Here is a 57,671-nt window from a genome sequence, read left to right on the forward strand (position 1 = left end):
ATCATTCCGCCTTCTCCGTTGTAGCTTTATTACACCAGCTTTCTGGCCGCCTCGCCGATGATGCGGATTCCCTTCACGATGTTCTCGTCGGAGACGCGGGAGAATCCGAGACGCATGGTGTGATGGCCCCCGCCATCGGTATAAAAAATGTCGCCTGGCGTGAACACCACGCCCCGGGCGGAGCAGGCCTCCAGCAGCTCGCGGGTTCGGAATTCGGGACCGAATTCAACGAACAGGTGAAGCCCGCCGTCACCGGACAACCGCTCCATCGGAATCCACTCCTCGCAGCAGCGGATCGCAAGCTCATATTTTCGCTTGTACTCGGCCTTCGCCTTCTTTAAATATTTCTCGAAGTTGCCGTTGTGCAAATATTGAAAGAGCAGGGATTGATCCAGGGTCGATGTGTGAATGCTGCGGGCACGTTTCACGCTCTCCAGATAATGAATCAGCGTCTTGTCGGCAAGCACCCAACCGACTCGCAGGCCAGGAAATAGGATTTTTGAGAAGCTGCCCAAATAGATCACGCTGTTGTTCTCTCCGCCTGCACATGCAACGAGAGGCGCGATGTGCGAGCCCGAATAGCGCAGCTCTTCGTTGAAACCATCTTCGATAACGGGAATTTCGTACTCATTCAGCAGTCGGAGCGCTTCCAGCCTCTTCTGGTGTGACATCACGATTCCTGTAGGATTATGATAGGAAGGCACAAGGTACGCCATGTCGTACGTCCGCTCCGACAGCTCGCGTGCGAGCTCCGTCAAGCTAATGCCGTCTTGCTTCATCTCGACGCCGGTAATGGCGTACCCGTGCATTTTAAAATTTTTAATAGCTGTATGATGGGTAGGATTCTCGCATAGAATGCGGCCATGCCCTTTGTTCAAGGCGGATAGCACCAGACTTAATCCTTCCGTAAAACCGCTGGTGATCAGCATATCCTTACCCTGAATGTTCACGCCCTTGTTCTCCATATAACGGAGGAGGTAATCAATAAGCGGTTTATAGCCCTTGGCGTAACCGTAGTTTAGAAGTACATCACCTTCAAGCGACATCCGGTCCAGGAATGCACGTTTGACATTTTGCAGATCGAACAGCTTTTCATCGGGAGCGATGCTTGTAAAAGATATGGAGCCCTTCTCAGCGCGGATGCCGTGCTTCATCAGATCATTCTCTTCCGCAAGCCTGGCGTATTCGTTCAGACGAAGCCCCCAGTCCAGCCGTTTGCCTTCGGGCTGTATGGATGCCCCGCTGATCGAAGGGACAACAAAGTGACCCTGCCCTTTGACCGCGTAGATATAACCTTCATCCTCCAAATCCGAGTAAGCACTCAGGACCGTATTACGGCCTACCCGAAACAATGCGCTTAGCTCGCGCGTGGAGGGGAGCTTCTGATCGGCTTGCAGCGCCCCGGTCGTCATCAAGCGCTTCATGTAATCTTTAACTTGAATGTACGCCGGACGATCATCCGCCAACTTGAAATCCAAATACATCGTTCTTACCCCCTTGCTCTTATGATGGCACAAATTCGGCGGTACCACTAGAACCACAGCAGGCCTCTTTCGCCTCGGGCGTGGTTTGCCGGTGACATGCGGCCGGCTTTTTATATCAAACAACCTTGGCCAATTCTTTGGATTTAACAGGATTTAAGTGTCCATTAACAGAACTATACCATCTTGACACGAATGCAAAGGAGATTATGATGGTGAACCTTCCAAGAATTGTAATCAGCAATCTTAATTCCATGATAAACGAGCCTATTAAGATATCTGCCATGGGTATGCAGCCACGGGAAGCCGTGACGTTCCACCTCATCAAAAAAATAAACGAAGAACGTTATTTAGCTTCATGGGCAAGCTTTAGGGCAGATCAAGACGGCAAGGTTGCTCTGGACGAGCTAGCTCCTGATCACGGCACGTACCGCGGCGTTGACGGTATGGCTCTGTTTTGGTCCATGAAGCCGGTCACCAAAAATGCCGTGACGCAATATTTTGATAACACATCGATTCTGGCCGCCCATCGTGATGAGCTATCTCCGCAAGCTCTGCTTGTCCTGCTGGAAATGAACGACAAGGTGGTTGCACATCAAGTGATCACCCGCCATTGGATGAGCGATGACATAAGGAAACTTACCATTCGGGAAGCCGGTTCAACTGGTAGTTTTTTCTATAGCCAGGATATGAACCCTAGACCTGCCATTATGGTTGTTGGTGGATCCGAGGGAGGAATACATGAGAAAACCGCCGCTCTTTTAGCCTCACACGGATTCACGGTGTTATCCCTGGGCTACTTCGGCTTGGAGAGTCTACCAAAACAACTTAGAGATATTCCGCTTGAAACCATACAGACGGCTTTAACGTGGTTGCACAACAGACCTGAAGTTCAGGCAGGCGGAATCGGCATTCATGGTACCTCCAGAGGCAGTGAATTGGCTTTGTGGTCAGCGACCTTGTTTCCTGACATTCATGCAGCGGTTTCATTAAGCGGATCGGCCGTATCATTCTGTGGCATTGTTCCGTGGACTGATCAGCCGACACTTCCACCTGCATGGACCTACCAAGGACAGCCGCTTCCTTACCTTCAGCCTGATAATCCAATCGAATTAGTGCGTGAATGTAAGGATATGTGGACCAACCGGAATGGAAACCCCTTTAGAACCTGGCATGACGGACTTTCGAAAAACACGGATTTGGTTGAAGCTGCAACCATTCCTCTAGAAAGGATGAACGGCGAGCTCCTCATGATATCGGGATTGGCTGATGAGAGCTGGAATTCCGCTTATCTCTCGGAGCAAGGTTTCAAACGAAAGACAGCTTTCCGCAAAGACGCATCCAAACATCTGATCTATGATGGGGCAGGACATTACATTGGTATACCTTATCTGCGAGCGGTGTCCTCCGATCAGGGAAACCAACAGGCTCTTGCACAAGCAAGCGTAGAATCATGGAAAGAAACCATTCGTTTCTTCAAGCGCGTATTATGTAAATAAAATAAAGGTCTCACATTCCTATAACGGGAATGCGAGACCTTCTTATACAGAGTTCAATGCCGCCAAGATTTAGTTTGTACTCACCAGCCGGCTTACTTCACAACCAAACTTTCCTTGATCTTATCGTTGATCCACTGCCGCTTCGACAGCAGCCATTCCTGCTCCCTCGGATACGTCTTAAAGGTGATTGGCTCTTCGAGCCCTTCCTCCAGCGCCTGCAGCACAGCCTCTCTGCCGATCTGCGTCTCCAGCAGTTGAAGCGCTCTCAAATCTTGAAGCGCTTCCTGGAATACCTTCAGCCGAATGGATTCGATCGGTCCTTCTTCACCAGGGTATACCACAAAAGCATCCCCGGAAGGAAAACCGCAATCCGCATCCGTCACCTTGAACGGATCAATGGAGCGTTTCGAGTATTGCGAATTCCAAAAGTTATATCCCCAATGGAGAAATCCCTCGATATTAAACTTATACAGCTGAATCCCGATGATCCGGTTTCTTGCCGAAGGCAAATTGAAGAAACGGTTGGACACTTCCTTGTACTGGGAACAGCAATAATAGGTCCACAGTGGCGTTACCTGTTGATCCAGAAAAGGCTCAATGTGATTGCTGGCCGGAATCGGACGCTTCACCAGCCCCTGCTCATAGAACGAAATATCGGAGAGCGCGTCAATGATCGGGTAATCCGGCAGCAGCTCGTTCATCAACCGGCTTGCATGACCGTAGGCCTCCAGATGGGACTCGGACGGCTCATCGGATACATGAAAATAGCAGCGCTGCTCAAGTCCCCGGCTTTCAATCCAACCGGTCAGGGCCGGTATGAATTGTCTGATGAAGGCATGATACGCTTCTCCGGTCGCATCCGTCTCCCATCCGAACAGCTTCTCAGGCTTTCCGTTCACGTTAGCGATAATTTTCGGCGCATGCCCGGCTCCCCACTGGGTGAAAAGATGCGAGAATTCCAGATACTGAATCCCATTAGAATCACACAGGTCTGCCCAGCGGTCCAGCTTATCAAACCCAAACGCATACGCTCCATCCTGGGTTACAGCGACGTCAACCAGTTGCACCGTCGGCCGTTCTCCGCCCACTTCCGTATCCAGCGGAGGCGTAAACAATGGGGTCAGGATCATATTGATGCCATGCTGAGCGGCGGTCTGCATAAATTGACCGATCAACGTCCAGTGCCGTTCACTAAAAATCCCCACCTCGTAGTAGTTCGCCAAGCAATCGGCATGGAACCATTCCGTATGAATCAGCGTCTGGTCCGGCAAGGTTGCCGGAATCACTTCGAGCGTGAATACCTCTTCTCCAAGCGACTCTCCCGATTCCGCTTCAAAACGGATCCGGATTTCATATGTACCGCCCTTGATCTCACCCTCAGGCTGTACCGTTATCCATAGACTTCTCCACTGGTTCGGGCATCCGGTTATCACAGGCTCTGATGCCAGAGGCAGCAACGGGTCCGGATACAGCCCGGGCTCAGCTCTTAAGATAGACTCGTCATGATCATGATACGTAGGCAGCTCCGATGGAACCAGGCCTACAGAACGGACTGTAATCCGCTCGCTCAACGCTGATTGCAGATGAACCCGGATGTTTTTCAACAAGCGATTGGAACGGTAAGCAACTTGAAACGAGTACGTCTCATTGCCAAACGAAGACCCTCTGTCATACGAGGCTTGTGACAGTTCTTCATCGGCAAATACTTTGGACAAAGAGCTCAACAACCGGGTCTCAAATGATACGGAATGACTCATGCAGGTTACACCTCTCTACAATGAAATGGGATACTTTCACGTACATCTTACACTAATCTGGATGAAACGGAAGGTGAATTTTGCGTTTTCGAAAAAAAAGGAGCCACCGCTCTTTTGCGGTGGCCGCCTTATTATGGCCCCATACCGGAAATTCCGCGAAGATGCTAGAATTCTCCCATCAATCCTTCGGGCTCCGATATACTTCAAAGCCGGACAGACGCGGACACCATCTCGATTCCAAAATGGTAAGCCGGATATATTGAGCCCGTACAGCGGGAAAGCGGCAAATGCGTTTGCGCCCGATCACCGTCCCGGATTGGATCGCATGCCAGTTCCCGTTTTCCATATATTCAAGCTCGAAGCGCTCGATCCGCTGCCCGTACCGGTATTCAGCCAATACGATATGATCAGAATCGATCACTCGCCCGAAGTCCAACTCAATCACCGCTGAAAAATCCCGACATATCGGGGTTGAACAGCAATTCCTGCACCAGCATCTGATCGATGGCCTTCAGCGAATAATCCACCGATCGCATCGCCTGCTGAATCATCGTCTCATTCGCCTGAATCGCACCCTGCCGCGACTGTTCGTCGAGCATTTGAAAAAAGACAAAAAATACAAAGGAAATTACGATAAAGAAGACCGGCATATACGACAAAAGCTGACGGTAAAACCACGCTTTTCTTCCCATAGGCATCCCCCTAAGCGAATCCTTATCTCTTCGTCGATTGAAAGTAATTTCATCATAGAAGAATGGACGGGGATTACCAACACCTTTTTGGAGCGCGGAAGAAAAACAAGTCTAAAGAATCACGACTTCCATAGCATTTACACGTCCTTTAAGCTATGGTAATTATCCTTTGCCTTAAGTTGCGGCAACCGGAGGGAGAGATTAGCCGCCGATAAGCCTGAACTACGGATTTGGAGGAGTGGGCACAGCCGGTTCTCCCTCGCGGCCAAGCCGCCGGCTTGCCGTTTCCCTGCGTCCCGTCGCGGGGACATGGGCCCCCGCTTTTGCCAAACCGAACCTCGGCATATTGTTGTACAGACATTCATATTGTCCTTCCGGAACCAAATAGGTTTCGTGAAATATCCCTACGTCCCCTCCCGTTCCAATCTTGCGGTTGAAATCCCGCCATGCCTTCAGGTGATTGGCTCCGTGACGGGCATAATGCTCCAGGTGTTCGAAACTCCTCCAATATTGAATAAGAGTAAGCCCCTTGCCGGAAAAATGATAGGTACCGTCCATGAAACCGAGCTCATCCTTGTTCCGGTACAGCTCCTGAAGCATCGGGGACATGGCATTCATGACAGGCAGCCACTTATGGACCGCCCACCACTTGTTAATCCGAAACCCGATCACGAATACAACGAAGGATCCTTCCATGTGTGCGGTATATCGACCTGGAATGACTTTGCTCATACCTGTTCACTCCTCTTCCTTTATTTCTAGCAGACCAAGATGCGTTTCGTAAAAGCGACTGATTTCGGTTGAATTATACAATTGCGCCGTCAGAAACGCGCCATAAAAAATGGTGAAACAAATCTGCACAGCTTGCTCCAAGGTAAAAGCTTTGTTCAGCCTTCCGGCTTGCTCCTCTTCCTTCATGAACTGCTGGAACAAATCGTACATGTTAGGTGACTTGCTTCCCGCTTCCTCGTGTCCGGGAAAGAGCAGCGATACTTCCGCAGAGCTGAGCTCCGGCATGCAGGGCTGCATGTTCTGCTCCGCGAGAAAGGAGATCAGGCTTGGCATCATGCCTGGCCTCACTTGATGCTCATTAGCCACTTGGGACAACAGATGCCGGAAAGCCTGAAATCCCTTTTTCCCTTCCGTATCGATCTCGATAACCCGCTCGGTCAGCCATACCCGCATAAAATAAATCAGCAGATCCTCTTTGCGTTGATAGAACTTAAAAAAAGTGACTTTTGAGATTTCGGCTCGCCTGCAGATGTCCTCCACCATAACCTGGCTGAACATCCGATCGCTCATCAAGGATAATGCCGCTTCATACAGCGCGATTTTGTTCTTGGCTTTTTTTAGTTCCCTTAATGGGATATCCGGATCCATTGTGATAGCCCCCTTAAAGTTAACTCATGTAAATAAATTAACACGAGTTAATTTATTTTGTCAATCCAACCATATCAAATAGCAGACAGACAAAATACCCCTAACATCAGGCACGCTGATGTTAGGGGTACGGCATACATTCACTCTGTCTTTTGAATATGGATCCTCTTCAGTTACCAGTACATATCCCAATCTTTATAGACCCTTACCAAAGCTTCAAAATAGAAATAGTCCCCCCAAATGCAGCATTCGTCGATTCCGTTGCCGAGCGGCTTTCCGTACACCGCATGCTGCAGAATGCCGTTGGATCCTGGGAGCGATACCGTCGTATAGCAATCGCTTAATGACCCCAGAACGCGCAGTGCCGCGTTCTCGTACGTACGGTGCCGCGGGTGTGAGAGCGGCAAATGCTTTGCCAGTTCCAGCATTCCGCATACCGAAATGGCTGCGGCCGAGCTGTCCCTCTCTTCCTGCCCTTTGGTGAATATCAAATCCCAATAGCACACATAATCCTCTGGCAGCCGATTCAAAAAGTAATTCGTGACTCGCTCGGCATCATGCAGCAGCGATTCATCCTTCGTATATGCGTAACTGAGCGGCATACCGTAAATGGCCCAGGCCTGACCGCGGGACCAGCATGAATGATCCGCATATCCTTGGGACGTTTGCCCAAACCTTGGTTCTCCGCTCTCGACATCCATATAATACGTGTGATACGTTGAGGAATCCTCGCGGATCAAATAACGGGAGGATTGCTGCGCATGGCTTATGGCGGCGCGCCGATACTCCGGTTTGCGGGTTTCCTCTGTCGCCCAATAGAGCAAAGGCAAATTCATGCAGCAGTCGATGATCATTCGGCCGCGCTGTGAAGGCTGGTCCAGCTTGCCCCAAGCCTGAATGATCCCGGCTTTCTCGAAATACCGCTCCATCAACAGGTCTGCTGCGGCCAAGGCAATCCGTCTCGCTTCTGCATTCCCGGTCAGCTTATAAGCGGCAACGCAGGACAAGGAATACAAAAATCCCAGATCATGCGTCTCCGTGGCGATGCGCTGCTCCACGCGCTCCTTGTAGCTGTGGAGCTGAAGCTCCGCTGTCGACCGGTACTTGGCATCCCCCGTGACCTCATAAGCAAGCCACAGCATCCCGGTCCAGAATGACGAGGTCCATTCCGTATTGCCGATTGGCTCGTAGATATGATTGCGGCTTGCAGGGGATGGAAAACGGCCTGAAAATGTGTCTAAATTCTCATCGATCTTATGCAGCACGAATTCGATGGCGGCTTTGGTCCTTTGCTGCGTCCATGTCGTTATCTCGCCGTATTTTAAAGGTTCCTGGATCGCTTCCATTTCTAATTGGCCACTCCTCTCCGCGTTTAACGTTATTGCCCGCTTGCGCTCACCCGATATTTGCCGGGGGTGACCCCCTCCAATTTCTTGAATGCCCGGATGAACACGACATCATTGGTATAGCCGACCAGTTGGGCCAGCTGCGCATTGGTCAGTTCCGATTGCTCCATCAATATCTTCGCTTTCTCAATTCTCGCTCGGGTAATATAGTCGGTGATATTGCATCGATTCATCTTCTTAAAGAAACTCGAAATATATTGCGGCGTCATGCCGAAATGATCGGCGATCATACCGAGTCCTAAATTATAATCGGTTAAATTCCGGTCAATGAATGCCATCATATCCTGCTGCAGCTGGATGCTGTGATCGCTGTGCTCCGTATGAAAGAGACGGGTCAGCTTTTCATACAACCGCTTGGTCTCAGCCTGCATTTCATCGCTTGTGGCACAACCGAATATGTGTTTTACGGGATCAAAGCTCGGTCCCAGCAGGGTTTCATGATTCGTGTTCGTCAAATTCAATATCTTCAGAAAGGTGCTTATGATATTGAAGAACAGGCATCTGCCCAGTTCAGGGGTCATGCCCGCCGAATTAAAATTCATCGTGTAAATATTGTCCAGCAGCTTGGCAACGTTTTCCGTATCGCCGCTTCTGACATGATTAACAAGCTGCGACTCGAACTCGATCGGATAGTAATAATGATGCTTAATGTCCCGTACATATCCGAAGTGAATGATGGAATTTCTACCGCTGAACATGCGGTAATCCAGGGCGGCCATGGCTTCGAGATAAGCGCTGCCGATGGTTCCGTTTCCTGTGTGTACGCTGCTGACGGCAATCGTCACGGAAATATGGAAACGGTCCTCCAGTATACGGAGCAATCGCTCTGCAATCTCATGAAGGAAGAGCTCAGCCTCCCCGCTCTCAACTGGATGGAAATTGACCAGGAACGCTACCCGGTCGCGTTCCATATCGACGGCGAATCCCTGGTGACCCGAATTCGCAATGTCCGTGCCGATATTGGAGACAATAAACCGGATTTGCGTCCAATCTTGCTCAGATGGTTCCGGTGACAGTCTTGAAATATCCACAGCTTGAACGATGATTACTGCAAACATATCAGACCCGAAGTGTATGCCCATGGCCACTAATGACGGCCCTCCTTGATCCTCCGCATGATCCGGATCGATGTACCCCCGAATGAGCCTTGACAGAAAATCAGCGCGGATGACGGGCGTTTGCCTGAACAGTCGCTCTCTCAGATGCCGCTGCTCAACGAGCGAGCCTTCGATCGTTTGCAAAATGAAATCATATTCGTTCGCGGCCGGCTTATCCTGAATCGGCTTTCCTTGAAGAATGGCATCAACCACCCGTTTGACGGGACTGTATTGTCGGTATGCAAACCAACAAGCAACGGCTGCTCCTGCGACAAGCGAAACGACAAACACCGTCAGCGCCATTCTCTTCAGTTGTGCTACTCGTTCCATGACACTGTCCATCGGCATGACGGATACATACTGCCAGCCGGCCTCCTTGGATTCCGTAAAAGTGATCATGCTGTCCGTGCCATTTAATGCTGTCTTGAACAATCCCGATGGACCAGCTAGTCTTTCCGTCACCTGCACGGACAGCTCCGAGTCCGAGGAACTTGCGATCACGCCCCGTTCCTTATCGAGGATATAAATCTCGCTGTCGTTGGCGGACTCGATTTGCCGGAACATTTCTTGAAGCTGCTGCCCATCGATCATGATAACCAGCGTTCCGCGGATATTAGACACTTCATGAAGCGGAAGTGATTGCGCATAAGTGATCACATTCGCCGGGTTGCCATTTCCTTGGTTCGGGTCCTGAAGCAGCACATCGGAGGGCAGAAATGCCTTGTTATGATAGCTGCCAAGCAACGTCCGCTTCCATGTATCAAAGTCCATATGCCCAAACCGGTAATACTTGTCGTAAAAGGTTCTTGCATCCGTCCGCAATCCAGGCTTCAAAATGACGTCTCCGGCCTGCAGATGAACATAGTAGTCCTTCACGAATCCGCTTACAAAAGATTGATAACGATTTAAGTAATCGCGGACGAATTCTACCTGGCGGTACGCCCCCCCTTGATCATGCCGATCAAGATTCAGCAAATAAGCCAGTTTGGGGTTAAACATAATTTGCTTGGCCAAAATATCCACTTCTTTAAGCTTGCTGTCCATGGAAAGCCGCAGCTGCTCCAGCATCGCCGAATTTGAACGCTCCGCATTGTTTTCCATCACGTTTTCCACCCGTCCATATAGAAAAAGCCCCACGGTCATAGGCAATAAAAGGATGAGCAAATACGAAACGATCATGGTTTTCAAGACGCGTCCCCGACTGCTCTTTCGCTTGCCGGGAAGAAGTCCGGGTATCGAGATCATGACGCATTCCTCCAAGAAAATGTATGGAAAAACCTATTTCTTGAATCCTTCGCCAAACGGACTAGCAAACCCTTTAATAATTTCGGTCACCCCAAGAGAGACGCCACCCCCCGTTAAAAGGGATGCTTAAATTTTGGGTACATCGGGGTATTAAAACACCTGAACTAATCGTACCGAACGAAGCTTCACGGCAGCCGCTTGCCAAATTTCCGGTCCGAAAGGTTTCGGCTTCGCAAGCTTGGTCGATAAGGTCAATGCATACATACCTGGATTGTCAATGACGATTCGCCCGATCGATGACTGAACCTCGGTATACGGATGCTGGCAGGATATGGAGTCGCTGACGACCTTATCCTCTTGAGGAACACACGCAATCGTCTGCTCTGCTGCCTGTACGGTGACTTCATGATCATATTCCTTTTCCCAAACGGCATCGGATCTTTTAAAGTTGACGAGTTTGACTTCATATATGCCGGACGACGACGCCTTAAAGGTCCACCGGGCCTCGTTCATCCCGTTGCCTGTCGTTATGTCCGACAGTACAAGATCCAAATGAATGGCGCCCTCCGCCTGTTGGATAAAACTCCGATCTACATCGATCCTGCCCTCGACTTCCAATGCAATAACTGATACGTGATCTTCCGGAGGAAGCTCCGGCAATCGGATCCGCATCGCGTGATGGTCCGTTTCCGGCCGATAGCTCTGTTGCACGGGAAGACTGCCTGTACTCGGGTCTGTGAGCAGATAAGCTTTTTTAACCGTATTTCTCACCCCGTTCAATAACAGTTCTTCCGTTGGCCAATAGCGATTGTACACATGGAGGAAGAGCGTATTTCCTTTCACCGTAATCGCCCCCCATTCCAGCTCGTAAGGGAACGGGCTTGCGCTTGTGCCGTAGACCGCCTCTCCATTTCGCGCCAGCCAACCGCCAACTTCCTCCAGGCGTAGAGCGGATTTTTCCGGAATTATTCCTGTTTCCGTAGGGCCGACATTGAGCAGCAGATTTCCTCCCTTGCTTACGATGTGCACCAATTTTCGGACCAAAGCATCCGTCGATTTCCATACTTGATCCTTCGTGCTGTACCCCCACGATTGATTTAGGGTCATCGGCGTCTCCCATTCCCTTGTTTCCTCGCCATGCATCGGAATTTCGTTATCACCCTTGGATTGGTAGTCTCCGAAATCAGGCCAATGGCTTACCCTGCTGTTAATCAGGCATTCGGGCTGAAGCTCGCGGATCATGTTCACCATCGTTTCGCTCTCCTTCTTCGACAATCCGCCGGATGTGTCGAACCAGAGCAGGCCGACCGGACCGTATTCCGTCAGCAGCTCGCGTACTTGTCCCTTCGCTTTATGGTTCCAGTAACTGAAGAACGCCTTCTTCTCCAGCTCGTAGTCCCACAGATTGTTAAACGTATCATGGAGCGCATGCGGATGGTGCCAATCAATGACATGCGAATAGTAAAAGCAGAGGCGGATTCCTTCCTCCCTGCAGGCCTCGGATAATTCCTTCAACGCATCCCGGCCGAATGGAGAAGCATCCACGATATTGAACGGGTCCGTCCGTGAATGGTACATGGCGAAGCCATCGTGATGTTTGGCTGTAATGACGATATATTTCATGCCTGCCCTTTTGGCGCAATTCACCCAAGCTTTGGCATCAAACTGTGTCGGATTGAATTCCTCGGCAAGTTTCTCATATTCCTTTACCGGTATTTTGTTGGCATACATGACCCACTCCCCTTTGCCGAGCAGCGAATATACCCCCCAGTGGATGAACATGCCGAATTTGGCATCCTTCCACCACTGCATCCGGTTCTTCCTTTCCGTTACGATCTCTAATGAGTCAGCCATCGTTCTCCTCCTATTCCTTAATGGCGCCGATCAAAACGCCTTTGACGAAATATTTTTGCAAAAACGGATACAGAAGCAGGATCGGCAATGTGGATACGATAATCGTTGCATATTTAATGGTGTCCGCGATCGCCATCCGGTCTCCCGAGGCTTCCGTCATCATGCTGTCCGTTGTATTGGTTATGAGAATTTCCCGTAACACGAGCTGGAGCGGGAATAGCTCCCGGTCCCTTAGATAGATGAGCGCCCCGAAATATGAATTCCAGTGCCCCACGGCATACCATAGAATCATGACGGCGATAACGGGCATGGACAGCGGAATAATGATCCGGAACAGAATGATCAGATCGTTCGCACCGTCGATTTTCGCCGACTCCTCAAGACTAATCGGGACGGACTGAAAGGCGGTCCGCATAATGATCATATTGAACGTGCCAATCATTCCGGGGATCAGCATCGCCCAGATCGTGTTCAGCATCCCCAGGTTATTGATCAGCAGATAAGTCGGAATCAGGCCGCCGCCGAAAAACATGGTGATAACGATCAGCATCATCAAGAGATTTTTGAAGTACAGGTTTCTGCGGGACAGTACGTAAGCACCGATCGCCGTGGCCACCAGATTGATGGCTGTACCCGCCGCGACGTAGATCAGCGTGTTCCGATATCCCGTCGTAATCATCGGATTGTTAAACACCGCCTTATAGGCTTCGAAGTTAATGTCAAGCGGAGCGAACAGCAGCCCCCGGTGTTGGGCCAATGAAGCGGGATCGCTGAACGAAGCGAAGGCAACATACACGAACGGATATAAGGTGACGAAGCAGAGGCCCGTCAGGATCAACGCGTTCAAACAGACGAAGGTTAACTCTCCTGCGGATCGTTTGTTAGCCATGAACGCCCTCCTCTCTACCACAGTTTATGTTCGCTGACCCGCTTGCTGATGGAGTTCGCGAGTACAAGCAGGATGAAGCTGACGACCGAATTAAATAATCCAACTGCGGTCGTGAAACCGTAATCCGTCTCCAGAACCCCTCTACGGTAGACAAAGGTCGAGATCACGTCTGCCGTTTCATAAGTAAGCGGGCTGTACATCAGCAATACTTTTTCGCTGCCAACACTGAGCATGGAGCCCATATTGAGAATAAAAATGATGATGATCGTTGGCAGCATGCCCGGCAGCGTGATGTGCAGCATTTGTTTCCACCGGCCTGCCCCGTCCATCTTGGCAGCTTCGTAAAGGGTCGGGTCAATGGTGGCGATGGCGGCAAGATAAATGATCGAACCCCAGCCTACGCCTTGCCAAATGCCGGAGCCGACATATATCGTACGGAACCAGCTGGCCTCGCTCATGAACGGAATCGATTCGATGCCGAAAAAGCCCAGAATCTGATTCACCAAGCCATCTCTTGCAAGAAAATCGAACATGATCCCTGTCACCACGACGATGGATACGAAATGCGGCAAATATGATATCGTCTGAACCGTACGCTTAAAAAGCCGGCTGCGGATTTCGTTCAGCAGCAGAGCAAGAATAAGCGGTGCCGGGAACGCGAAGATAAGCTCATAGACATTGATCAGCACCGTATTGCGCAGAAGGCGTTCGAAATAATAGCTGTTAAAGAAATTGCGGAAATGCTCAAATCCGATCCACTCGCTTCCCCAGATGCCATCGGCAATGCTGAAATCTTTGAAAGCCATCAAGAGACCGTACATGGGTCCGTAGTGGAAGACGGCATAGTATAGAATGACGGGAAGCGCCAGTATATAAACGAATTTATTCCTTCTCAAATCGTTCGCAATCGTTGTCCATTTCCCTTTGTGCTCGAAGGGATTATCCTGGGTTGCAGACAAACGAATCCCTCCCTCCAAATCAATTTATATTGCAGCGCCAAGAGCGGCGGAGACTGCAGATTTCCGCCGCTTCAGGACGTTTAACCGTTTACCGTTTACCGTAACGCTCCAAGGCTTTTTGCTGTATTTCCAGAGCTTCGGCAAGACCCATGGATTCAATGGTTTTCACATACTTGTCAAACTGATCCAAAGGCTCGGCGCCCATGACGAACTTCAAGTACATCTCGTCCTTGTATGTGTTGATGTCCGTCATGATTGAAGCATAGCGGCTGCTCTCGGATTGGGTCGGCGTTGTGCGCGGCATTTTCTTTTCCATGGTCGGCTCTGCCCAGATGATCTTGGACTCCAGCTGATCCGGCTCGGTCGTGTATTGTTGATCGAATCGTATATCAAGCATGAACGGTCCGCTGAAGGTTGCGCGGTTATGCTTGGACATGGACTGGATCAATGGCAGTCCGGAAGGATCTTTCAATACTTCGGGCTTAAATATCGGCTTGCCGTCCTCCATCGCGTAGCTGACGCCCTCCTTTCCGAAATTAAACAACAGGGCGCCTTCCTCGGAATAGCCGTAATCCAGCCACTTCACCGTTTCAATCGGATTTTTGTTACTGGTGGTAACGGCTGCCCCGATTCCGTTAAATGCATAGTCCTTATATCCCCAAATCTGCTTATCGCCTTGTTTCATTACAGGATAGGGGGCTGCCACCAATCTGAAGTTCGGATCTTTATCCTTCATCAGCGTTCCATACTTGCCAATCCCGCTGCCGGTGTATAGAATCGCTGATCCGATTTGCCCGCCCGTAATCTTGGCCTCCAGCATTTTCTCATCGGTCGTCGCAAAGTCCTGATCAAGTAAGCCCTCCTTGTACCACTGGTTCATGAGCGTCAGGAATTCCTTGAACCTCGGGTCCGTCGGGCCGTATTTAACCTGTCCTTCCTCTTGGTAAAATCCGGCATTAATTCCCCATGCCCCGAGAAAAGCGGTCGTTGTATCGACATCTCCTTTCGTCAGATACAAGGGAATCTCATCCGCCTTGCCATTGCCATTCGGATCTTGTTCCTTAAAAGCCTTCAACACGTTGTACCATTCATCAATCGTTGTCGGCATAGAAAGCCCCAGCTTATCTAACCAATCCTGCCGGACCGTCGGTCCGAGAAATACCTTAAGCTTGTCGTCGGTGCGCAGGAACGGGAACACATATATGCTGCCGTCATCGGTCGTAATTTCCTTCTTCCACTCCGGATGCTCCTCAAGCACCTTTTTAAAGTTCGGGGCGTATTGGTCGATCAAATCATTGAGTTTGATGATTTTGCCGTCCTTGATCGCCTTCTCCGGTCCCCCTGGGTAACCGGCCCATGAATACTCGATCACGTCCGGGAGCTTATCCGAGGTCATCATGAGGTTGAACTGCTCCGTAGCCTGCTGGCCCTGCGGAGGATGCTGAAAATCCACTTTCACCCCGGTTATCCTCTCCAGTTCCTTATAAGCCTCGATTTCGTTATAACTCTTCATCGTAGCGGACACTTGGCTAACGATTTGCACCCAATACGTCAGTTCCGATAGAACCGGGGATTCCGGGTCCAACGCTGCCTCCGGTTGTTCCTTGGCAGAGCCGCCGCAGCCTGCTGTTATGGCGATGGTGGCGGCAAGCAAAACCATCCAGAATACTTTAAACCTGTTGACCTTCATTATCATTTGCCTCCCTTTTCATTTGCATGTTGTGTGAACTTCTGGTTTGTTAAGCACCACCTTACTGAACATTCTGGCGATTGAACACTGCCGTGTTTTCTAATTGTGCAGTATATTTTTAAGGCAGTACATTGTCTATATTTAATCTTGGACTGATTTATTTAACGATAGATGGTCATTAAAGAGTTCAAGGGCGGCCGAAACGGCCGCCCTTTTCATCAATATAAGCCGCTAGGAAGCCGAGCTGCGGCTTCGGATGTAGTCTATGTCTCCAAGAAGAAGCTCCGCAAAGCCGGAATCGATATGCTTGCCTTGCTGCGCTTTGATGGCATTCTCCAGTGAAGTCAGTGCATCTTCGATGGCTTCGCTTCGGGCCAGATGCTGCTGGAGATCCGAGATTTTAGCCAATAAGCTTTGGGAGATACCACGATTATCGATCCATCCCTTCTCTTCCCCTGCTCTCACGATATCGTCGAGCTGTTCCTGATTCACAACAACTTCGAAAGGATACTCGCGAACCGTGATATTCCCTGCTGCATCTTCTGCCGATATCCGAAGGGTGTGTGGTCCGGCCGTTAGCGTTAACGCTTCTACAACCAGCGTATCAGGAGCTTCCTTACCATCCAGCTCGAAGGCGATATTGGATACACCGCTTAATGTGTCCGAGATTTGAGGCGAAATGGTGATATGCTCAGTTTGGTATACGGACTGGGTCACGTTTGCCGTGATTTCCGGCCCGGTCCGGTCGATCTTCACCGTCTTGGAAGCTTCGTCGCTTGTCACGCCCGACATCGCGGCCGCCCGGGCATGTATCGTTGTCTCGCCTTCCGCTTCTACAAGTATGGGAGCCGTGTAATCCGTCCATTTGCCTTCGGATCCGATCTTGTACTGGCTTCGCATGCCCGCCGCTTCAGCTTCCGCTGTCATGGCAACGGTGACCTTCACCGATTCACGGTTCCACTCGGTGTCCATGTCGGCCTTGATCTCGGGAGGAGCGTTCAGCGTATGCGTCTCCCGCAGCCGCCACACCTCCTGCGAAGGCATCGGAAGATTCAGGGCGTCAACGCGGGAACGAACTTCTTCTTTGGAATACGGCAGCGCCCATTTGTCAAAGAACTCCGTCAGATTCTCACCTGCGATGGTGGATGCCATGATCACAAACGTATCGATCTCCTCTTGGTTCGTCGCAGGCAGCTGCGATGCTGGCAGCTCCCGGTACGCCTTATGAAGCTCAGCGTAAAAGTCCCATCCATAAGCCAGGGAAAGCTGGCGGAACATCACGAGATAACCGAAGAGATCCAGTTGGCCCGAGGCGCCGAACGACTTGCCCGGAAGATCGCTTTCGATATATTCAAACGCTAAGTCATAGAAATCTTTCCCATCGGCATTGCGAATCAATAAGTTGCTGCTGTTGCCGAATTTCTCTTGGATGTATAAGGAGTAAATATTAACCGTGATTTCACCCGTTACGTTCCAGTTCCAAGCTCCTTGCTGATATTCGTGGCCGGTCTCGTGCCAGAAGCCCCATCCACCTTGCGTTACGCGGGATATGTCAACGGCATGACCCGCGGAAGGATCAATGTGGAACATGATGGGATAGCCGGCATGCATATAACCCGCGCTAATCTGTCGATCCGCAACATAACGGAACGGAAGGTCTATACTCTGATGCGGCAGCGGTTGATTCGGGGAAAGCCCTGCAACTTCCTCTGTATAGTCCACGATCGCGTCCCACTTCTCCAATAATTGCTGCGGATCTCCAAGCTGCCTGATATACTCTGACGGAAGCGTCAAGATCACTCTGCGTCCCTGCAGCTCGGCCCAGGGAGCAGGATAATATCGAATCGCATCTTCCCATTCATTAGAAGAGGTCTCACCAAGGATATAATACGGAGCACGAACTCCCCCGCTGATTTCAATATTCTTCTCAACGCCAGGCTGCAGCTTGGTCGGAATCAGGTAAATCAGACCGCCATAAGGGCTGCGAATCCGATTTTCACCCGGAAGGAGCGGCTTTCGCTGCGTTATGACCGGAGGTCGTTCCCATTCCGTTTTACTTGTCAAATTGTCCGTGTGTGCCCCAACCTGCACATCCAGATGCTGCGTGCCTTCAGGGACCTGAACCGTTACCCAATCTCCGGCCGGCGCGTACAGCCCCGTGCTGATCCAATTCTTCGGAACCGTCCCTTGACGTAAATAGTCAAAGGTTGAATAATCAAAATTCACGTGAACGGATTGTCCCGTCACTCGCGGGGCGTCCGCCGGAACAGCTCCAGGAAATTGATCGGCATAAGGGGATTTGGGGGCCGTCAGATCATTGCCGATCCGCCCCAATTGAAATGCTAACAATGCACTGGTATAGGGCGCCTTGGAACGGTCCAGCGGAAACGTAAGCTGGGACTCCAAATCGCTGGCATCCTGCTCGATCACGGCATACAGCGAACTTTGAGGGGTGATGCTGCTGACGGTTCCACCTGTCACCGAAGCGATGACCTGCAGCTTCTTATCCGCGCCGGCGCCAGGCCGCCCGACGTTCACCTGATCCGGTGACAGCGTTCCTGCCTCAATCGCTTCGGCCTGCTCCAGCAGCTTTAGCGAATGATAATTGGCGGATTGCTCCGTCGTCAGTTTAGGCAGGGTTTCCGTTCGAGTCGATGCCGTATTGTTCATTAAGCCGAGGCCCATCCGGTTCAAAAGACGCTGTACCGGGAAGTCCTCACTGAGCCTACCCGACCGGCCTTCATATGCATTCCCGAGAAAGACATGCGGATGCTGCTCCATCACCCAGCCCTTTAAGGGAACAACGACATGACCGCCTTGCGCGACGTAGTCCTCGAGGAGGTCGACCTCACTATCCTTCAAGGTGCCGTCAACATAAGCTACGGGGTAGCGGGACGGATCCAAGTGCTCAGGCGTGAATTGCTCCAACCGGACCAGATCGATCGGCACATCGGTTTCGATGGTATAATTCTTCCACGTTGCCGACAACATGGGCAATCGGCCCTTGCCTTCCAATGCCTCCTGATAGGTCAACGTCTCGGAATCCTCGGTCAGCCACAGGAGGATGTTACGGGCCACCGTCTTCCGCTCATCGGTAATATCGGAGGTAAACTTGAAATAGGAATCGTCACCTGCAACAACGACTTTGCCTTTTCCGTAACGGGCAGCCGCGAGAATTGGCGTCGTGTCGGGGTTGACCGCCAGGACGAAGGCTTGATCTCCGATGGCAGCAACCCCCCCGTTATATGTGGCGGATACCGTCGGATAACCGGACAAATCCTTGTAAATAACATCAAGATCCTGTTGGGTCGCCATATTCGCGGCGGTGTTCGAGTCTAATAAATGAACATCAGCCTGCTCTGTCATACCATCCGCCGCCATCAGTGTCTTTCCTGCTGGCGGAACGGCCACAAGCGCGCACGCAACTGCCAATAACAGCTTCAACCACTTTTTGGTGTGGAAACCCATAGTCAACCGTTCAACTCCTTTGTCGATGATTTCGTAATTAGCAATCAGAAACGAATAACTTCAATTCCACCTCCCACTGCGGTCCCTTTCTCCCCACGTCCTAAATATAAAACGGCCGCCCGGAACACCATACAGTCGATATTTAAGATCGGACTGTATTTTTTCCGGACGGCTCTGCCTTTTTTTAATATTCGGTTGACGGTAATCAAACGGTAAAACTGTCTCTAATGATCAGCCCCTGGCTGCGGCATCCGCATAAAAGATAATCGTGTAAAATTTCGTTGTCTCGTTGCCAGGGTTCACGTACCGATGGGGCCGGTTAGCCGAGAAATGCACGGAGCTTCCGGCAGGCACGGTGTAGCTTTCGTCTTCGCGCCAGAGCTCCAGCTCCCCCTGATGCACAAAAATATACTCCTCCACGCCATCATTATGAGCTTCAGATCCGTGATCGCAGCCCGGATCCATTATAACCATGTAGGACTCAAATTTGGTGCGCAGGTTGTAGGAGAACAAAGGGTATACCCGGTACGCGCCTTCGGCCTCGTGAAAAGGCTCCACGTCCTCCGGTGATACCACGGTTACTTCGGTTTCCGCCTCTTCGATGAGCGTGGTGAATGAAATGCCGAGGCCGCTAACGATGCGCCATAATACGGAGATCGTCGGGTTGGAATCCCCCCGCTCGATCTGTCCCAGCATGGCTTTGCTTACACCGGTCAACTCGGCTACGTTATCGAGGCTGAGGCCCCGTGATTTGCGGATGGCTTGCAGATTTCTCCCTACCTTTTTATGAATGGGTTCCAAGTGTAACCATATCCTCCTTCTGAAACTAAGCCGTTAACTGATCTTGCTCTGATCTGCTTGCGGCTTCTCCATAAGCTTTGACACCATATCATCGGTCATATGGTTCAAATCATATTGTACATCAAATCCCCATTCTTCGCGTGCTGCAGTTGCGTCGATGGAATCCGGCCATTCGTTCGCAATCGCCTGACGGACAGGGTCCACGTGATAGTCAAGGCAGAAATCCGGTATATGCCGGCGGATGCTGGCCGCAATCCCCTCAGGATCGACACTCATCGCCGTGACATTAAAGGCGTTACGGTGCTTCAGCTTGGACGGATCAGCTTCCATCAATGTCATGATGGCGGAAATCGCATCCGGCATGTACATCATGTCAAGGTAGGTCCCTTTATCAATATAGGAAGTGTAGCTTCCATGGCGGATGGCCTCTACATAAATCTCAACCGCATAATCCGTCGTTCCCCCGCCCGGAGGCGCGGAGTGGGAAATCAGCCCTGGAAAGCGCAATCCACGGGTATCCACTCCGAATTTATGGTAATAGTAGTCACACAGAAGCTCGCCCGAGACCTTGCTGACTCCATACATCGTTAATGGGCGCTGCACCGTGTCTTGCGGCGTTGCTTTTTTCGGGGTATCCGCCCCGAATGCCGCGATGGAGCTCGGCGTAAAGAACTGGCAGGATAATGCCCGTGCCGTCTCGAGGGCACTTAACAAACCGCCCATGTTCAGGTTCCACGCCAGTGCCGGATTGGATTCTGCCTTGGCGGACAACAGGGCTGCAAGGTGGATAATCGCATCCGCCCGGTGTTCTTTAGCCGCTTCGTGGAATGCGTGGTGGTCGGTTACATCCAGTATTCTGAATGGCCCTGATTGGACCGTTTCATGATGGATTTGGCGAATGTCCGTTGCGAGAACAGCTTCTTCACCGTATATTTGTCGCAATTTCGCCACCAGGTCTGAGCCAATCTGACCGAGCGCACCGGTTACCATAATTCGTTTCATCACTTGTGCCCCCTTATTAGATCAGACCCAGCTCGCGTCCGATGGTTTCATATGCAGAAAGTGCGCGATCCAGCATCTCCTTCGTATGAATGGCGGTTGGCATATTCCGAACTCTTCCCGTGCCTTTTGGCACCGTCGGGAACACGATCGATTTGACATACACGCCTTCTTCGTACAATCTGGTGCTGAATTTCTGGGTGGTTGCCTCATCTCCAATAATGCACGGGGTAATCGGAGTTTCGGTACGACCGACAGAATAGCCAAGACGCTTAAGTCCTTCCTGCAGATAACGGGTGTTCTCCCACAGCTTCATTTGCAGGCCTTTGCTGTTCTGCAGGATGTCGATAGCGGTAATACAAGCGGCTACGGTGCCTGGAGGCAGCGCCGTGGAGAACAGGAACGGCCGGCTGCGGACCTTGAGCCAATCGACCAGATCCCGTGATCCGGCAACATACCCGCCGACAACGCCAACCGCCTTGGACAGCGTGCCGATCTGAATATCTACCCGCTCCGACAACCCGAAATGCTTCACCGTACCTGCACCGCCCCCAAGAACGCCAGATCCATGAGCGTCATCCACATAAGTAATCAGATCATAGGTTTCGGCGATCTCCACGATTTCGGGGAGCTTCGCAATATCGCCATCCATCGAGAACACGCCATCGGTAATGACCATAATTTTGTTATATAAACCGGATTCTCTCGCTTCTTGTGCTTTCGAACGCAAATCGTCCATGTCCGAATGGTTAAAACGAATAACCTTCGCCTTGGTCAATCGGCAGCCATCAATAATGGACGCATGGTTGAGCTCATCCGACAAAATCGCATCCCCGGCACCCATCACCGCCGAGATTGCCGCCATATTGCAATTGAAACCGGATTGATACGTCAGCACCGCCTCGGTTCCCTTGAACTGGGCAAGCTTCTCCTCAAGCTCTACATGAAGTGCAAGCGTTCCGTTAATGGAGCGAACGGCGCCGCTGCCAGTCCCGAAATCGGTCGTAGCCCGGATCGCCGCTTCTTTCAATCGCTCATCATTCGCCAGTCCGAGATAGTTGTTGGAAGATAAATTCACGAATTCACGACCCTGAATGGTAATAAGCGGGCCATTCGGACTTTCAAGAGGCTGGATCGTATTATAGAGTCCTTGCTCCTTGAGTTCCGTTAGATTATCCTGTAAGAAAGCGCTTAACGATTGACTGGACATATGAAATTCCTCCCGTGGATCCGAAGTATCTTAACGTACATATCATTTACCATTCCATTGTATGCAAAAAGTCACACGTATGCAATATCCCGTACAAAAATATGCTATATTGCATAAATGAAAAAAGCCATGCTTCCTCAACTGAGAAAGGATGACTTCTTCATGGTTATTCTCTTAACGTCCAAATATCGGTATGCGGCTTAGGCAAATTCAATGAAGCAATCCTTCCTTTTCCGTCTTCCGTCAGACCTATTGCCCATTTGTCGAAAAATTCAGTCAGGTCCTCCCCAGCCGTTTGAGAAGCTATGACGGCAAAAGTATCCACCGTACCTTGAATTTCGTCGCGAGATAATTCGCGGTATTTCTCGAATATCCGGGTATAGAATTCCCAGCCGTAAGCAAGCTGAAGCTGCTTGAACATCACCAGTCTTTCATACTTGCCGATTTGGCCGTATTTTTTTGCCGGATCATGGTTTTCTACAAATTCGATTCCCCGGTCATAGTAATTCTTGCCGTCATTCCCGATTTTCAATAGTTCGGAGGCATTCCCATACTTCTCTTGGGTGTACAGTGAGAATAGGTTAACGGTCACTTCCCCTACATCGCTCCAGGTCCATGTCCGCTGCTGGTATTCATGCCCAAGTTCATGCCAGAATCCCCAAGCGCTTGTTTTTACATAATGGACATCCAGCAGGTTGGCCGCATAACTGAACGACATCATGATCGGATATCCCGCATGCATCGCCCCGGAAGAGATCTGTCCGTCGGCGACGTAACGGCGGTTCAATTGATGAGCGGTATGAGGCATCGCCCTGTCCGGATCAAGGCCTACCAGTTCATCATAACTGTCGTAAATTTCGTCCCAGGTCCGCATCAACTCCTCCGGGTCGGTTACTTGGCGAATCAAATCCGAGGGGACCGTCAGGATCATTCTTTCGCCTTGAAGCTCCGCAAAAGGGACGGCAACCGGCCCCGTGCGAATTCTATCCCAGTCCTCAAGCGTAGTCTTGCCGAGCACGTAATGCGGTGCTTCCGCCGCCCCGCTGATCTTGACGGTTGCCCGAAAATCATCCTTCGCCTTTAGGGGAATGAGATATATGAAGCCACCATATGGGCTGTTGACTTGATGGATGCCCGGGGTCAGCTTCTGGTGGTTTACGATAAGCGGAACTCGTTCCCACTTGCCGGATCCTCTCAAATCGTCATCATGCGAACCGATTTGAACCGTTAAATGCTCCACGCCTTCCGGTACTTCAAGCGTAATGACTTTACCGGGGGGTGCATACAATCCGGTACTGATCCAATTTTTCGACGGAAGGGCGTGCGTGTACATCGTATTGGGGAAATCAAAGTCGACCTCGACTTCACGGTCGTTAACGATGGCCGCTTCCTCCGAAACTACTCCCGGAAATGCGTCGGCATACGGAGATTTCTCGTTGGCCTTATCCAAGGTAAAATGACTGAAACGGAAGTTATGCAGCGCATTCGTATAGGGCTGCTGAAATTTTTGGATCGGGAACTCGGCGGGCGGCAGGCTGTCGGCCTCTGTATCTGCCCAAGCGTACAGCGGGGATTCGCTGGATAACGTTTCGAGCGTCTCGTTTAGTATATTGTAGAGCCGCTCCTGTTTTTTGTTCGTGGGTGTGCCCGGCGGACCGATATTGATTTGATCGTAAGTGATCGTTCCCTCTTCCACTTCATTGCCTTGAGCAAGCCGTGTCTTGATATGATGATCGTTGGCTTGCTCATAGGTCAATGCCGATTCGCCCACATTGGACTCCGAACCTCTGTTCATCAGCGTCAGTCCAGCCCGGTTAAGCAGCTTTTGAATCGCAAAATCACGGCTGAGTCTGGCTCCCCTCAGATTGCCGACCTGAAGCACGATTTCCTCAGGAGTATCACGCGTTATTCCCTCGATGCCGCTCAGGTTATCCGCCACGACGATGCCGCCGCCTAACCGTAGATATTGATCCAGCGCTTCCAGATCCTTATCCTTCATCGTATGGTCTACATAGGCTGCCGCATATTTTTGCGGATTCAGGTTTACGGAAGCCCAACTGTCGATTTTCACCAATTCAATGGGTAAATCCGAATTTACCGTGAGAGCGGCAGAGGTAGTTATTAATCGAATTTTCTTTCCCGGCTTCCTTAATGCATCCTCATAGCGGTTCGTATGATCATTTCCTTGACCTTGATTCGTAGAGGCATCGTCCGTCAGCCACCATAAAATATTCCGGGCCAGCTTACCCGCGGCATCACCCGCCGACTCGGACAGATTGAAATACTCCTTACTCCCGGCGACAACGATACGCCCTTTGCCGTAACGTGCTGCCGAGATGGCTGGAATATAATAATCGGGCACGTTGATATTGAATGCAGCGTCCCCTACTGCAGCAACGCCGCCGCCAGCGAAATATGGAATCGCTTGCAAATCCTTATAAAATATGCTGAAATCGTTCTTAAGCACGTCCAAAGGCGTTCCGGCCGACCAGGGAGCATCAGCCAGTCCGGATGATTGAAGTTCGGTCGGCCCGGTGGCATTTGCCATTGCAGGATCTGTCACCGTCCGTTTACTGATTTCCACAGGTTCGGCAGCTGCAATGGATGCGGTCATTAATAATATCGCGGATCCGATTACTGCGAATTTCTTAATCCGTTTCATCATCTTCATTCCTTAACGATTCCTCCTCGATTTCCTTTGATATCCTGATGGAATGGCAGATCAGCCCTAAGCTTTGAATTCATTACCTCCCCCTTGATATGTCATTGAATGCGATTCCTCATTTAGCTTAATGAATGCCGCTCGGATTTGAAATGCATAAAAAACACATCAATGTATCCAAAATACACAACCGGTAGGGGGCCGCCAATGGATATTAACCACCTGAAGTTGATTCAGAATTACCTCGCTAACGCGAACCTTCGCTTATCCATTGCCAAGGTTGATAAAGTGTCCCAGAACTGGCGCTTCTTTAATATGAGGCCGTCCTATAACGCCCTTTATTTTATAAGGGAAGGGGAAGGCTGGATTAAGATCGACGAACAAGAATATCATCCCTCCCCCGGGCAAATCGTTCTCATGCCAGCCGGATCGCTTCATTCCATCTCTGTCGTGGGCGACAACACCTACAGGAAGTTCTGGTGCCATTTTACCGCCAAGGTGGACACGCTGAACTTGTTTCAGCTGATTCATCTTCCCCACGTGCTGGATGTGCCGGACGAGTCATTTATGGAGCAGTTATTCAAGGAGTTGATCGATGCATATGGGAGCAGCACTTGGACCGCCCCACTGCAAAGGAACGAAATACTGATGAAGCTTGTCCGACATTATCTTGACATCGTTCCCGATCGCCAAATCTCGCTGTCCATGCTGCCTGATATGCAGAAGCTGAACACGGTATTCCAGTATATCGAGGAGCATATCAGCGATAACGTAAGCGTGGAGCAATTGGCGGGACTTATCCATTATAATCCCAACTATTTTATCCGCTTCTTCAAATCCAAAATGAAGATGACACCTGTGCAGTATATTATTAAAGTCAGGATCGAGAAAACAAAGGGTCTATTGATGACCACGGATTTGACGCTGGAGGAAATCGGGAGGAAGGTGGGAATGGAGGTCCATTATTTATGCCGGGTATTCAAGCAGTTCACCAACATGTCGCCGGGGGAATTCCGTAACCAGATCATGTCCAACCGCTAATAAAAATCCCCCTGAGAGGGTTATCGGAATCCTTTTCCGATACCTCCCAAGGGGGATATGATGGGCGACTATTTGATTACGAATTGCAAATCTCGTCCGCAATCTCCTTAATGAATGATAGTTGCCGCGGCATACGTGAGTCGTGATAATCAGATCCTCCAGGAATCCCTTCACCGTTTCCTGGTTGACATGGGCGTACAGCTTGGCAATTTCCTGAACGTCAACGCCCTCCTGCTGACGGGCTTCCCAGTAATTCTTGTCGCACCCCCACGTGCAATCGTCCAGCTGCAAGCTGCGGCATCCCGCGTCATAGAATGCCTGAGTTTGCCCCGATATGCCTTCACGATATCGCTCACCAGTTCTTCCGTGCTGCTGTAATGAGCTATAGCCGGAAGCTATACCCATCAAAATCAGGTGGATATCGCTTCATACAGCGCCTCGACATAAGCGGCAGCAAGCTTGGACAGGGTCGCATTCTTATGACTGATCCATCCAACGTTGATCGTCTCATCACATGCGAGCGGAACCGGAATAATCTCGTTCCCATTCAGGTCAGCACTCAGCACTCCGGTCGAAATGGTATAGCCGTTCAGACCAATCAGCAGATTGAACAGGGTCGCGCGGTCATTGACCCGGATGCTTTTTTTATGGGATAAGGTGCTGAGAATTTCCTCGGAAAAGTGGAACGAATTGTATTCCCCCTGCTCAAAGGATAAATACGGATAATTCTGAAGCTCGTCAATGGTCACGATAGACTGCTTCGCCAGCGGATTTTTGATGCTGATAAAAATATGCGGCCTCGCCGTAAACAAGCTGGTAAACTGCAGTCCTGCATCCTTCAACAGCTTGTTGATCACCTTGGCATTGAATTCATTGAGGTACAGAATGCCGATTTCGCTGCGCAGGGTTTTAACATCCTGAATAATTTCATAAGTCTTCGTCTCCCGCAGTGCCAACTCATATTCATCCTGTCCGTATTCCTGAACCAGATTCACGAAGGCATTGACCGCAAAGGCATAGTGCTGAGTGGATACCGAAAAATGCTGCGGAGAAGGCTTCGCATTCAGATAACGCCCCTCCAGTAACTCGGCCTGCTCTACCACCTGTCGTGCATATCCTAGAAACTCCGCGCCCTCTTTGGACAAGGATATGCCTTTGTTGGTCCGCTCGAATATCGTAATGCGAAGCTCTTCTTCCAAATCCTTAATCGCGTTGGACAGACTGGGCTGGGAAATGAACAAACGTTTGGCCGCCTCATTCATCGAGCCACGATTGGCTACCTCAATGGCGTATTTCAGCTGCTGTAAGGTCAAGGAATGTCCCCCTCTTAAATTTTGAATTGAGATACCGATAAATAACTCGTATAGAATCATTTTTCATATTTAAAAATTATATATCTCCATTTGAAGGAAAACACTATCTCCAGTCAAATACGGTAGGATGTATCAAGGTTTTCATGTCATTATATCGAAAGATAAGGAGCTCGATGAACTTTCTATGCTGAAACAAAAAAACAAGCTTATGAATTCAGTCTCACTGGCCCTATTATAAAAATATAAGACTCATCGCATTGATGACGGCTATATTTGCCATACACCATCTGCTTGGCTATCTGGTCATTCCTGAACTTGTGTTCGGAACAACCAGTTATTCACTCACCATGCTGCTCATACATGCCTTATTCCTGATCTTCACATCGGCAGCAACCAGCTGGCAAATTCTCAGCACGCTGAAGATCGAAACATTATTAAAAGAGGAACAGCATCAGCAGCGTGCCGCGATCATTGAGGAGATCACGTCGAAATTGTCGCAGACCTCCCTTGAGTTGAATGACACGGCGCTGCAGCTAAGCAGTCAATCAGGGCACAGCACAGAGATCAGCAAGCATCTTGGCGGAGTTGTTCAGCAAGTAGCCGCCGGAGCACATCAGCAGTTGCATGTTATGAAGATGAATACCGCCGCTATTGGCGATATTGCCGTAGGAATCCGGCATGTGGCAACTTCGGCAACAGAAGCTGCAGTTGCATCCGAAGAATCCGCCAGACAGGCCGAGTTCGGCAGTCATATGATCGGTAATATCGTATCCGAGATCAGGAATACCGGTCAATCCGTCACTAGATCGCAAGAGGCGGTAAATACGTTAAACCACCATATTGCCCGGATCGGACATATATTGCAGGTGGTTCAAAGTATTGCAAGCCAGACGAATTTGCTGGCATTAAACGCTTCCATCGAGTCGGCAAGAGCCGGCGAGGCCGGTAGAGGGTTCGCGATTGTAGCGGGTGAAATCCGCAAGCTCGCCGAGCAATCCTCCTCCGTTGAGGAAATCACGGAGCTGATCCGGACGATACACGGGCTCCGACCAAATGAATCAGTCCATACATGAAATGACCCAGTTTACAAGTGAAACGGCGGATCATACTCATGAAATCGTCGAAGCGTTCCAGGGACATTTTGAATCCATTAAGCAAGTTTCAGATGCAGCCGACATCATGACCAAGCTGGTTGCCGATTTAAATCTTATTATAGAACGTTTGAAGGAGTGAATGTGGGGAGTCCTGCATTCTCCAACACAAATAAACAGGGACAGTCGCTTGGACTGTCCCTTAAGCACTTCGCACTTCCTTGATGTTCTAAATATTCACCTTATAACCCAGTGCCAATTCATCCCCCGGAAGACCCCGGATTCCCCAGTTGTGCTGCGGCGTTTCAAATATCGTAATCTCCACATCCTGCGGAGCGATATGCAGCATATTCTGAATCCGTTCGAATAACAATCGAATCAGATGTTTCTTGGCCTCCACAGTACGGCCTTCAAATATGCTAATCTCGATCACGGTGTAGCGATCCGTTCTCCCGTCAGGGAAGTGGAAATCCTCCCGGTTCATGGGGAAAAATCGATGGAATTTCTTATCCGCCGGTAGTTCAAACGCTTCGACCACACATGCGTGTATCACTTCCGATAATGGCTCCTTGACCGGGTTCAGCCTCTCTCGTACACCATAAATTTTGATCTGCGCCATGCTCTGCTCAACTCCTCTATTCTCATCTAAGCTCAAGCTATACCTACTAGTTGTATTCGATTCTCCCAGTAAATAACCCTTCTTGCCCCGTTCCTATTCCCCAGTCTGGAACTGTTTCTTGGCCCACTCCACATAGGCTGGATGGTTTCGGATCAATTCCTCATGCGTCCCGCTTCCCGTAATATGACCCTTCTCCAGAACAATAATCTGGTCAGCCTCGACGACAGTCGATAAACGGTGGGCAATGACCACGGTCGTACGCTCGACCATCAGATTGTTCAGCGCCTTCTGCACTTCATGCTCGGAGTCGCTGTCCAGGCTTGCCGTCGCTTCATCCAGAAGCAGGATATCCGGCTTCCGCAGCAGCGCCCTTGCAATCGCCACGCGTTGACGCTGACCTCCGGATAACTGGATGCCTCGCTCCCCAACCTCCGTGTCATATCCTCTCGGCAGTGCCTCGATAAATCCCTCTGCATAAGCCAATCTCGCAGCTTCGGCAATTTCCTCGTCGGAGACCGGCTCTTCCCGTCCATAGACGATATTGTCCCGAATCGTTCCGGTCATCAGCGGGCTGTCCTGGGACACATAACCAAGCTTTCTCCGCCAGGAATCCAGTGTATAATCGCGGATCGCTTCCGAGCCAAAGTAGATCTCCCCGCCGGATGGCGCGTAGAACCGCTCAATCAAGGAGAACACCGTGGTTTTGCCGCTGCCGCTGGGTCCTACCAGAGCGGTAACCTTCTTGGCAGGAATCGAAAAGGATATCTTGGACAGAATCGTCTCGCCTTCATGATAAGCAAACGTCACCTCTTTAAATTCAACGTCCCGATGCCCTTCTGGTGCCATGCGCACCGCACGATCGTCGCTCTCCGGCTCATATTCGAGGATAAGCCGCAATCTCTCGGTTGCCGCCATCACTTTTTGGAGCTGGGAATAGAAAGTGGCAAACTGGCTGAAAGGAAACATGATTTGGAACAGCAGCAGAATAAACGATACCAGCTCGCCTGCGCTGAGTGCCCCTGAAGAGACGCGAACGCCGCCGTAACCGATGATGACCACCAGCAGCACGACCATGACCATCGACATCAACGGAATCAGGACCGAGTTGATCTTGGCTTCCTTCATGCCAAAACGGTACAGGCTGTCCATATCCTCGTACCCGCTGTTCTCCTCCCTCCGTTCTGCATTGGAGGCTTTCACCAGGCGGATCTCGCCGATCACCTGGGTCAGCATGGCGGACAGCTGGGCCAGCTGTCCATACATACTGATGGAGATTTTGTACATTTTTCCGCCGATGGGCATTAATATGCCGAACCCTACCGGAACGGCAATCAGGATAATGAGGGTCATCCACCAATCCAAGTAAAACAAGATTGCAACGGCCCCCAAAACGGTCAATAGATTTGAACAAAAAGCAATCAAATGATCCGTGATCAGCGTCTTCACTTCGTTTGTATCGTTGGTCACCCGACTCATCGTTTCTGCCGAGCGATGCTTGTCAAAGAACGGAACCGGCAAAGCCAGCACCTTGGTCCAAAGCCGTTTACGAATTTTGTTGACCGTCTGGTTCCCGACATAGGCAAGCATATAATAGGAAAGTCCGCTCGCCACAGCTTCCAGCAGGAACAGAACGGCCAGAAAGCCGACCGTGCGAATATTAAACGAATCTGCCGCAAAGTTATCGATGAATTGGCCGGTGATGAGCGGGACGACCAGTCCCGTCACCGCACCAACCAAACTGAGCACGATGGCCAGAAAGAGCACCAGCTTCGGAATACCCGAAGAACGCAGCAGCTTGATAAAATATCGAACCGTGGTTTTTGTTACCTTGCCCTTCTCATCTACGGTTTGCTCCATTCAAACTTCCTCCCTTCTCGTTCAACCCGTCACATATAGATTTCTTTGATAAAACGGCCGGTAAACGAGGCTTCCACAGCCGCCACGTCCTCAGGCGTTCCTGTCGCCACGACAGACCCGCCGGCAGCTCCTCCGCCAGGCCCGATATCGATGATCCAATCGGAATTCCAGATCAAATCCAGATTGTGTTCAACCAAAATCACAGTGTTCCCCGCGTCCACCAAGCGGTTCAAAAGAACCAGCAGCTGCCGGACATCTCCTGGGTGAAGCCCGGTTGAAGGTTCATCCAGCAAATACAGCGTGTGATTCTTAGTTTTTTTGCTAAGTTCCTTGGCCAATTTAATCCGCTGCCCCTCACCGCCGGATAAGGTACTCACCGATTGCCCCCACTTCAAATACCCAAGTCCGACATCGCAGAGCAGTTGGGTCAATTCCATTATTTTCGGTCGATCCTCCAGAATCGACAGACTTTCCTCAATGGTCATATCCAAAATGTCGGAGATGGTGTAACCGTTAAAGGTCACGCGGAGAACCTCTTCCTTAAACCGTTTGCCCTTGCAGTCCGGACAGCGTACTTCCAGCTCCGGAAGGAAGTGCATATGCACGGACACCACGCCAAGGCCTTGGCATGTCTCGCATCGCCCGCCTTGCGTGTTAAAGGAAAAGTGCTTGGCCGTCAATTGACTTTCCTTGGCTTCCGGCAAGCTGGCGTACCAGTTTCTGATATGGGTGTAAACATCGGTACACGTAGCAATGTTGGAGCGCTGCATTCGGGATACCGGTGATTGGTCAACCGTAATCAGCTGCCCTACCGATTCCCAACCCGTGATGGCCTTGCAGCCGCTTGGAGTTGATTGATCGCTTCCGGATTCCGCCAGAAGATCAAACAATAGCGTGGATTTACCAGATCCCGATACACCTGTCACCGATATGAGAGTGCCGAGCGGGAAAGAGGTCGTGATATGTTTCAGATTTCTCAAATGTGCGTCCTCGATCGTCAGCAGGCTTCCGTTTCCAGCCCTGCGCTGACTCGGTGCGTTAAGCATCGTGTTATCTCGGAAGTAGGATCCGGTCACGGATTTGGGATTACGGATCAATTCCACCAGCGTTCCTTGACCGACAACCATACCGCCCATCGTTCCCGCACCCGGTCCGATATCAATGATATGGTCAGCGGCCCGCATCACTTCTTCGTCATGCTCGATGACAAGCACCGTGTTGCCCAGATCCCTCAGTTGTTTCAGAACCTGGATGAGTCCCCTGGTATCTTTGGGATGCAGTCCCGTTGTCGGTTCGTCCAAAATGTACAGCACCCCCGTGAGGCCTGATCCCAGAATCGATGCGAGCCGAAGCCTCTGGGCTTCTCCGCCCGACATGGTGACGACCTGCCTCTCCATGGACATGTAACCCAATCCGACATCCATAATGCGTTTTAGTCTGACGACAGAATCATGAATGAGCGGTTCGACAATCGTTAATTGGTCCTCTGTCAGCTTATTCAGCAGTGCCTCCATCCAATTCAAGGATTCCCCGATCGACCAGGCGTTAACTTCGTTAATGGAGACTCCCTCTACCCGGACGCGGCGGCTGTCCTCCTTGAGCTTCGTTCCGTGACAATCCGGACAGACATGCTCATGAAACAGGGATGCTTCACCGGACTCGCTCCCCTTCTCCCGGTACCTTCTCCATATCCCGGTGACTACACCCTCGTACTTGCCTTGTCCTACGGACTTCGGCGGCTTCATCTCAGGAAAATGCCGGCTGAACTGCTCGCTCTCTACGCCGAAATATAGGAGATCACGCTGAACCTCTTCATAATTCCGAAGCGGCATGAACTCATCGAATGCGAACCCGTAATACTTGGCTGCCGCTTTCAGGATGCTGGTGTTATAATCGGTAAGAGCGCTGTACCACGTTGCCACCCCGCCGTCTCTTAAGCTTAATTCCGGACGGAACACGGCATCCACGTTCAGACTCACCGTTTGACCGAGTCCGCTGCACGTTTCGCATGCACCTTCCGGCTTGTTAAAGGAAAAATGCGACATGGTCAATTTTTCGAGACCATGGCCGCATCGCCTACAATGAACCGTCTCATGAGAATCGCTGATCTCTTCCTCCTCCGCTGGACCGTGATAGGCTTCTCCGTCCACATGAGGCATCACCGTATCGCCACAGGACGGACAGGTACGCTCACCAAGCTTGGCAAACAAAATTCGAAGCAGCGTGTAGATATCCGTCACCGTTCCGATGGTGGATCTTGGGTTCCGGTTCGTAATGTGCTGTCCCACGCTGATCGACGGGGATAGTCCTTCAATCGAATCCACCTTCGGCTTGCTGACCGAGTCCGACACCATGCCCATGGATTCCATGTACTGCCGCTGGCACTCCCGCTGCAGCGTATCCATCGCAAGCGTGGACTTGCCCGAGCCGGACGGCCCTGTCATAACAACCAATTTGTATTTCGGGATTTCAAGCGAAACATTCTTCAGGTTGTTCTCCCGGGCACCGCGAATTTTAATCGTTCCTTCCATTTTTGAACCTCCTAAACGTTTTATGGAGCATAGCTTCATTGGAACACTTTGCTATAAAACTCGCCTCAAAAGCATACTCTTCGTTTTGTCTGGCTTAGCTTCCATGAGAATCTTCGCAATCAAACTCGCTTCGAAAACATACTCTTTCATTGTGGAAACTAGCTCCATACTTCATTTTACAAACCCATCTTACAACATTGATGCAAGTACAAAATTCCAAACGGAAAAAGGTTGATCTATCGCCGTTTTCGAAATCAAAAGCCGTCACGGAGCTTGAAGGTTTATGTATAATGTTTGATGCCGTTTCATTTGTGTAAACACAGCATTGACTATATAATGGGCTACAAATAAGTACTTATCGTATGTTCTGAGGAGAGCAGTACCTATGCCAAAAAAAATCGCACCCGAATTTTATTTTATTGGCAACTATCCTATACTGGATTTCGTCAATACCAAGATCGCTGTCAACGGTCAGCCGCTGGATTTGCTGCATGACTTCGAGGCTTTACTGGATTGGCAGGTCAAGGCTAACCTGCTGACCGAGGTAGAGCAAAACTTGCGCAAGGCGGTATGGACTGGCTCCGAGGAGGAAACCGGAATCGTGGAGGCCGCCAGATTGCTCCGTGACCACCTCTTTAATCTGATTCAGCCGGGCAGTGTGAACGAAACCTCAACGGAGGCAAGTCTACAGTTTGTCAATGGGCTGCTGCAGGAGCAAATCATTCGCACAACGCTTGTGGCAGAAGGCAGCGCGTACAGCCGCAAAAGCCGGATGCTGTTTCGCAAGCCGCTGGATCTGTTGACCCCGATCGCCGCCTCTGCCGTTGACTTTTTAACTACCTATGACCTGAAACTGGTGAAAAAATGCGAAAATCCGGCGTGCGTGCTTCGCTTTTACGACAATAGCAAAAATGGCACAAGGCGCTGGTGCAGCCCCAAAACATGCGGAAACCGCATGAAGGTCGCTGCCTATCTGGAGCGTCAGAAACAGCAGCAAACGAAGGAATCTTAGATAAACCATCTAAGACTCCTTTTTTAATACCCAAAATAATACTTTACAGGTTAAAAACATTTTGTAACGGCAATCATCTTGATATGGTGACATAGATCAAGACGATGATACCGCTATTTTCCCAGCAGGCTTTTCATTGACCGTTCTTCATGATACAATCCCCCAGGAAAAGGATGCAGGCAGATCCGCATGAGGTAAGGGGGAACGTCGTGGGTATCAGACCAATTGATATCGCCAAGAAATTGGGGATTACCACAAGTGCGCTCAAGCACTATGAGCAGTGGGGGATTGTTCCTCCCGCGAAGCGTGCTCCGAACGGATACCGGATATATACCGAGGAGCATGCCGCTTACTTTGAGTGCATCCGAGCCATGTTTCCCGGTTTCGGCGTAGACGTTACGAAGCAAGTGATGGTCAAGCTGCAGGAGAAGGAGCTGGATGAAGCGCTCTGGATCGTAAATGAGGTCCAAGCCAATCTCCAGCAGGATAAAATCCTCGCGGAGCGGACCATCCGCATTCTGGAAACCGAGCAGCTTGACGTTGTCGATACCCGTGGCCGAAAAAGAGAGCTGACCATCGGGGAGGTTGCGGCCGAGACCGGCGTTCCCACCTCGGCCATCCGCCACTGGGAGAGGGAAGGCGTACTTCATCTGCCTCGGGATCGGGAAAACGGCTATCGGAAGTTCGATGGCGCCCAGATCCGGCAGATCATGATCATTCGGATTCTCCGCTCAGCGAATTACCCGCTGGAGGTCATCAAGGATGTACTGCATGAACTCGAGCATCATCAAGTCGATAACGCGAGACGAGTGCTCAAGGACACGCTGGTATACCTTAACTACCGCAACCATAACCAAATACGCGGCGTGCACTATCTATATCAGCTGTGCCAAGTGCTGAAATTAATGTAAGGCCCATTGCCCATCCACACTGTGGTTTAACATACAAAAAAACAATCGCGGATGATCTACATCCGTGATTGTTTTTTTGATCCTAAATCACCATATATTAGGGAGACTCAAAGAGTTTCACCGATTATCCAAGAGGTGATCTCGTTATGGAATTTGGCATGTGCTCTTAGCTATCATGTGCCGCTTATGGATTAACTTTGATGGAACCAAGAGCGGTCGTCAGGGATATTTTCGCTCCGCCGCCGTTTATGTCACTCTGACCCCGGCTTGCTCCAGTAATCTGTCCAAGCTCGGTTTCGGTATCCAGCGTGTATTTCATGGACGGCGCAAACATGGCCGTGATACTTCCTGCCGATGTGTTGGCCGTCAGCGTGCTGTCCTTATCGATCTGCTCAAGGTCCAGCTTCACGCTGCCCGCTTCGGATACGATCTTGGAATTGCCCGTGATTTCCGTTTTGGCGAGCTGAATTTCCCCGGCTCCCAACTGAAGTTCAAAATCCCCCTTCAATTCGTTCACCAGAATCTTCCCAACATCATTCTTGATGCGAATATGCTGCAGGTCTTCCGGTACTTCGATCACATAATCTATCATGAATCCGGAGTCGCCGAATTGCTTCTGCGACCAATCCCATAAACTCTTGCTGGAGTCCTCCATAGGGTGCGTTCTTAATTCCAGGATGTCGTCCTTGAGCGTAAAGGAAGTAGCGGCCTGCTCCGTAACCTGGGTACGAATGTTGTCATTCTTGAAGAAGCCTTCGTTAAACCACACGGTCGTTTTCACTTTGATCTCATCACCGGGTACAGCGATGAGCTCAACATTGCCTACAGCATGGTCGATGGCCAGTCCCTCGGCTGTGCCGACTTCCTGAGCCGTCGTCAACTCGAACTCTTTCCCTTCCCGCTTTACTTGATCACTGATAGCTAGCGCTGAATCGCCGGCCATATTCCCGACTTGTGCCAATTGATCAAGCTCCCGCTTTACTGCTTCCTCCGCATTATTAGCGGCATCGCATCCCACCAGGACAGCAAATATCAACAGCGATGAGATTTTTACTGCCATCATACCCTGTTTTCTCATAAAATCCTCCACGTCCATTCCTCTTTATGTATATGTCCATTATATCGTGAAGGAAAAAGTTAACACGCTGCCACGGACCAGTTTCTTCCTGGACCTTAGTCTGGGACGCCCCCTCCGTCTTTTGTATGACGCTACGCGTACGAATCATTCCTCCATCGCTATCCGCAGCACGACCTTCCCCCGAACATGGCCGGACTCCACGGTGCGATGCGCTTCTGCCGCCTCGGTCAGCGAAAACGTCCGGGACACATGGATCTTCAGTCTCCCTTGTTCATATAATTGAACCAGTTCGGCCAATCGATCCTTGGATCGCTGACTGCGGATCGCGCGAACGCCCAGTTCTTCTACCCGATCAAAAGCTACAATCGTGCCAATGCGGCTCCGATCGCCGACAAGCTCCAATGAGGCCAGCAGCGCTTCTTCGCCAGCGGCATCCAGCGCGGCACTCACCTCCTCAGGGGTGGCGGACTTGACCCGGTCTACAAGACCTGGGCCATAAACAACAGGAACTGCACCCAGTGAACGAAGATAATCATGATTTCGCTCGCTTGCCGTTCCGATGACCCGTGCTCCCCAGGCACGAGCGATTTGGACGGCGAAAGAACCGACGCCACCTGCTGCCGCATGTATCAGAACGGTATCGCCTTCACCTATTCCTAACGCCTGAAGGGCCGTATGGGCAGTTTGCCCAGATGCAGTCAGCACGCCCGCTTCTTCCCACGGCATGGAATCCGGCTTGCGCACAACTTGATCTGTGCTGACCACCACATACTCCGCGTAGCAGGCGAGTAAAGACCAGCCAATGACGTCCTCACCAACCTCAAAGCCGGTGACCCCCTCACCTACCTGATCTATCGTTCCGGCGAACTCATTGCCAAGAATTTGCGGCATCCGCAATGTCACATTAGGCGGTGCCCAGCCGCTCCCCCTTATCCCGCAGTCAACTGGCTGTACGCCAGCTGCCTTGACTTTAACTCTTATCTGACCGTTACCAGCCTGAGGATCTTTAAATTCCAAGACACGCAGGACATCCGGCGGTCCAATCGCACTAAATGCTACGGCTTTCATATCGATCATCCTTTCATAAATCCCTTGATCTTGTTTCTGAGATCATTCTATAATCATCGATAGATAATAAAAAATACAAAATTGTCTATGTATATATATACTGGAGTATATAAGCAAGGGGGGAGAACCGTTATGGAAATGTTACAGCTGAAGTATTTTGTAGCCGTAGCAAGACTTGAACATATGACCAAAGCCGCAGAGGAGCTCCATATTGCTCAGCCGGCGCTCAGCAAGACCATTTCCAGACTCGAGGAGGATCTCGGCGCTCCGTTATTTGAACGCCAAGGCCGGCAGATCCGCCTCAATCCGTATGGCAAAGCATTTTTGGCAAAAGCCAAAGCAGCTCTGCAACTGCTGGAGGAGGGACGGCGGCAAGTCGAGGATCTGGCGGGACTGGAGCATGGGCGCATTCATCTGGCCTTATCCAACATGGAGCAGCTCCGCGAGCCTTTAAGATTGTTTCTAAGCCAACATCCGAAAGTTAACTTTCATATCATTCAGTCTTCGATGGAGGATATGGTTCAGACCATTGAACATAACGAAGTTGATTTCTTTCTCACTTCTATGCCTATCCGGCACCCGGATATTCGCAGCTTGCCTTTGCTCGTCGAAGAAGTGTTCTTGGCCGTTCCCCCCACCCATAGCTTAGCCGAAAAAAATCAAATTCACTTAAGCGAGGCTGCAGGAGAATCGTTTGTCGGTTATAAAGAAGGTCATCCGTATCAGAAGATGAATAATGAATTTTGCAAACAAGCTGGTTTTCACCCAAAGGTCGTCTGCGAGGTGGAGGACCCCGGAACCATAGCCGATCTGGTCCGTTCCGGGTTTGGCGTAGCTTTAATCGGTGAATGCAGAAGCAGCGAGGAATTAAAGCTGACGAAGCTAAGCATACAAGAACCACTGGCCCGCCGCATATTCCAAATGGCATGGCTGGAATCCAGGTACTTGTCCAAGGCCGCGATTGCCTTCCGTGATTTCCTCGTGGAATATTACACGGAGTCACGGTAAGACGACCACAAGGGGCTGTCCCAAAAGATCTTAGATCTTGCAGGAGGCCCCCTTCTTGCTGTTAGAAGACGCTCCATGTACGAATCGTTCCTACCATCGCTGTTGCCCCCACATTTCTTGGAATGGTTCTGGGTAAAGACGAAATGTGGGGGCAAAGGCGAGCGCTGACGCTTGTCCGGAATCGTTTCGTCCTCTCCGCTACGCCGTGCAGATTTCTTGCTTTTTTAGACGCAAAGAAACCGTTTTTCGGTAAAATGGAGGTGCTATCCAAACCATTAATGGATTTGGAGGAAGATATCCCTTAGGCACCATCTGGTTTGCATCGTCAATGAAGCCATCAACCCGTTTGGACGACCGAATCTTTGCGAGTGCCTATCCCGGCGGCGGTCAATTGATGAAAAAACAGCAAAATAAAGGAATGGCGGTTCCAGGGAGATCAGCCCTGTACCGCCATTTCTCTCTTTGACGTAATTCTAGATCCGTTGTGTGTAAGCGTAGACGATGACTTTGGTGAGCATCTTGGGATGGTAGCTGTCTCGACGCCGTCTCATCGAGTAAGCAGACTTACTTATGGGACGCCCCCTTAAGTACCGGAAACTACGTAAATTCTTAGATGTTTACGTTATACCCTAGTGCCAAAGCAACAGGATTTCCAATCAAATCCTATACTCGAATTCCATCATGCCCGCCTCTAATCGTCATCTTATACAAGCCAACTTGCTACCGCATTTTAACGTCATCGCCATATTGCGAGCTGTACGCTCCATATTGGCGGCGGCTTGTCTTATAGCATCGTCCAGGCTGCATACGCCGGGCACAATCGTGAACACCATATCGATGCCATGCTCAAGCACCGCTTCATGCCCGTCCGCAAGCGAGCCCGCGATGCCGATGACCGGCACTCCGTACCGCTTAGCCGTCTTGGCCACGCCCATCGGCGTTTTGCCGTAAATCGTCTGGCCGTCGATGCGGCCTTCTCCCGTAATGACGAGATCCGCATCCTTCACTTGCGAAGCCAGCCCCGTCGCTTCGATAACGATATCCACGCCCCGCTTCAACTCAGCGGCCAAAAAAGCGAGCATACCGGCGCCAAGCCCTCCGGCTGCGCCAGCGCCGGGAATCTGGGCCACGTCGCGGCCCAAGCATGCCTTAATCATCACCGCATAATGGGCGAGATTGCCGTCAAGCTGCTGTACCATGGCCGGATCGGCGCCTTTTTGGGGGCCAAATACGGCCGAGGCGCCACGCTCGCCGGTCAGCGGGTTGTCCACATCGCACGCGGCCACGAAGGCAACCTGCTTCAGCCGCGGATCGGCTCCGCCCGTATCGATGCGTGCAATGCGATGCAACTCTCCGCCGCCATGGCCAATTTCCGAGCCATCGACGTCAAGCAGCCGCACCCCGATCGCCTGCGCCATGCCGGCGCCGCCGTCGTTCGTGGCGCTGCCGCCCAAGCCGAGAATAATCGTGCTGACGCCTTCGTTCAGCGCCGAGGTAATAAGCTCGCCGGTGCCGCGCGTCGTCGTCGTGAGCGGATTGCGCTGCTCCGGCGGCACAAGCGCTAGTCCCGAGGCAGCCGCCATTTCGATAATCGCGGTCTTCCCGTCACCAAGTATGCCGTAGAACGCGGTCACGGGGGTGCCAAGCGGTCCCGTCACTTCGCGGTGAACCAATCGTCCACCTGTCGCATCCACCAAAGACTGCACCGTGCCCTCCCCGCCGTCAGCCATCGGCACATTGACGATATCCGCTTCGGGATACACGGCGCGCATTCCCTTCTCTATGGCATGACATGCCTCTAATGCGGATAAACTCTCTTTAAATGAGTCTGGGGCAATTACAACCTTCATTCTCTCCACTCCCTCTCCATCAGTCTTAACCAACTGCCTGAACAATCATTTTGCCGCAGATTACAAGAACCAGCCGAACACGCCGAACACCAATGTCGATACGACGGCCAGGACGAGACCGATTGCGGTCTCATACGGAATAAGACGCAGCCGCTCTTTCATCGCCATATTGACGCTTCCGCCCGTTGCGTGGAAGAAGCTGCCGTGCGGCATATGGTCGAAGACGGTCGCCCCGGCGTGAATCATCGCCGCAGCGCCCAGGGAAGCAACGCCAAGCCCCATAATCGTCGAGCCGAACACCGAGCTGGCGACCGCGGTACCTGCTGTTGTCGAAGCGGTGGCCAAGGACATGAACGCGCCGCTTATCGGCGCAAGCAAGTAAGCCGGCAAACCGGAGGAGGCCAGACTGTCGATGACGACATCCTTCAATTGCGAATTCGATATAATGCCTGCCAACGTCCCCGTGCCGAGCAGCATGACAGCCACGCCCGACATCTTGCCCAAGCCCGATACCGCAAATTGATTGATCTGTTTGATGCGCCCCATGCACAAGGCGCCAACGAGGCCGCCGACCGGCAGCGCGATAACCGGATCGATGACGATGCCGGCCAGCGGGCGCAGCGCCAACAGCACAATCGCCGTGATCGGAGCCATCATCGCCGCCAGGAAGCTCGGAAGCTGCTGAGCGCCGTCGTCTACGCTTTCCTGACCCGTGATCTTCGTTCCCTTTTTGGACAGGCGCTTCGCGATCAGATAAGTGGCAAAAAGCCCAAGGACAGCCGGTATGATTCCTGCCATCATCATCGATGTCAGTGGAATATTGAATGCCTCTGCCGCCGAGATGGCGTTCGGATTCGGCGACATAATGTTGCCGGCCTTCCCACCGCCGATCATGGCAAGCAATATCGCCATGCGGGACAAGTCGGCGCGCTGCGCAATCGCGATCGCAATCGGCGCCACCGTAATGACCGCGACGTCGATAAATACGCCGACCGCCGTCAGTACCATCGTCGCGAACGCCAGCGCAAACAGCGCACGCGTCTCGCCGACCTTGCGGATCAACGTTTCGGCAATCGTCTTCGCGCCGCCCGATTCAATCAGGACGCCGGCAAGCACGCCGGCTGCCAGGATGCGCAGCACGGCCGGAATCATGCCCTTCGCGCCATCCATCATCAAATTCACCGAATCAACCAGCCCGATTCCGCCGACGATCCCCCCGGCAAGTGCCCCAATCATCATGCCATAGGCCGGAGGGACTTTACGCAATATAAGCACAATCGCCACAACCAATGCCGTCAAAGCACCAAGTACAGTTACAGATACGTCCATAGTCAAGACCCCCTAATGTGTTGTCTCAATTCGTTATACTATTACTGTACCTGTAATTTGAAAGCGCTTCATCATGCATAAAAATGAAATAAAGCGCTTTATAGAGCATGTTTTTTGTTCAAATGCACAAATCATGCATGTTCCTTCCAGACGCCGCCACTCTCCGGCTTCCTCTCTTCCAGCGCGCTTAGCCAGCGGGCCGTCATCAGCGTATATAAATCGCGAAAATGCTTCGGGTCTTTGCCGGTCGCCTCATGAATGCGCTGCAGCCTGTAGCGAAGCGTATTCCGGTGAATCGACAACCGCTCGGCAATGCGCTGCTGCTCACCGTTCTCATCATAATAGGCCTCCAGCGTCTGCTGCAGTTCCCCGCTCTTATCCTCCTGCACGAACCGCCACCATAGCCGCTGCAGCTCTTCCGCCACCCACGAGGGCGTAACGTTCGCTGCCACGGTCTCATTCGGCATATCTTCGCCGTAGTATACCGTCTGCTCCGGGAATATCGCCTGGCCCGCCCGCATCGTATCTTGAGCGGAACGGTAAGACGCGATTAAGCCGTCGATGCCGGAATACGCCTTGCCAACCGCAATGCGGAGCGGCGCAATCCGCTTCTCCTCCAGCAGCCTGCGAATATGGCGGATGCCTTCGCATATATCGGCGTTCGGCTCCCGCGGATGGAGATGGGGCTTATACAACACGATTTGGCGCGTATTATGAATGGCGATCAGGTCGATGGCGGGCCGACCCTCCAATATTTCAACCACCTGCTTGAGCGTAGACAATGAATTCGCGTCCTGCGCACCGGTCAGCTCCATAATGCATGCAACCCGTGCCTTATCCGGATGGAAGCCAATCCGTTCCGCCTGGAGGCGCAGCATGGCGTTATCCTTGCCGTCCGCATGAATGACGGACTGAAGGAAATCCTCCTTCATCCGCTTATCCCATTGGGCTTTTTCCAGCAGATCTGCTTGCTCCAAGTACATTTCCGCCGTCATTTTCACCAGCTCGCCGTACTTGGTCACCTCGTTCGGATCGCCGGTAATGCCGATGACCCCAACAACTTCGCCCTGGAAGTGAATGGCCAGATTCGTTCCGGGCAGCACCCCTTGCAGCTTGCGCGCGCTTTCCTCGTCAATCTCGAAGCGACCCTTCCTCTCAATCGCAATGAGCGCCCCTTCATGCTTCTGATATAAGCGCGAACGGTCGCCAGAACCGATAATCCGCCCCCGTTCATCCATGACGTTCACATTATAATGAATCACTCGCATCGTCCGTGTTACAATTTCTTGCGCCAATTCCTTCGTCAATCTGCTCATCTTGTCTATCTCCTGTCTATGTCCTCCAAGATATGAAAAAATGCCCTCCATCCGATAAGTGCGATTAATCGCACTCTTGCCGGGATAGGGGCATTCAGCTTCGAATAACGTTATATACGCCCTAAATGTGAATGTTAACACGAGGAAGGGAATTTCCTCACGAAGTGGCTGTTATTCGGTGAGGTACTATAATTAACGGTTATTTTGTCTGAGTATACGCTTTCGCATTTCTTTTGTAAACTCATACACCACCAGTATAGCCTCAAGAGAACGCAGGTACTCATGATTTTCGCTTGTGGTTGAGGTGGATTTCTTTCTAAGAATGTATCGCTTAAGCGAAACTGCCGGTGAATCGTTTGTTGGCTGAGCATTCATGCCACGAACCAACAAGCCGATCCTGATGGATCGGCTTGTTACTCCCTGTCTCTCCTGAGTTTGAGGCTCCCCATCTGTACTACTTCACGGTACGGTTATAATCCTGAATTTTGGTCGTAATTTCTTTCGCTGCGTCGTCCAGTGCCTGCTGCGGTGACTTTTTATTGTTCAGCACCTCTTCAATCGCCCCTTCCACAATCTGTCTTGCCTCGGGGAATACGCCCATCACGGCACCCTGGGTCGCTTTAACCAGCTTCGTCTGGTGCAGCTGATCAATGGCCGTCTGGAATTGCGGGAATTTCTTCAGATTCTCCTTCACGCTTTCTTCCTCATACGCCTTCGTCGTAATCGGGAAGTACCCGGTATTGATATGCCAGTATGCCTGCTCCGAAGGAGAGGTCAGGAATTTAATGAACTCCCATGCGGCTTTTTGCTCTGCTTCAGGACGACTGTTCATCATCCACAGGCTTGCTCCGCCCACGATAACACCGCCTTCTTCCGCTCCTTCCGGCTTCGGAAGGAAGCCTGTGCCTACTTCAAACTTGCCTTCCGAGCTATCCACAAGTCCCTTCAAAGCTGCGGTTGAGTCCAGAATCATGGCGACCTGACCGGCCGAGAATGCCTTCTTGGAATCATCGGTTTTACGTCCCAGGTTATTGGCTGCCTTGGAATCGATCAGATCCTTCCACCAAGTCAGCACCTTTACGCCAGGCTCGGTATTGACCAGTGACTCGGTCGCCAGATCGTCTCGGCCATTGCCGTTGTTCACATACTCCGCACCCTGATTAGCAAACAACTGCTCCATAAACCAGCCGTATATAGCAAAATTCGCTCCAACCGCCTTCCCTTTTTTCGATATCGTGTCTGCCGCGATTTTCAGTTCTTCAAACGTCTTGGGCGGACTTTCCGGATCGAGCCCTGCATCCTTGAACAGGTCTTTATTGTAATACAGTATCGGATTAGAGGAGTTGAAAGGCATGGAATACAGCTTATCCTCAAATGTATAATACCCGCTGATGTTAGGCTCTAGCTGCGACACATCCCACTGATCCGCATCAATGAACTCCTGCATGGGTGTAATTAGTTTGGAATCGATCATAAACCGGCTGCCGATCTCGTACATCTGGACCACGGAGGGTCCCTCGTTTGTGCCCATCGACGCCTTCAGTTTACTTAACAGGTCATCATAGGTTCCCTGATACACCGCTTCTACCTGCACCTTGTCCTGTGAAGCGTTAAAGTTGGCGACTAATTGATCAACCACCTTGGTATTAGCTCCTCCCATCGCATGCCAGAACACCACTTTTTGAACACCAACATCGGTCTTTGGTACGGAATCCGTCCCCTTATCAGGCTCCTCACCCATGTTAATGTTACACGCGCTAAGCAGCAGCATGATCGCAGCTAACACGATACTTACCAACCTCGTTCTTTTTTTCATCCGCGATTCTCCCCCTTCGTTCGTAAAATGCTTCCTATGATAAACCTGCATATGACAGGCCAACCACCGCACTAACCTTTCAACGCACCAGCGGTAATTCCGCGCACCAATTGTTTGACGCCAAAAGCCAGCAGCACAAAGGAAGGGATCAGCACGATGGTCACGCCGGCCAGAATCAGGTTCCATGACATCACCTCAGCATGCTGCAGCATTGCCACCCCGATCTGTACAGTTCGCATCGAGGCCTGGTTTGTGATCAATAGCGGCCACAAGAAGTGATTCCAGTGCGTGAGGAAGGTATACACCGCCAAGGTAGCAATGGAAGACCGGGACAACGGCAGCACCATGGACAGAAAACTGCGGATATGACCGCACCCGTCGATTTTGGCTGCATCAAACAGCTCACGCGGAAGCTGCAGAAAGAACTGGCGCAGCAGAAACACGCCAAAGGCCCCTGCCATAAACGGCACGATCAATCCCTGGTAACTGTCCATCCAGCCCCAATCCTTAATGGTCAGATAATTCGGAATAATCGTGACTTCCCAAGGAATCATCATCGTTGACAAGAAGAGCCCGAACAGCAGTGCCTTGCCCTTAAAATTCAGAAATGCAAACGCGTATGCGGCGAGACTTGATGTAATGACTTGACTGATCATGATGGCCGACGAGACAATGAAGCTGTTCAGAATAAAGCGAATAATCGGGAAGCCGGAGATGGCCTCCGTAAAATTGCCCAGATAGAAGCTCGACGGGAACAGCGGTGGTGGGAAATTAGCTACCTCCTTCTCGGTCATAAAGGCTGAGAACACCGTAAAGATGAGCGGATATAACACAATCAAAGACAGGAGGATGAGCAGCAGATAGGTAAACAGGGACGTAATTCCGCGCAGGGTCATTGGTAATGCACCTTCTTTTCCAGAACTTTAAACTGCAGCAGCGTAAGGAGCAGAATAATCGCAAACAGGATCAGAGCCTGTGCGCTGCCGATGCCAAACCGGAAATTGACGAAGGCATCCTGATAAATGGAGTAAACCATGACATTGGTGGAGTTGATCGGACCTCCCTTGGTCAGAATGTGAATTTGCCCGAATGCTTGAAATGCACCGATAACCGATACAATCAAAGCAAAGAAAATCATAGGTGACAGCAGTGGTAGTACGATTTGGATAAAGGTCCGGATCGGCCCGGAGCCGTCCATTTTGGCGCTCTCGTATATCTCCTCCGGAACTCCCTGTAAACCGCTGGACAGCACAATAAACAGAAACCCCATGTTCATCCAGATTGTCATGATCGAGATCGAGATCAGAGCCCAGGAAGGATCGGTTAACCAAGGGATCGGCCCGAGATGAACGAAGCTGAGAAAATAGTTCAGCATGCCCGCCGTAGGATGAAACAACAAAAACCATATAATCGAGCCGGTCCCGACGGAAATGACAATCGGCAATGAGAAAAGAAACTGAAACACCTTCATCCCTCGCAGCTTGTTGTGGGTAATGGCGGCAAGAAACAGCGACCATATCAAGGAGGTGGGCACGGTAAACAAAATAAACATCAGCGTTACGCCAAGATTCTTATAGAATGATCCTGATGATAAAAGCCGGATAAAATTCTCCAACCATACAAATTCAACAACCTGACCCCGCGGATCCGTTATCGTCATGCTGAGGTAAACCGATTTCAGCATCGGGTAGAACAAGAACATCATAAACAAAATGATGGAGGGTGCCAGAAATCCATAGGCTAAAGCATGCTCACCCCAGAGCCTTTTTCTTATCGCTGCACTTTTATGTTTCTCGCCATGTAAAACGCTTTCATTACTAGACAACCGACATTCCCCTTTCTTCGAAAATTTCTCTCTGCCATTCGAAAAGACGCAAGGATTCGCAAAAAAGAGAACAAAAAAACACATAAACTGCATGCCAAAAAACAGACAAGCAATTTATGTGATTCTCCTCTTCTCCATCACATATGCAGCATGCTCTAAACAATCCTCCCTTCATTATTATCAATAACATTGAAAATTTAGAAAATTCCATGCCTTGTTATTTCGAAGTTTGACAATACCTGGAAATGACTATATTCTTGAGTAAACACTCAGTATATTGGATTCGTCAATTAATCAAAAAAGGAAGCCATCTGCCTATGCCTACAACAAGCAATCGAAATGCCAAAAAGGAACGGATATTGAACGCCGCTCTGAAGCTGTTCTCGCAGCAGGGATTTCATGCGACGACAACCAAAGAGATTGCCGCCGAAAGCGGCGTTGCCGAAGGGCTGATCTTCTACCACTTCGGAGATAAGCGGAAGCTGCTGCTCTACCTTGTGAACAATTTTTCCTTTGTTACGCAGCTTCAAAAGGATGCGGGTGAACTATCGAAGCTGCCTGCGGAGGAGGCCCTGTTTCAATACGGCTTGGCGTACCTTGGGTTCCTCAGGACGAACATGGATTATCTAATGCTCATTTGGTCACCAGAACTCATAAGGGATGCCGAGGTATCGAATGAGGTGTCACGGCTGATCGGAGGTTTTGGGACAGCAGGCAGCAGCATACTCAAACAGGCAGCGGGACCGAAGCATCCATCAGAACATACGGTTCAGGTTGCGATGATGATGATGACCTCCTCCATTCTGGTCTATTGCATGCTCTATTCACGCTTCGAACAGGAAGCCCTCCCGCTTGGAGACGAATCCTATATTCGCGAGCTCGTCCGGCTGCTGATGCGTGGTTTAAATGAAGAATCCTAAGTAGCGGATGTCCATCCCAGTAAGGATAGAATAGAAAAGCTGATAGCAGAACAGAAGCACCCTACACTGCATCAGCTTCTTTTATCCGCTAAATTTGAGTATCTACTCAGTTTTGAAGTGTCACTAAATATATCATATTGAAGGGAGAAATGAGGATCATGCTGTCATTCATGCCAGATTGGAGTTTCGCCATGATGTTGTGGCTGCAGCCGGTTGTATTTTTCATTCACGATGGAGAAGAGATTGCCACGATGGAATGGTGGCTCAGGAAGAACAAGAATAACCCTGTGCTATCCAAAATCTCGCCTGTCTCCACTCCGTGGGATAAAAATATCACCCTGCAATTTACATTTGCCGTCCTGCTGATCGGCTTCATTCTCACCAGCGTAACGGCCCTTACGGCTCTTAACTTCGAGATCGGCAGCCCATTCAACGCGCTGTTCGCGGGCTTTGTCACGGTGTTCCTGCTGGATGGCGTGAAGCATGTGGGAGCATCGATCGCCCTGCGGGCATACACCCCGGGTGTCATTACAGCCGCCATCTTTGAAATTCCTTACGGGATTTATGCGCTCTATCGCCTCTTTCATGCAGACATCATCGATATGGCTTCACTTGCCCTCGGAACCATCATTGCCCTGCCGATCACCCTGCTGCTGGTATGGGCAGGTCTAACGCTTGGAAAACGGATTGCCCCCTTCCGCCACGACATATAGGGCATTCCTATCATTGCGAAAACATCTTTGACTGGCCTTGCATTCCCTTACATATTAGCCAAGCGATGGCTCATAACCATTATGGATAGCCGTTTAACAGGATATTTTACGGAAAAAGCCTAGAGAGGGAGATACAGATTAATGGAGGATCAGAACCGGAACAGAGGAAATCATGACCGTGTCCCACAGCCGATACGCAGCGACGGAGCAGGCGGGCCAGACTATGGTCCGCGGGATGTGATGAGGGATATCGAGAATCCCGACATGCTAGTGCCTCCGATTACGGATGCGGGCTTGATGCCCAATCTGAAAGTGTCGTTCTCCGACACGCATATGCAGCTGAATCATGGCGGCTGGTCGCGGGAAATTACGGTACGGGACCTGCCGATTGCGACCACGCTGGCCGGCGTCAATATGAGCCTCACGCCCGGCGGCGTTCGGGAGCTGCATTGGCATCAGCAGGCGGAGTGGGCCTATATGATCTGGGGCAGCGCAAGAATTACGGCAATGGATGCAAGCGGTAGAAATTTCATCGCGGATGTGGGGCCCGGCGATCTGTGGTATTTTCCTGCCGGTCTCCCCCACTCGATCCAGGGACTCGAGGAAGGCTGTGAATTCCTGCTGGTTTTTGACGACGGCCACTTCTCGGACCTGAACACCTTATCGATCTCCGACTGGTTTGCCCATACGCCAAAGGATGTGCTGTCCGCCAACTTCGGCGTTCCGGAGAACGCTTTTAACCATATCCCGAAGGAACAGGTTTATATTTTTCAGGATCAGGTGCCAGGTTCGCTCGAAAGCCAGGAGATCCAATCCCCTTACGGAACAGTGCCGCTGAGTTTCAAGCACCGGCTGCTGGCGCAAGAACCGATCATAACCCCCGGCGGAAGCGTAAGAATCGTGGATTCCAGCAATTTTCCGATCTCCAAAACCGTTGCAGCCGCGCTCGTTGAGATCAAACCGGGCGCCATGAGGGAGCTTCATTGGCATCCGAATCAGGATGAATGGCAGTATTACCTGGCCGGACAAGGACGAATGACCGTGTTTGCCGGCAATGGAGCGGCGCGGAGCTTTGATTACAGAGCCGGTGATGTGGGATATGTCCCCTTTGCCTTCGGCCACTACATACAGAACACGGGCACGGAATCCTTATGGTTTCTCGAAATGTTCAGAAGCGACCGGTTCGAGGATGTTTCCTTGAATCAATGGATGGCCTTGACCCCTCGGGACCTGGTCCAGGATAACCTGAGAGTCGGAACCGAAGTCACCGATGCTTTGCGCAAGGAAAAGTGGCCTGTCGTGAAATATCCGGGATATTCGTATTACCCGAGGTAAGTTCTAGCCTCCCCCTTTGATTGAGGACATTACCTGTTCGATTAAAAATTCGTGCAGACCGGCCAAGAGGATTTTATTCCAAGGCCGTCTGCCTTTGCCGTCATGCGGACATTTGACTTTTCTTTCCTCCTGCCATATAGTTCATTAATGAAACTATTTCATACATGAACTATTCGAAAGGAGAACTATTGTTGAACGACAAGGCAAAGCAATGGATCGACCGATATGTGGATGTCTACCTGCTGGTCACCCGGCGGATTAACGCCCAGATTCGGGAACATCTCGGTGAAGATCTGACCAATGACCAGTTTCAGGTTGTGCGCATCATCAACAGCATGGATCACTGTACTTCATCCCATCTGGCGGAAACGCTTGCCGTTGGCAAGAGCTCGATTACGGCTATCGTCAATCGTCTCGTGGATGCCGGCATTATCGACAGAACCCGGGACAAAGCAGATCGCAGACTAGTTTATCTGACTTTAACGGAATACGGACATACGATTTTTGAATCTGCCCAGGAACAGATGAGGGAGATCATTTCCCCTTACCTGGAGCATTTTGAAGAAAAAGATATCGAAATGTTTATCTCGATGTTCGAGAAGCTGGGGCAATTGATGCTTGAATCAGGGGGGAGAAAGAATTGAAAGCCATACTGAAAGCAAGATGGGCCATTATCGTGCTGTGGCTGGCTGCCGCAGTTGTGCTGTTTTTGTTCGCGCCATCCATGTCGAACCTGGTGCGGGAGAAAGGGCAATTATCCGTACCGGACGGTTATACCTCTTCGCGCGCGGCGGAAATTCTCAAGGAAGCCTCCGGCGGCGAGGGCGGGGAAACCCTTCACCAGGTTGCGCTCGTCTTTAATAAACCCGATGGTTTAAGCGAATCGGATAAGGAGAGTATCCGGGAGGGCGTCCATGCTTTAAACAACAATAAAGAAAGCCTCCATATCGATTCCATCAATGAACCGTTCACGCAAACGGAGCTGGAAGACACGCTGATTGCCAAAGACGGCAAGACCATCATGGTCGCGCTTCAGGTCAGCGGTGGCCAGGAAGCCGTGAAAGAGCTGCCCCAGAAGGTTGACCAGGTGCTGGAAGGCATTCAAGCCGATCATTATCTGACAAGCGAAGGCCTCATCAATGAAGACACCATCGTCAGCTCGGAGGAAGGCCTGAAGAAAACGGAATATATTACGGTTGTCTTTATTCTCCTCATACTATTCGTTGTATTCCGTTCCTTCGTCGCACCATTCGTACCGCTGTTGACCGTAGGGCTCAGTTATATCGTGTCACAGTCGGTTGTCTCTTTTCTCGTGGACCAGTTCAACTTCCCGATATCGACCTTCACCCAGATCTTTATGGTGGCCGTCATGTTCGGGATCGGAACCGACTACTGCATCCTGCTGATCAGCCGGTTTAAGGAAGAACTCACCACGTCCGAGGATACCAAATCGGCTATCATCGAAACTTACCGAAAAGCCGGCGGCACCGTGCTTTATTCCGGGCTTGCCGTATTTGTCGGCTTTGCAGCCATCGGGTTATCCAAATTCATTCTGTACAAATCCGCAGTTGCGGTTGCAATTGGCATCGCCGTTATGCTTCTAGCATTGGTTACCGTCGTTCCATTCTTCATGGCGGTGCTGGGCAAGAAGCTCTTCTGGCCGTCACGCGGCAAGCTGGAGCATAGCGAAAATAAGCTTTGGGGAGCGGCAGGTTCCTTCTCTCTTAAGCGCCCTTGGGCGGCATTGCTTGTCGTAGCTGTGATCGTGGCCCCTTTCCTGGCTACATACAGCGGCAAGCTGTCGTTTAACAGCCTGGAGGAAATCGGGCCAAGTTACGCTTCAGTCAAGGGCTTTAACATTATCTCGGACAGCTTCGGTCCTGGACAATCGCTGCCTTCCACCATCGTGATCAAGAACGATGACCGGATGGATACGGCGGAATACATGGGACTGGCGGAAAAAATCAGCCGGGAAGTGGAAAAGGTTGATGGCGTATCCAGCGTACGCGGCCTCTCCCGCCCAACCGGTGAGCAGATCAACGATTTCCTCATTCCAACTCAAGTAAAAACGTTAAATGAAGGATTGGAAGAGTCCAAAGACGGACTGACCCAGATCCAGAATGGACTATCCGAAGCAGGCAAGCAGCTCAGCGAGAATACACCGAAGCTGAATGAAGCCGCAGCGGGAGCCAAAGAGCTGTCCAAGGGAACCGCCGACCTCAAGGACGGCATTACGGAGCTTGGCCAAGGCCTCAGCGCCATTCAAAAAGGAATCCAGAGCGGAAGCGCAGGCGCAGGCAAACTCAAAACCGGACTTGCGCAAGCTGCGAAAAGCGCGAAAGAGTTAGCTGCAGCCCATGCCCAGCTTCTTCAAGGTTATAAACAGCTTGATACCGGATTAGCAGCTCTTGACGGCGGCGTTGCCGAACTTAAAGAGCAGCTGGGCGGCGTGGCGGCCGCACTGAGTGGACTTGAAGGCTCCTTCACGGGATTGGAGAGCAATCACCCGGAACTCATTCAAGATACCGACTATCAAACCATTAAGGGTACCGTTACGCAAACAGCTGCAGGCACAGCCGAGCTGGCAGCAGGGTTAGGACAGATCTCCGAGCAGCTTAAAGGTGCGTCTGCCGGCTTATCGGAAGCAAACGCCGGCTACGCTAAGGCAGCCGCCGGGCAAACGGCGCTTGCCGACGGTCTTCAGCAGCTCGTGACCGGTATCGCCGAGCTGCAATCCGGCCTTTCGCAGGCAGCTAACGGGCAAGGACAGATCGTGAACCAAATTCCTTCCATTACGGGCGGTCTGGACCAGCTGCAGGGCGGGCAGAAGCAGCTTGCCGACGGCTTTGGCGATCTAACCGGCCAGATCGGAGAGCTGACGGCAGGACTGAACTCCAGCGCGGACGGATTGAAGCAAATTTCGGACGGACTGCATTCCGCTCAAGATTATCTGCAGCAGATCCAGGACGTTCAGGATGAAGAGCTCAGTGGTTTCTTCATTCCACAGGAAGCCCTAGAGAATAAAGAGTTCCAGACGGTATTCGATACCTATCTCAGCAAGGACCGCAAAGTGATGACGCTGGATGTGGTTCTGGCAACCAATCCGTACAGCGAAGAAGCGCTGGGCAGCGTTGAACAAATTCAAGCTGCGGTAGACCGTGCAGTACAAGACACGAAATTGGAGAACGCCGAAGCTGCCATCAGCGGCATTACCAGCACAAATAACGATTTGCAGAACATATCCAACGAAGACTATTCGCGAACCGTCATTCTCATGCTGAGCGGAATCTTCATTATCCTGGTCGTCCTGCTGCGCTCCATCGTGATGCCGATCTATCTAATTGTCTCTCTGGTCATCACATACTTTACGGCTGTCAGCGTTACGGAGATGATCTTCGTTCACGGCTTCGGGTATTCCGGCATCACCTGGGCCACGCCGTTCTTCAGCTTTGTCATGCTGATCGCGCTTGGGGTGGATTACAGCATCTTTCTAATGGCGCGCTTCAACGAGAACAAGTCCTGGAATGTTCAGGATGCCATTCTGCATGCCATGCGCAACATGGGAACCGTGATCTTGTCCGCGGTGGTCATTCTTGGCGGTACCTTTGCGGCGATGTATCCATCCGGCGTACTGTCCATGATGCAGATCGCAACGGTTGTCCTGGTTGGACTTGTGCTCTATGCACTCCTGTTCCTGCCATTCTTCGTACCGGTGATGGTCCGTCTCTTTGGCCGGGCTAACTGGTGGCCGTTCACCCCCAAGGAGCAGGACACAAAGAGCAGCCCATCCGGACATGACGTAGGAATGTAGCCATTATAAAGAATGACCCAAACCTAATAATGATCACAATAACCGCCTTTTTCCTGATTGATGACAGGTAAAAGGCGGTTTTTTATACGCCATTTCATTAAGGTAAACGGAACGCTTGTCCGTCAGTACTTGGGACTACTACCAAAGAACCGAACGAATGCTTTTTGTAGGATAATGCTATACGACCGTCACATTTTCTCGTATATTAAGAAGAAGAATTCTCAAATTTAAACATACAAAACCTAAAAGGAAACGTGAACCGTGCCGACACGATCTGCAAACCATACCTTTCGCTTTCAAAATAAAAAGATTCTTCAGTATATACTGGCAATGACTGTTTTTCTGTCCGTGCTCCTCAGCATTCGCTGGTATTGGATCGAGGCCTTCGTTCCTCCCCACCACCCGAAAGCCTCCCAAGGGGTGCTCGACTTGCGCAGTTGGGACCTCATTCATTCCAAGTCCATAACATTGGACGGGGAATGGAAGTTCTATCCTGACAAACTCGCCACAAAACTGGAGCTGGAGCAAACCTATCCGCAGCATCGCTATGTGCAGGTTCCGGGAGATTGGCGGGGGAGTCAAACGAAGGCATCCGGATCCGCCTATGGTACCGGCACCTATCGACTCCGTATTCTGGTCGATCAACCCTTAACCGCTCCCCTATCGTTCTGGATCCAGCAGATTCAGGCTTCGGCCAGCGTGGAGATAAACGGCATTAAAGTAGGGGAGATGGGCAAGACCGGAGAAGAAGGCAATAACACTTATTCACCGGCTCGAAGTCCCTTCGTAGTCAACTACACTCCCGCTGAACATACGCAAGAAATCGATTTGATTGTACGCGTGGCCAACTTTGAGCATCCGCTCAAAGGCGGAATTGTAAATTCCATCAAGCTGGGATCCAGCGAGGCCATCCACGATGAACGCGGACTTTCCATCGATCTTCAGCTCATTACATTCGTCGTGCTCATCCTTCACGGTCTGTATTCCTGCATCCTGTTCTTATTCAATCCGAAGGAATGGACGCTGCTTGATTTTTTCCTGCTGCTTCTCACCGCATCCTTGACGATTGTAGTGTCAGATGATGATTTGCTGCTGAAATGGCTGCCCATCAATTACACTTGGGATCTTAAAATCTCCATTTTGTCTTATTCTTGGCTATCTTTTTTCATATTGAAAATGACCAGGAGTTTCACCTTAAAGACCCGTAATCGGTGGTTTACCGGTTATGGCATTTCCCTGCTTCTCTATTCCGGGTTTATTGCAATCGCACCTGCTTCCCTTGTTTTCTGGACGGTGGAATATAAAGTTTTTAGCATTTATTATATATTGCCGGTTGTCATCTCGATCTATATGTTCGGGAGAATGGTGGCTGCAAGCCGGGATGACGCGATCTTTCTGCTCCTGGCAGCCAGCGGCATTTTCTCCAGCGTGATCTGGGGAGCGCTCAACAAATATCAGGAGCTTCCAACCGTATACTACCCCGTTGACGTCATCGCGGCCATCATCGGTTTCTCGGCCTATTGGTTTAAGCGTTATTTCCGCAATGCCGATAAAATCAGCAAGCTCAACCGCCAATTGCAGAAAGCGGACAAAATGAAAGACCGGTTTCTGGCCCAGACGTCACATGAGCTGCGAACGCCGCTGCACGGGATCATGAATATCGCCCAGAGTGTGACGAACAGGGAGCAGCATAAAATGGACAGTCGAAGTGCAGAGGATATGAATCTCCTTATTAAGGTTGGACGTCAGATGTCGCATTTGCTGAATGATCTCCTGGACGCAGTAAGGCTGAGGGAAAAGCGAATCGTACTGCATGCCCAGCCGCTGTCCCTTCCCTCTGTCGTAAATGGCGTTATCGATATCTTGAAGTATTTGGTCGAAGGAAAAGCCGTAGAGTTGAAAATGAATATAGACATATCCGAAGCCCTCCCTCTCGTTATGGCCGATGAAAAGAGGCTTGTGCAAATCCTCTTGAATGTACTGCATAATGCCATCAAACATACCGAGGAAGGAATCATTTCCGTAACGGCCAATGCCAGGAACGGGCAAATGATCATCGAGGTAACGGATACGGGAACAGGAATGGATCAGGAAACACAGCAGCGTGTATTTCTACCATACGAACAAGGCGATCCCGGATACGGCGACACCAACGGCATCGGTTTGGGCCTTAGCATCAGCAGAGAGCTGGTAGAGCTTCATGGCGGCAGCATGACGGTTCACTCCGAAGTCGGAAAGGGTTCAACGTTTACCTTCACGCTTCCTTTGGCTGATTCGACGGATGTAGAGATTTCCCCGAGCATATTGGCCGAGCGGCTCGGAGCCTATGAAGAAATGGCAGCAAGCCGGAACGACCTCAACGACCAGCCGCTTCTAACCGTAGAAGCGCCGTCCATGGAAGAGCAGATGAATATCCTGGCGGTTGACGACAACCTTGTAAATTTAAGAGTGCTTGCCAGCATACTGATGACTGAACCTTACCACCTGCAATTAGCAACTTCGGCCGGAGAAGCGCTGGAATTGCTCGGAACGAAACCATGGGATTTGGTAATCGCAGACGTGATGATGCCGCAGATTTCAGGCTACGAGCTGACACGAATGATAAGAGAGCGTTATTCCCCTTCCGAACTCCCTGTGCTTCTGCTGACGGCGCGCAGCGAGCCCTCCGACATGTATGCGGGATTTCGGGCAGGTGCCAACGATTATGTCACGAAACCGGTGGACCCCATGGAGCTTAAATACCGTATCCAGTCATTAATTACCTTAAAGCAGTCCGTAAACGAGCGTCTTCGTATGGAGGCCGCTTATCTGCAAGCGCAAATCCATCCGCATTTTTTGTTTAACACCTTGAATTCCATCCACGCTTTGAGTGAAATTGATGTGGAAAGAATGCGAAAACTTAATGAGGCTTTTAGTTCATACCTGCAAATCAGTTTTCAATATCAAAACTCCGGCAAATTTGTCTCACTATCGGAAGAACTCGAACTCGTACGAGCTTACTTGTATGTTGAGAAGGAGCGACATGGCAACCGGCTCCATGTCATATGGAACATGGATCAGGACGCGAACCTCCTGCTTCCTCCCTTAACGATTCAGCCTCTGGTCGAGAATGCGGTACAGCACGGTATTATCCCAATAGCTAAAGGCGGCACCGTCGAAATCCATATAATCCGTCAGGAGCAGTCCACGCTAATTCAGGTCAAGGATAACGGCATGGGAATGAATAGAGAAAAAGTACAGGAGTTGCTGGATGCTCCGCGCAAGGACAAAAGAGGCATCGGCCTGTATAACACAAATCGCAGATTGATTCAGACGTATGGGAGCGGTCTTTCCATTCAAAGCGAGGTCCGTGAGGGGACAAGCGTATCTTTTGTCATCCCTGATCCAGAGGAATAGCATCTCTTAACAGAAAAAGGAGGGGATTCCGTCAGATCTAAGATCGATCTAAGATCTTTGGGACACCCTCCTTTTTTTCAATATAGACGGAACCGATTGCAACGTGTTCTTGTTCCTTCTACCATTAACTTGATCAGGATCGCCGCAATCGGAAAGATACTCCAGTCTAGCAGTTCACGATACAACTCCGATATAAAACCCGTCATACCCCTTACTTCCCACCGTTTGAATAGCTGTGCCGGAAATGGCGGAGTGGGCGGACAGCATATCCATGAATTTGCGGATACCTTGCACCCGAGGGTCTGTGCTGTGATGATCGATAACTTCTCCATCCCGGATCACATTATCGCTAATAATGACGGTGCCTGGCCGTGAGAACTGTAACGCCCACTTCAAATAATTCGGATTGTTGGGTTTATCGGCATCGATAAAGATCAGGTCAAACGGCTTTACCTTCTCCTTGGCCAGCTGCTCCAGCTGCAGTACAGCATCGCCTACCCGGATTTCCACTCTATCCTGCAGTCCGGCCAATGCCACGTTGGATTTGGCAACCTCGGCATGATGCGGATCGAGCTCCAGCGAAATTAGCTGCCCCTCAGCCCCAATCGCCCTAGACATCCAGATCGTACTGTAACCTCCCAGCGTGCCGATCTCCAAAATTCGTTTCGCACCCTTGATCTGAACGATGACGTTCAGCAGCTTACCTTGAGCCTTGGATACATCAATATCCGGCAATCCGGCC

The 57,671-nt window shown here is 50.9% G+C and carries 44 protein-coding genes and 1 pseudogene (1 of these 45 cut by a window edge); 15 read left to right on the plus strand and 30 right to left on the minus strand.

Going from position 1 to position 57,671, the window contains the following annotated elements:
- Positions 1-29: 29 nt before the first annotated feature.
- On the minus strand, positions 30-1,484 hold the full coding sequence (locus tag J7E85_RS14130; protein WP_215158731.1) for an aminotransferase-like domain-containing protein: 1,455 nt from the start codon (positions 1,482-1,484) through the stop codon (positions 30-32).
- Positions 1,485-1,735: 251 nt separating this feature from the next.
- Here J7E85_RS14130 and J7E85_RS14135 point away from each other — a divergent pair, with 251 nt between their 5' ends.
- Complete coding sequence (locus tag J7E85_RS14135; RefSeq protein WP_215158733.1) at positions 1,736-2,980, plus strand: acyl-CoA thioesterase/bile acid-CoA:amino acid N-acyltransferase family protein; 1,245 nt, start codon at positions 1,736-1,738, stop codon at positions 2,978-2,980.
- A 92-nt stretch (positions 2,981-3,072) separates the two neighbouring features.
- Here the strand turns inward: J7E85_RS14135 and J7E85_RS14140 are convergent, their stop codons facing one another.
- The 16 genes from J7E85_RS14140 to J7E85_RS14215 all read right to left on the minus strand — a co-directional run bounded on the left by J7E85_RS14140 (position 3,073) and on the right by J7E85_RS14215 (position 25,098).
- Positions 3,073-4,737, minus strand: coding sequence for a DUF4091 domain-containing protein (locus J7E85_RS14140; RefSeq protein WP_215158735.1), 1,665 nt, complete (start codon positions 4,735-4,737; stop codon positions 3,073-3,075).
- 178 nt (positions 4,738-4,915) lie between these two features.
- Positions 4,916-5,182: a discoidin domain-containing protein gene (locus tag J7E85_RS14145; protein WP_353049497.1), complete on the minus strand. Its 267-nt coding sequence runs from the start codon at positions 5,180-5,182 to the stop codon at positions 4,916-4,918.
- Positions 5,175-5,429 (minus strand): hypothetical protein, encoded by a 255-nt coding sequence (locus J7E85_RS14150; RefSeq protein ID WP_251035709.1) that lies wholly within the window; start codon positions 5,427-5,429, stop codon positions 5,175-5,177. The genes J7E85_RS14145 and J7E85_RS14150 overlap by 8 nt, the downstream gene beginning before the upstream one ends.
- A gap of 222 nt (positions 5,430-5,651) precedes the next feature.
- Positions 5,652-6,161, minus strand: coding sequence for a DUF4188 domain-containing protein (locus J7E85_RS14155; RefSeq protein WP_215158737.1), 510 nt, complete (start codon positions 6,159-6,161; stop codon positions 5,652-5,654).
- Positions 6,162-6,167: 6 nt separating this feature from the next.
- Positions 6,168-6,809, minus strand: a complete 642-nt coding sequence (locus J7E85_RS14160) for a TetR/AcrR family transcriptional regulator (protein ID WP_215158739.1) — start codon at positions 6,807-6,809, stop codon at positions 6,168-6,170.
- A gap of 173 nt (positions 6,810-6,982) precedes the next feature.
- Entirely contained in the window at positions 6,983-8,155 is a 1,173-nt protein-coding gene (locus tag J7E85_RS14165; protein ID WP_215158741.1) for a glycoside hydrolase family 88 protein, read from the minus strand.
- A 32-nt stretch (positions 8,156-8,187) separates the two neighbouring features.
- Complete coding sequence (locus J7E85_RS14170) at positions 8,188-10,557, minus strand: helix-turn-helix domain-containing protein (RefSeq protein WP_215158743.1); 2,370 nt, start codon at positions 10,555-10,557, stop codon at positions 8,188-8,190.
- A gap of 150 nt (positions 10,558-10,707) precedes the next feature.
- Positions 10,708-12,411, minus strand: coding sequence for an alpha-L-fucosidase (locus J7E85_RS14175; protein ID WP_215158745.1), 1,704 nt, complete (start codon positions 12,409-12,411; stop codon positions 10,708-10,710).
- A gap of 10 nt (positions 12,412-12,421) precedes the next feature.
- Positions 12,422-13,300, minus strand: coding sequence for a carbohydrate ABC transporter permease (locus tag J7E85_RS14180; protein ID WP_076324101.1), 879 nt, complete (start codon positions 13,298-13,300; stop codon positions 12,422-12,424).
- Positions 13,301-13,314: 14 nt separating this feature from the next.
- Positions 13,315-14,259, minus strand: a complete 945-nt coding sequence (locus J7E85_RS14185; protein ID WP_215158747.1) for an ABC transporter permease — start codon at positions 14,257-14,259, stop codon at positions 13,315-13,317.
- 88 nt (positions 14,260-14,347) lie between these two features.
- Positions 14,348-15,949, minus strand: a complete 1,602-nt coding sequence (locus tag J7E85_RS14190) for a type 2 periplasmic-binding domain-containing protein (RefSeq protein ID WP_215158749.1) — start codon at positions 15,947-15,949, stop codon at positions 14,348-14,350.
- A gap of 231 nt (positions 15,950-16,180) precedes the next feature.
- Positions 16,181-19,393, minus strand: coding sequence for a M60 family metallopeptidase (locus tag J7E85_RS14195; protein ID WP_251035710.1), 3,213 nt, complete (start codon positions 19,391-19,393; stop codon positions 16,181-16,183).
- Positions 19,394-19,648: 255 nt separating this feature from the next.
- Positions 19,649-20,218 (minus strand): helix-turn-helix domain-containing protein, encoded by a 570-nt coding sequence (locus tag J7E85_RS14200; RefSeq protein ID WP_036660138.1) that lies wholly within the window; start codon positions 20,216-20,218, stop codon positions 19,649-19,651.
- A 33-nt stretch (positions 20,219-20,251) separates the two neighbouring features.
- Positions 20,252-21,220 carry an NAD-dependent epimerase/dehydratase family protein gene (locus tag J7E85_RS14205; RefSeq protein ID WP_215158751.1) on the minus strand — a complete coding sequence of 323 codons (969 nt, stop codon included), beginning with the start codon at positions 21,218-21,220 and terminating at the stop codon, positions 20,252-20,254.
- A 16-nt stretch (positions 21,221-21,236) separates the two neighbouring features.
- The gene (locus tag J7E85_RS14210; RefSeq protein ID WP_215158753.1) at positions 21,237-22,427 is read right to left on the minus strand and encodes a glycine C-acetyltransferase; all 1,191 of its coding nucleotides are present in this window, start codon (positions 22,425-22,427) and stop codon (positions 21,237-21,239) included.
- A 166-nt stretch (positions 22,428-22,593) separates the two neighbouring features.
- Positions 22,594-25,098 (minus strand): M60 family metallopeptidase, encoded by a 2,505-nt coding sequence (locus J7E85_RS14215; protein ID WP_215158755.1) that lies wholly within the window; start codon positions 25,096-25,098, stop codon positions 22,594-22,596.
- Between the two features lie 198 nt (positions 25,099-25,296).
- On the opposite strand from J7E85_RS14215, the gene J7E85_RS14220 reads away from it, so the two are divergent.
- Complete coding sequence (locus J7E85_RS14220; protein ID WP_215158757.1) at positions 25,297-26,130, plus strand: helix-turn-helix transcriptional regulator; 834 nt, start codon at positions 25,297-25,299, stop codon at positions 26,128-26,130.
- A gap of 135 nt (positions 26,131-26,265) precedes the next feature.
- Positions 26,266-26,508, plus strand: coding sequence for a hypothetical protein (locus J7E85_RS14225; RefSeq protein WP_215158759.1), 243 nt, complete (start codon positions 26,266-26,268; stop codon positions 26,506-26,508).
- A gap of 32 nt (positions 26,509-26,540) precedes the next feature.
- Here the strand turns inward: J7E85_RS14225 and J7E85_RS14230 are convergent, their stop codons facing one another.
- On the minus strand, positions 26,541-27,443 hold the full coding sequence (locus J7E85_RS14230) for a LysR family transcriptional regulator (RefSeq protein WP_215158762.1): 903 nt from the start codon (positions 27,441-27,443) through the stop codon (positions 26,541-26,543).
- Between the two features lie 752 nt (positions 27,444-28,195).
- Here J7E85_RS14230 and J7E85_RS35140 point away from each other — a divergent pair.
- A pseudogene (locus J7E85_RS35140) lies at positions 28,196-28,471 on the plus strand (methyl-accepting chemotaxis protein); the annotation flags it as partial.
- A 46-nt stretch (positions 28,472-28,517) separates the two neighbouring features.
- The gene (locus J7E85_RS14240; protein WP_215158766.1) at positions 28,518-28,676 is read left to right on the plus strand and encodes a hypothetical protein; all 159 of its coding nucleotides are present in this window, start codon (positions 28,518-28,520) and stop codon (positions 28,674-28,676) included.
- A gap of 87 nt (positions 28,677-28,763) precedes the next feature.
- On the opposite strand, the gene J7E85_RS14245 is transcribed toward J7E85_RS14240, so the two are convergent.
- The 3 genes from J7E85_RS14245 to uvrA all read right to left on the minus strand — a co-directional run bounded on the left by J7E85_RS14245 (position 28,764) and on the right by uvrA (position 33,541).
- Complete coding sequence (locus J7E85_RS14245; RefSeq protein WP_215158769.1) at positions 28,764-29,153, minus strand: tautomerase family protein; 390 nt, start codon at positions 29,151-29,153, stop codon at positions 28,764-28,766.
- Between the two features lie 93 nt (positions 29,154-29,246).
- Entirely contained in the window at positions 29,247-31,010 is a 1,764-nt protein-coding gene (locus J7E85_RS14250; protein ID WP_215158771.1) for an ABC transporter ATP-binding protein, read from the minus strand.
- A 29-nt stretch (positions 31,011-31,039) separates the two neighbouring features.
- A complete protein-coding gene (gene uvrA, locus J7E85_RS14255; RefSeq protein WP_215158773.1) occupies positions 31,040-33,541 on the minus strand; it encodes an excinuclease ABC subunit UvrA in 2,502 nt (833 codons plus the stop codon).
- Between the two features lie 385 nt (positions 33,542-33,926).
- Here uvrA and J7E85_RS14260 point away from each other — a divergent pair, with 385 nt between their 5' ends.
- On the plus strand, positions 33,927-34,553 hold the full coding sequence (locus tag J7E85_RS14260; protein WP_215158775.1) for a CGNR zinc finger domain-containing protein: 627 nt from the start codon (positions 33,927-33,929) through the stop codon (positions 34,551-34,553).
- Positions 34,554-34,762: 209 nt separating this feature from the next.
- Complete coding sequence (locus J7E85_RS14265) at positions 34,763-35,464, plus strand: MerR family transcriptional regulator (RefSeq protein WP_215158777.1); 702 nt, start codon at positions 34,763-34,765, stop codon at positions 35,462-35,464.
- Positions 35,465-35,648: 184 nt separating this feature from the next.
- Here the strand turns inward: J7E85_RS14265 and J7E85_RS14270 are convergent, their stop codons facing one another.
- Both J7E85_RS14270 and J7E85_RS14275 read right to left on the minus strand, forming a co-directional pair.
- A complete protein-coding gene (locus J7E85_RS14270; RefSeq protein WP_251035712.1) occupies positions 35,649-36,542 on the minus strand; it encodes a DUF4097 family beta strand repeat-containing protein in 894 nt (297 codons plus the stop codon).
- A 144-nt stretch (positions 36,543-36,686) separates the two neighbouring features.
- Positions 36,687-37,610: an NADP-dependent oxidoreductase gene (locus J7E85_RS14275; protein ID WP_215158781.1), complete on the minus strand. Its 924-nt coding sequence runs from the start codon at positions 37,608-37,610 to the stop codon at positions 36,687-36,689.
- A 132-nt stretch (positions 37,611-37,742) separates the two neighbouring features.
- On the opposite strand from J7E85_RS14275, the gene J7E85_RS14280 reads away from it, so the two are divergent.
- Together J7E85_RS14280 and J7E85_RS14285 are read left to right on the plus strand one after the other, a co-directional pair.
- On the plus strand, positions 37,743-38,618 hold the full coding sequence (locus J7E85_RS14280; RefSeq protein ID WP_215158782.1) for a LysR family transcriptional regulator: 876 nt from the start codon (positions 37,743-37,745) through the stop codon (positions 38,616-38,618).
- A 328-nt stretch (positions 38,619-38,946) separates the two neighbouring features.
- Positions 38,947-39,084, plus strand: a complete 138-nt coding sequence (locus tag J7E85_RS14285) for a hypothetical protein (RefSeq protein ID WP_215158784.1) — start codon at positions 38,947-38,949, stop codon at positions 39,082-39,084.
- A gap of 232 nt (positions 39,085-39,316) precedes the next feature.
- Here the strand turns inward: J7E85_RS14285 and J7E85_RS14290 are convergent, their stop codons facing one another.
- From J7E85_RS14290 to J7E85_RS14315, 6 genes are all read right to left on the minus strand, one after another.
- Complete coding sequence (locus J7E85_RS14290) at positions 39,317-40,468, minus strand: glycerate kinase (RefSeq protein WP_215158881.1); 1,152 nt, start codon at positions 40,466-40,468, stop codon at positions 39,317-39,319.
- Between the two features lie 60 nt (positions 40,469-40,528).
- Entirely contained in the window at positions 40,529-41,797 is a 1,269-nt protein-coding gene (locus J7E85_RS14295) for a GntP family permease (protein WP_215158882.1), read from the minus strand.
- Positions 41,798-41,928: 131 nt separating this feature from the next.
- Complete coding sequence (locus J7E85_RS14300) at positions 41,929-43,113, minus strand: sugar diacid recognition domain-containing protein (protein ID WP_215158786.1); 1,185 nt, start codon at positions 43,111-43,113, stop codon at positions 41,929-41,931.
- Between the two features lie 454 nt (positions 43,114-43,567).
- On the minus strand, positions 43,568-44,929 hold the full coding sequence (locus J7E85_RS14305; RefSeq protein WP_076324120.1) for an ABC transporter substrate-binding protein: 1,362 nt from the start codon (positions 44,927-44,929) through the stop codon (positions 43,568-43,570).
- 71 nt (positions 44,930-45,000) lie between these two features.
- The gene (locus J7E85_RS14310; RefSeq protein ID WP_076324121.1) at positions 45,001-45,825 is read right to left on the minus strand and encodes a carbohydrate ABC transporter permease; all 825 of its coding nucleotides are present in this window, start codon (positions 45,823-45,825) and stop codon (positions 45,001-45,003) included.
- Positions 45,822-46,754 (minus strand): carbohydrate ABC transporter permease, encoded by a 933-nt coding sequence (locus J7E85_RS14315; protein ID WP_215158788.1) that lies wholly within the window; start codon positions 46,752-46,754, stop codon positions 45,822-45,824. The genes J7E85_RS14310 and J7E85_RS14315 overlap by 4 nt, the downstream gene beginning before the upstream one ends.
- Before the next feature lie 317 nt (positions 46,755-47,071).
- Here J7E85_RS14315 and J7E85_RS14320 point away from each other — a divergent pair, with 317 nt between their 5' ends.
- The 6 genes from J7E85_RS14320 to J7E85_RS14345 all read left to right on the plus strand — a co-directional run bounded on the left by J7E85_RS14320 (position 47,072) and on the right by J7E85_RS14345 (position 56,929).
- Positions 47,072-47,674, plus strand: a complete 603-nt coding sequence (locus J7E85_RS14320; RefSeq protein ID WP_215158790.1) for a TetR/AcrR family transcriptional regulator — start codon at positions 47,072-47,074, stop codon at positions 47,672-47,674.
- Between the two features lie 158 nt (positions 47,675-47,832).
- Entirely contained in the window at positions 47,833-48,387 is a 555-nt protein-coding gene (locus J7E85_RS14325) for an HXXEE domain-containing protein (RefSeq protein ID WP_215158792.1), read from the plus strand.
- A 141-nt stretch (positions 48,388-48,528) separates the two neighbouring features.
- The gene (locus J7E85_RS14330) at positions 48,529-49,722 is read left to right on the plus strand and encodes an oxalate decarboxylase family bicupin (protein WP_215158794.1); all 1,194 of its coding nucleotides are present in this window, start codon (positions 48,529-48,531) and stop codon (positions 49,720-49,722) included.
- Between the two features lie 191 nt (positions 49,723-49,913).
- Complete coding sequence (locus J7E85_RS14335; protein WP_215158796.1) at positions 49,914-50,366, plus strand: MarR family winged helix-turn-helix transcriptional regulator; 453 nt, start codon at positions 49,914-49,916, stop codon at positions 50,364-50,366.
- The gene (locus J7E85_RS14340) at positions 50,363-53,533 is read left to right on the plus strand and encodes an MMPL family transporter (RefSeq protein ID WP_215158804.1); all 3,171 of its coding nucleotides are present in this window, start codon (positions 50,363-50,365) and stop codon (positions 53,531-53,533) included. The genes J7E85_RS14335 and J7E85_RS14340 overlap by 4 nt, the downstream gene beginning before the upstream one ends.
- Before the next feature lie 330 nt (positions 53,534-53,863).
- Positions 53,864-56,929: a hybrid sensor histidine kinase/response regulator gene (locus tag J7E85_RS14345; protein WP_215158805.1), complete on the plus strand. Its 3,066-nt coding sequence runs from the start codon at positions 53,864-53,866 to the stop codon at positions 56,927-56,929.
- Positions 56,930-57,103: 174 nt separating this feature from the next.
- Here J7E85_RS14345 and J7E85_RS14350 read toward each other — a convergent pair whose 3' ends face one another.
- Positions 57,104-57,671: the 3' portion of an O-methyltransferase gene (locus tag J7E85_RS14350; protein ID WP_215158808.1), read on the minus strand. 113 nt of this gene lie beyond the right edge of the window; 568 of the gene's 681 nt are visible here — the last part of the coding sequence; its start codon lies beyond the right edge, outside the window; its stop codon occupies positions 57,104-57,106.

This window comes from Paenibacillus sp. ISL-20, assembly GCF_018613005.1.
Taxonomy (GTDB): Bacteria; Bacillota; Bacilli; order Paenibacillales; family Paenibacillaceae; genus Paenibacillus_AQ.

Bases quoted from the DNA above. Each gene is read 5' to 3' on its own strand.
- J7E85_RS14130 (WP_215158731.1), bottom strand. From the start codon at position 1,484: ATGTATTTGGATTTCAAGTTGGCGGATGATCGTCCGGCGTACATTCAA.
- J7E85_RS14135 (WP_215158733.1), top strand. From the start codon at position 1,736: ATGATAAACGAGCCTATTAAGATATCTGCCATGGGTATGCAGCCACGG.
- J7E85_RS14140 (WP_215158735.1), bottom strand. From the start codon at position 4,737: ATGAGTCATTCCGTATCATTTGAGACCCGGTTGTTGAGCTCTTTGTCC.
- J7E85_RS14150 (WP_251035709.1), bottom strand. From the start codon at position 5,429: ATGGGAAGAAAAGCGTGGTTTTACCGTCAGCTTTTGTCGTATATGCCG.
- J7E85_RS14155 (WP_215158737.1), bottom strand. From the start codon at position 6,161: ATGAGCAAAGTCATTCCAGGTCGATATACCGCACACATGGAAGGATCC.
- J7E85_RS14160 (WP_215158739.1), bottom strand. From the start codon at position 6,809: ATGGATCCGGATATCCCATTAAGGGAACTAAAAAAAGCCAAGAACAAA.
- J7E85_RS14165 (WP_215158741.1), bottom strand. From the start codon at position 8,155: ATGGAAGCGATCCAGGAACCTTTAAAATACGGCGAGATAACGACATGG.
- J7E85_RS14170 (WP_215158743.1), bottom strand. From the start codon at position 10,557: ATGATCTCGATACCCGGACTTCTTCCCGGCAAGCGAAAGAGCAGTCGG.
- J7E85_RS14175 (WP_215158745.1), bottom strand. From the start codon at position 12,411: ATGGCTGACTCATTAGAGATCGTAACGGAAAGGAAGAACCGGATGCAG.
- J7E85_RS14180 (WP_076324101.1), bottom strand. From the start codon at position 13,300: ATGGCTAACAAACGATCCGCAGGAGAGTTAACCTTCGTCTGTTTGAAC.
- J7E85_RS14190 (WP_215158749.1), bottom strand. From the start codon at position 15,949: ATGAAGGTCAACAGGTTTAAAGTATTCTGGATGGTTTTGCTTGCCGCC.
- J7E85_RS14205 (WP_215158751.1), bottom strand. From the start codon at position 21,220: ATGAAACGAATTATGGTAACCGGTGCGCTCGGTCAGATTGGCTCAGAC.
- J7E85_RS14210 (WP_215158753.1), bottom strand. From the start codon at position 22,427: ATGTCCAGTCAATCGTTAAGCGCTTTCTTACAGGATAATCTAACGGAA.
- J7E85_RS14215 (WP_215158755.1), bottom strand. From the start codon at position 25,098: ATGAAGATGATGAAACGGATTAAGAAATTCGCAGTAATCGGATCCGCG.
- J7E85_RS14220 (WP_215158757.1), top strand. From the start codon at position 25,297: ATGGATATTAACCACCTGAAGTTGATTCAGAATTACCTCGCTAACGCG.
- J7E85_RS14240 (WP_215158766.1), top strand. From the start codon at position 28,518: ATGACCCAGTTTACAAGTGAAACGGCGGATCATACTCATGAAATCGTC.
- J7E85_RS14245 (WP_215158769.1), bottom strand. From the start codon at position 29,153: ATGGCGCAGATCAAAATTTATGGTGTACGAGAGAGGCTGAACCCGGTC.
- J7E85_RS14250 (WP_215158771.1), bottom strand. From the start codon at position 31,010: ATGGAGCAAACCGTAGATGAGAAGGGCAAGGTAACAAAAACCACGGTT.
- uvrA (WP_215158773.1), bottom strand. From the start codon at position 33,541: ATGGAAGGAACGATTAAAATTCGCGGTGCCCGGGAGAACAACCTGAAG.
- J7E85_RS14260 (WP_215158775.1), top strand. From the start codon at position 33,927: ATGCCAAAAAAAATCGCACCCGAATTTTATTTTATTGGCAACTATCCT.
- J7E85_RS14270 (WP_251035712.1), bottom strand. From the start codon at position 36,542: ATGAGAAAACAGGGTATGATGGCAGTAAAAATCTCATCGCTGTTGATA.
- J7E85_RS14275 (WP_215158781.1), bottom strand. From the start codon at position 37,610: ATGAAAGCCGTAGCATTTAGTGCGATTGGACCGCCGGATGTCCTGCGT.
- J7E85_RS14280 (WP_215158782.1), top strand. From the start codon at position 37,743: ATGGAAATGTTACAGCTGAAGTATTTTGTAGCCGTAGCAAGACTTGAA.
- J7E85_RS14285 (WP_215158784.1), top strand. From the start codon at position 38,947: ATGAAGCCATCAACCCGTTTGGACGACCGAATCTTTGCGAGTGCCTAT.
- J7E85_RS14290 (WP_215158881.1), bottom strand. From the start codon at position 40,468: ATGAAGGTTGTAATTGCCCCAGACTCATTTAAAGAGAGTTTATCCGCA.
- J7E85_RS14295 (WP_215158882.1), bottom strand. From the start codon at position 41,797: ATGGACGTATCTGTAACTGTACTTGGTGCTTTGACGGCATTGGTTGTG.
- J7E85_RS14300 (WP_215158786.1), bottom strand. From the start codon at position 43,113: ATGAGCAGATTGACGAAGGAATTGGCGCAAGAAATTGTAACACGGACG.
- J7E85_RS14305 (WP_076324120.1), bottom strand. From the start codon at position 44,929: ATGAAAAAAAGAACGAGGTTGGTAAGTATCGTGTTAGCTGCGATCATG.
- J7E85_RS14310 (WP_076324121.1), bottom strand. From the start codon at position 45,825: ATGACCCTGCGCGGAATTACGTCCCTGTTTACCTATCTGCTGCTCATC.
- J7E85_RS14320 (WP_215158790.1), top strand. From the start codon at position 47,072: ATGCCTACAACAAGCAATCGAAATGCCAAAAAGGAACGGATATTGAAC.
- J7E85_RS14325 (WP_215158792.1), top strand. From the start codon at position 47,833: ATGCTGTCATTCATGCCAGATTGGAGTTTCGCCATGATGTTGTGGCTG.
- J7E85_RS14330 (WP_215158794.1), top strand. From the start codon at position 48,529: ATGGAGGATCAGAACCGGAACAGAGGAAATCATGACCGTGTCCCACAG.
- J7E85_RS14345 (WP_215158805.1), top strand. From the start codon at position 53,864: ATGACTGTTTTTCTGTCCGTGCTCCTCAGCATTCGCTGGTATTGGATC.